The sequence below is a fragment of the Acetobacter orientalis genome (assembly GCF_000963965.1).
Classification (GTDB): Bacteria; Pseudomonadota; Alphaproteobacteria; order Acetobacterales; family Acetobacteraceae; genus Acetobacter; species Acetobacter orientalis.
The window spans coordinates 1-44,485 of record NZ_BAMX01000037.1 but is presented as its reverse complement, the minus strand read 5'-3'; the positions used below and the strand labels follow the sequence as shown (position 1 = coordinate 44,485).

Sequence of the window (44,485 nt, the reverse complement as noted above, 5' to 3'; positions counted from 1 at the left end):
CTGTGCCTGTGCCTGTGCCTGTGCCTGTGCCTGTGCCTGTGCCTTAGGCGTCAGCCCCCATACGGGTTGTGTCCACAAATTTTTCCGTATCTTCGTCTAGTGCACGGGTTTTGCGGCCACCGGGGCCATGTACGTACAGGTCTTTACGGTCAATTTTATCAACAGCATCCGGCTGTATGGGCATAAGGTAGCGGGCCCGGCGCATATGGTCTTCAAGCTGGAGTTTGGGGTTAAAGACCGAATTAAACTTCCAGAGCATTTTTACAAAATTGGTCTGGCCTTTAAGCAGTAAACGGCCTGCTATGCCTGCCGTGTCTTTTAAAGCCTCCCACCCCATATGCTTGGTGTTAAGCACCTGCTGGGTTTTGACCAGCTCTTCATAAAATTCTGGCAAAGGTAGTTTGGTAGGCAGCACGGCGTGCTGAATATCAAACAAGCGGTAATCTCGCGTAATAAGGCGGCGGGATTCTTTGTGCCAAATTTCTGTGCCGGGGTAAGGCGTTGTAACCGAAATATTGACAATTTCTGGTATTTCCAAACACCATTGCCGCACAGCCTCAAAGCGCGCCCTGTCCCAAGAAGGGTCGGCAATAATGTTAATTGCCACAATCAACCCCAAAGACCGCGCATACTCAAGAGCCTCGAAATTTTTATCGAGCGACACACGTTTCCGAAACTGTTTTAGCCCTTCTTCATCAACCGCTTCCATCCCAATAAAGATGTAAGACAGGCCAATTTCGCTCCAGACCTTAAACACCTCTTTATTACGCAACAAAACATCTGCACGGGTTTCTAAGTAATATTCCTTTTTAATGCCGCGCTGTTTAATTTCGTTGGCAATTGCCATGCCGTGCTCTTCATGCACAAAGGCTACGTCATCAACAATAAAAATGCCGGGTTCTTTAATCTCTTCAAGCTCATCGGCAATGGTTTTGGGGCTGGCAGTGCGGTAAGAACGGCCATAAAATGTCCAGGCAGAGCAAAATGTGCAGTCCCACGGGCAACCCCGCGCGAACTCAATAGAAGCCGCCGGGTCTAGCGTACCAATAAAATACTTATTTCTATGCCGCAGCAGGTCTCGGGCTGGGCGTATATCATCAAGAGATTTCACAAAAATGGGGGGCGGGCCTTCACCCTCCATTGTCACCACACCGGGCACGTCTAAAATATCTTGGCCTTTTTCAACAGCATCAAGCAGCAGGCCAATGGTTGCATCGCCCTCGCCTTTAAGAATGCAGTTTACCGCTCCCTCAGACAAAGCCAGCACGTCACGCGCAATAAAAGAAACCGAGTGCCCCCCGATACACTGGAAAGTAGTGGGGTAGCGCACGCGCGTGGCACGGCACAGGTCAATAATTTCGGGCACATTGGCAAGGTAACTGCCAGAAAAACAAACCACATCGGGTTTGAAGTCCTGCAATAATTGCCAATAATCTTTATGCGTTTCAACCTGTAGGTCTATCAGGCGTACATCATGCCCGGCGTTACGGGCAGCCCCCGCAACCAGTTCCAGCCCCAACGGCTCCAGCCGAAGAAAAACCTTGGTGTACATGAGCGCACTTGGGTGAACTGCCAGAACTTTCATGCTGTTCCTTCCTATGGAGCCCGGCGAGTGGCACAATGTACCGTTACCGGCGTGTTCGGAAAAATCTTGTGGCGCACGCTATTAAGTCTTGCCTAAGCAGAACATACCCTCTGCCTGCCACCACCTATGCACTGCGCAAGAGTCTTGGCTGCTATAGGCCCGAAACCTTTCCAAAACCTTGCCCCTACAAATTTTGCTGCGCAGTACGGCTACGCAGCAAAGCAGTTATGCAGGCACTCAGGTTTTTTATAATTGTTATATGACAGTTTTATGACGCCCACTTTGCAGTATCTCTGTTACCCAAAACAAAACAGGCCCAATGTTGCACAGCAAAGGTTAACCCTTGCCATACACCATTGGGCCTGCTTGCCGCCTTAAACCGCGCTTAGGTCAGGTTAGACCAAAAGCGCAGCATAAGCCGTTTTCTTCTCAGGGAAGAATTTCTGTTTCTGCAAAGAAAAAGCGAATTTCGTTTGCAGCGTTTTCTGCACTGTCAGAACCGTGCACAGAGTTTGCTTCAATGCTTTCAGCAAACTGAGCGCGAATGGTGTGTGCTTCGGCCTTTTTGGGGTCGGTTGCACCCATTACGTCGCGGTTTTTTGCAACAGCGTTTTCGCCTTCAAGAACCTGCAGCACAACTGGGCCAGAGATCATGAAAGACACCAGGTCATTGTAGAAAGGGCGTTCTTTATGCACTGCATAGAAAGCACCTGCCTGAGCTGGTGTCAGCTGTGCGCGTTTTTGCGCAACAATTTTCAGACCTGCGTCTTCAAATACAGCGTTGATCTTGCCGGTCAGGTTACGACGGGTTGCATCGGGCTTAATGATAGAAAGTGTACGTTCTGTTGCCATGGTCAAATCTCCTCTCGAAGTCCAGTCGCCTCAAGCGGCGCCTTTCAGCATGCTCCTCTAGAGCATATTCTCTTGGGCTGGTAGGTACTTCCCTACATCAAAGTACAGTTGCACCCAAAACGAGAGCATTGCGTTGAGTCTTCTTACCATCTCCGACCTTACCCTGCGCATTGCAGGCCGTACCCTGCTTGACCAGGCAGACCTGTCCATAGAGCCGGGGCGCAAAGTGGGGCTGGTAGGCCGTAACGGGGCTGGCAAATCAACCCTTCTGGCCGCCATTGCCGGAGATATTAGCCCAGATGGCGGCGATATTCGGCTCTCGGCCCGCGCACGTATGGCCCGTGTTAAACAAGAAGCCCCAGCCGATGGCGCCTCGCTAATAGACACGGTGTTAGCAGGCGATACTGAGCGCACAAGCCTAATGGCCGAGGCAGAAACCGCCACAGACCCAACCCGTATTGCCGAAATACATGAGCGCCTGCGGGCTATTGGGGCAGAGAGCGCCCCCTCTCGCGCAGCTACCGTATTGGCCGGGCTTGGTTTTAGTGCCGAGGCTCAACTTAGGCCCGTTTCGGACTTTTCGGGCGGGTGGCGTATGCGTGTATCTTTGGCAACCGCGCTCTTTCTTGAGCCAGACCTTTTGCTGCTTGATGAACCAACAAACCACCTCGACCTTGAGGCAACACTCTGGCTTGAAAGTTGGCTTACCCGATTCGCTGGGGCTGCACTTATTGTTAGCCACGACCGTGGCCTGCTCGATTCCTGCGTAGATGCCATTGCCCACCTAGACCGCGGAAAACTGACACTTACCCCCGGTGGCTACGAAAATTTTGTCCGAATCCGTACCGAGCATGCTTTGCAGCAAGCCCGGCAAGCAGAAAAAATTGCTGCCCAACGCGCCCACATGCAGTCTTTTGTTGACCGCTTTAGGGCTAAAGCCACCAAAGCCAAGCAGGCGCAGGCCCGCATAAAGGCGCTAGAAAAACTCCCGGTTATCGAATCGGTCGTAGAAGACGCACCCACCCGCTTTGCTTTTCCTGAGCCAGAGCAACTGCCGCCCCCCATGCTCACCATGAACCGGGTTAATGTGGGCTATGGCGGCAAGGCCGTACTGTCTAACATCTCGCTCCGGTTAGATATGGAAGACCGGATTGCCCTGCTCGGGGCTAATGGCAACGGTAAATCGACACTCGCCAAGCTTATAGCCGGTCGGTTGGAGCCACTTGCGGGCACTATGGAGCGTAACCCACGCTTAAAAATTGGCTATTTTGCTCAGCATCAGGCTGAAGAGTTAGTGCTCAACGATACCCCGGTTGACCATATGAGCCGCGCTCTACCAAAAGCCCTCCCCCCGGTTGTACGGGCCCAACTAGCCCGTTTTGGGCTAGATGCTGAACGCGCTGAAACCCCAGTAAAAGACCTCTCAGGTGGTGAAAAAGCACGCCTATTGCTGGCTCTCGCTACGCGAGACGCCCCGCAAATGCTCATTTTAGACGAACCCACCAACCACCTAGACCTAGATGCCCGCGATGCGCTGGTGCGTGCTCTTTCTGGTTTTGAAGGCGCCGTGCTGCTTATTAGCCACGACCCGCACCTAGTTGAGCTGGTAGCAGACCGCCTGTGGCTGGTGGCAGAGGGTAAAGCAACCCCCTTTGAAGGCGATATGGCCGAGTACCGCAGTTGGCTTATTGAGCAAAGCCGCTCTGCCAACCGGGCCAGTAAACCACAAGACGATGCCCCCCAGCAAAGCCGTAAGGACGACCGACGCGACAGGGCCGAAATACGCAAGGCCCAAGCCCCTTTGCGCAAACTTATTAAAGATGCCGAAAGCAAACTGGCCAAACTGGCCGCCGAGCGCGCCACACTAGAAGCCAAACTGGCAGACCCCGCCCTTTATACAACCGGCAAAGCAGACGATGTAACACGCCTAAACACCCGCCTAGCCGCCATTGGCAAAGCGCAAGCAGAGCTAGAAGAACAATGGCTGGAAGCCGAGGCCGAACTGGAAAACGCACAAATGAGTGACAACTAATCTGGCCTGCCCCCTGCATTACAGGGGGCATAAGCCCCACTCTGCGTGTATTTTTTAAACTATGTTAAAAACTTCGTTGTATTCAGTTCGTTACATAACTGCAAAACTGCCAGCATTACCCAATACATGGCGTATCTTAGCCTTGTGTTTCAATTTTCTCTCCCCCGTTACAAGAGTATTTCGCGCATGACCTCCGAGCCAGCCCCTACCCACGCCGAACCGCCCCCCCCTCCGGCGGAAGATACCTCTGAAACCGCGTGGCTAGGCAGCATTACCCACATCTTGCGCCTCACAATTACCCTTACCGTTATTGCCCTTACGGTCTGGCTATTGGGTGATGTGTTAACCGTTATTTTTGCCGCCACCCTTTTTGCCGTGGTGCTGCATGGGCTTTCACGCATTTTGGTCAAGCATTTGCGTCTCCCTTACGGCTGGGCACTTGGGGCTGTAACCTTAGGCCTTATTGCTGCTGTGGTCTTGTTGGTATGGGGCAGCGGCCCGGCCATAGTGAACGAGGTCTCCCGCCTGCAAGATGCTTTGCGCCAGCAAGAAGCCTATGTGCGCAGTATGCTGGAAGGCAGCGAAACAGGGCAGATGATTCTCAACTATCTGCCATCCTCCCTCGGGGGGCACCAAGGCGGGAGCGGTGGCAGCTTAGCCTCCCTTGGTTCGCGTATTGCAGGCTCCATGACTGGCCTTGTCGGCTCTGCTTTTGGTGTAGCAGGCACCATTGTGGTGGTGCTTATTGCTGGGCTTTATTTTGCCATGTCGCCCTCTGTCTACGCCAACGGCGCTTTACGGCTGGTGCCTGTAGCCCAACGCCCACGGGCACGCGCCCTAATGCTACGGGCTGGGCATTCTCTTTGGGCATGGGTTGCCGGGCAGTCTTTAGACATGCTGGTGGTTGGCGTGCTGTCTGGCGTGGGGCTGTGGTTTATTGGCGTACCGCTTGCACTGGCGCTGGGTGTGCTTGCTGGGTTGTGCAATTTTATTCCCTATATTGGGGCTATTTTGGGGGCCGTGCCAGCCTTGTTGCTGGCCCTTTCTCTTGGCACGCGTGAGACCATTATGGTGGCGGCTCTCTACAGCGTCATTCAGTTTTTTGAAGGCAATGTGCTTGGCCCGGTTATTCAGCGCCACGCGGTGCAAATGCCACCCGCCATTACTATTTTGTCACAAACTCTCTTTGGCGCAATCCTTGGCTTTCCCGGTCTTATTTTTGCTTCTCCGCTTACTGCGGCGCTGCTGGCCATCTTTGATGGCCTTACACCCCCGTTAGAAGATGACGAACGTGTATAAAATCTACCTCGTGACATCTCGGTAGGAACACCGTAATATTTTGGTAATCCGACCCGTAACTGAGTTTAAAGAATGCGCATTCTCCTCGTTGAAGATGATCACACTGTCAGAAACTTTATAGCCAAGGGTCTGTCAGAAGCAGGCCACTTGGTAGAGCAGGTTGATAACGGCAAAGACGGGCTTGCCCTTGCAACCAGCGAAAGGTTTGAAATTGTTATTCTAGACCGTATGCTGCCCGGCGGGGTTGATGGGCTCCATATTCTTGAAACTCTCCGTCGGCAGGGTAATCTTACCCCTGTCCTGCTTCTTTCCGCCTTGTCGGATGTGGATGAGAAAGTAGCGGGGCTTAAAGCCGGGGCAGATGATTATATCGGCAAACCTTTCTCGTTTAACGAATTGCAGGCACGTATTGATGCGCTCGTGCGCCGCAACCGTAACGAAATTCAGCCCCAAACCCGCCTAACGGTGGGTGATCTCGAAATTGATCTGCTGTCTCGTGGGGTTAAACGCGCAGGCCAGCGCATAGACCTGCAACCGCGTGAATTCAGGCTGCTAGAATTTCTTATGCGCCATGCTGGTCAGGTTGTTACCCGCACCATGCTGCTTGAAGGCGTGTGGGACTACCACTTCGACCCCCAGACAAATGTTATTGACGTTCATGTCTCTCGCCTGCGGCAAAAAATTGATAAGCCGTTTGGTAGGCCTTTGGTACATACCATTCGTAACGCAGGCTATATGCTTCAGGAATGAAGCTGAACCTGCCCCTTTTTTTTCATCACCTTAAAGGTCGGCTCCGGTCGGTTGGCCTTCAGTTTGCCCTTGCTTATGGGGCCTTATTTATTGGCTCTGCCCTTCTCTTTCTCTCTTTTGTCTGGTGGGGCACTGTCGGGTTAATAGAACGCCAGACCGAGCGCTCCATTACAGCAGACGCCAAGGTCATGCTGCAAACCGCTAAAATTAAAGGCCATAGCGGGGTTGTAGGCCTTTTAAACGAACGCCTAGAACAAGACGTAGATGACAACGCTCTCTACTTACTTGTCTCTCCAGAGGGGCAATGGATAGCGGGTAACCTGCTAGAATGGCCGCAAATTATCCGTAAAGATGGCGTCTGGTATTCTGTACCAGTCAAACGCGTCGATCTTGAAAATATGGCCAAGGTAAAAGCGTTTACCATGCCAGATGGAGACCGCTTGCTCATTGGCCGCGACATGAGCGGGCATACTCTGCTGTCGCACATGCTCACAGAAATGCTGCTATGGACCTTTCTTATGGTCTCCCTCCTCGCCATCGGAGGGGGCTGGCTAACACGCAGAATGCTACGCCGTATCATTGCCTCTATTAGCCGCACCACACAGGCCATTACCCAAGGCGACATGAGCCGCCGCCTACCCGTACAAGGGCGCGATAAAGAAATAGACGAAGTTGCGCACACCATTAACGAAATGCTCGACCGTACCGCGCGATTAATGGATGGGGTCAAGCAGGTTTCCAACAGTATAGCGCACGACTTGCGCACCCCCATAACGCGCGCGCGCACCCAACTTGAAGACGCCTCAGCCAATGCTGAAACAGCCGAAGAGCTACGCACAGCCATTGACCAAACAGTGCGTAACCTTGACCACCTGACCGATGTTTGCGCAGCCCTTTTACGTATTGCCCAGATAGAAGCCGGTGCCAGACGCTCTGCCTTTGCCCCGTTCGACTTCATTATTGCCTTGCGTGATGTGATTGAGCTTTACGAAGTTGCCATAGAAGACCAAGGGCTGAAACTGGTACACACACTCCCTGAAAGCATGCCTTGTTTTGGTGATAGAGCCATGTACCAACAGGCCATTGCTAACCTGTTTGACAACGCCATCAAGTTCTCCCCCCCCCACGCAACAATCACAATTACGCTTACGACCTTGCCACCACGCCCCAATACCAATGGCCATGCAACAATGCGCCTGACCATTCAGGACGAAGGGCCGGGCATGAGCCAAGAGGATATGGAACGGGCTACCGAGCGGTTTTTTAGGGCTGAACATGCCCGCCATACACCCGGCTCCGGGCTTGGCTTGTCTTTAGTGCAGGCTATTGTGCAACTCCATGGTGGTACACTCAGCCTTAAAGCGGGCAACCCCGGCCTTGTTGTAACAATAGAAAACCCTTTACCACTAAAAAGTGAATAATTTTCAAGTACCTTCACCTAATACTAATAATTCTCTCTGTTATTAATAGACTTACAAAACATAATTCCTGGTACTTTGCCTTTAAAAAGCCATGGCTTCCTTTTTAGTATATAGTCATGAGACATTCTCTGCCTGTTGCTATCGCTCTGATTGCGGGGAATATTAGCATGTCCGCTGTCATGGAACGCACAACCAATGCAACACCCCCGCCCACACCGCCTTTGGCGGCTAGTCGGCGTGTTTTACCGCATTGTGACATACCCAAGAAAACCGTTGTCATTACGTCTGACAGCGTCAAATACTGCAATGCACTGATACAAACTATTGATACGCACCAAAACACGGCACTACCGCCCATTATTCAACAAATGCGCGACGATGGGGCAGATTTGTGCCGCAAAGGTATGGTCAGGTCAGGTATTGTGCGGCTGCGCCGCGCTCTGATCGCTGTAAAAAGGACAGACACGCCATGATGACACGCTTTACCTTAACGCCACGCAAAACAGCCACACTGGCTTGCCTGCTAGGCTTAGGTTTTGGTACAGCCTTTGGCACCATACAGGCTAACGCCGCAGAAACAGCTCAAGCCGCCTCGTACACCAAGCTAGAGCTTACGGCATCTGGCAGCGTGCAAGCCCCACCAGACCAACTGGCTGCCAGCTTTAGAGCTGAAAGCCGTAGCAATAGTGCCGCAGCCGCCCAAAAGGCTGTTAATACGCAAGTGTCCAAAGCTGCCGAGCAAGCCAAACAGGCTAACGGCGTAAAATACGCTATTTCACATTACTCCGTTTCTGAAATGCGCGACGACAAAGCCAAAAATGCAGTTTGGACGGCAAGCCAAGACCTGACCTTTACCGCCCCAGATGGGGAGGCCCTGCTGCCCCTTACCGGCCAGCTACAGGCAAATGGCCTCATTTTAGAAGGGCTAGACTGGTCTCTCTCTCCCGATAAACAAAAGGCGTTACAACTTGAGGCCGAAAAAGCAGCCGTAACAGACCTAAAAAAACAGGCTGATACCCTTGCCGCTACTCTTGGGCTGCATGTTGTTCGCTTTGAGCGTATTTCGCTCTCTGGCTCACCCTACCCTCGGCCCATTTTTATGGCCGCCATGGCGCGTAGCAGTATGGATGCCGCCCCGGCCCCTTCCAGCACGGCAGAAACACAGACTGTTTATGCCTCTGTCACCGCAACAGTTCTGTTAGCGCCATAACAAACAAAAACCCCGTGCAGCACAACGCTGCACGGGGTTTTAAACTCAAGCCTGCTTACGTGTTAAAAACAACGCAACAACAGGCTGTGCCTCAAGATTAACGCGGTGCAAGCACCATAATCATCAGACGGTTTTCAAGCCGAGGCATTTGCTCAACCTTGGCCAGTTCGTCCATTTCAGCACGGATTCGTTCAAGAACCTTAATCCCCAGTTCCTGATGCGCCATTTCACGACCACGGAAACGCAGCGTTACCTTTACCTTATCGCCATCGTCGATAAAGCTTTTCACAGAACGCATCTTAACCTGGTAGTCATGCTCGTCGATATTCGGACGAACCTTCACTTCCTTGATTTCGATAACTTTCTGCTTTTTACGGGCTTCGTTACGCTTTTTCTGCTGCTCGTACTTGAACTTGCCGTAGTCAAGAATTTTAGCAACGGGCGGCTCTGCATTCGGGCTGATTTCAAGCAGGTCAAGCCCAACGCCGTAAGCACGCGCCAGTGCATCACGGGTCGTCAATACGCCCGCCATCTCGCCGTTTTCATCAATAAGACGAACCTGCGGTACGCGGATTTCTTCGTTAACACGAGGTCCCTCGCGGGTGGGCGGCGCGGGAATAGGGGGTCTGGCTATGGTCGGCTCCTGTCGTACATCTCAAAAAGAGACACGGCACCCGCCAAGGTGCCCTGCCTTATAGTGTATTATGTGCGCAATTATTGGCCGTTTATCAAGCGGGTCTGGCCAGAAAAGGGCGTAACTCTGCCCTGTTCGTTATAACGCACACTAAATTTACGCCTTTTTACGCAAGTCTGGCGGAGTCGCTTCTTCTGCCAGTTTGCGCACCACCTCATCTAGGCTCAGCATTTCTTGTGCTTGGCTGCCCAAACGACGGGCGGCAACTGTGCGCTCTTCAGCTTCGCGGCGGCCTACAACCAAAATAACCGGCACGCGGGCCAAGCTATGTTCGCGAATCTTGGCGTTAATTTTGTCTGCCCGTGTATCAGCTTCAACAACCAAGCCAGCATTACGCAACGCAGCGGCCACTTCTTCTGCATAGGGGCCAGCGTCACTCACGATAGAGGCCACAACAACTTGTACCGGGGCCAACCAAAGCGGAAAGCGCCCTGCGTGCTGCTCAATCAAAATACCAAGGAAGCGCTCGAAAGACCCCAAAATAGCACGGTGCAGCATAACCGGGCGGTGGCGGGCTGAATCTTCACCCACATAACTGGCATCGAGTCGTTCAGGCAGCACAAGGTCAACCTGCAAGGTGCCGCACTGCCAGTCACGGCCAATAGCATCACGCAGCACAAACTCAAGTTTAGGGCCATAGAAAGCCCCTTCACCGGGGTTATGCTCATAAGTAACGCCAGCCACTTCGCACGCTTCTTTCAAAGCGTTTTCGGCTTTATCCCACACAACATCGCTACCAGCGCGCTGTTCTGGCCGGTCTGCAAATTTTACGCGTACATGCTCAAAGCCAAGGTCTTGGTAAACCTCGTGCAGCATGCGCACAAACTGCACGGTTTCGTCTGCAATTTGGTCTTCTGTGCAGAAAATATGCGCGTCATCCTGCGTAAAGCCCCGCACACGCATAAGGCCATGCAGCGCACCTGAAGGCTCATACCGATGGCACGCCCCAAATTCTGCCATACGCAGGGGTAGTTCACGGTAAGAGCGCAAACCATGGCGGAAAATCTGCACATGGCAGGGGCAGTTCATGGGCTTGAGGGCGAGTGTTTTATCTTCGTCTTCAATGGTCGCCACAAACATGTGGTGGCGGTACTTGTCCCAGTGGCCAGACGCTTCCCACAAACCGCGGTCTACCAGTTGGGGGGTGCGTACTTCTTGGTAACCGTGGCGGGTTTGGGCACGGCGCATATAGTCTTGCAATGCTGTGTATAAACGCCAGCCTTTATGGTGCCAGAAAATCTGGCCCACGGCTTCTTCTTGAAAATGGAACAAGTCCATTTCCCTACCAATACGGCGGTGGTCACGGCGCTCTGCTTCTTCAAGCTGGTGCAAATGGGCATCCAGCTCTTTTTGGTCGCGCCATGCGGTGCCGTAAATACGGGTGAGCATGGGGTTGCGATGGTCACCACGCCAGTAAGCTCCGGCAACCTTCATCAGCTTAAAGGCTGTCCCAACATCTTTAGTGGTACGCAGGTGCGGGCCACGACACAGGTCAAGCCATTCGCCTTGGCGGTAGATGGAAATTTCTTCATCACCCGGCAAATCACGGATCAGTTCTGCCTTAAAGCGCTCACCGCGTTCTTCAAAAAAGGCAATTGCTTTATCCCGCGGCCATGCTTCACGCACAAACGGCTCAGCCTTGGCCACAATGTCCTTCATACGCTTTTCAATGGCGTCAAAGTCTTCTGGGGTAAAAGGCTGGTTGCGGTAAAAGTCGTAATAGAAACCGTTTTCAATAGACGGGCCAATAGTAACCTGTGTGCCCGGAAAAAGAGACTGCACAGCCTCAGCCAGCACATGGGCGGCATCATGCCGGATCATTTCCAGTGCTTCGGGGTCTTTGCGGGTAATGAAGCGCACAGCCGCATCATCGGCAATAGCGTAACTAATATCGCGCTGCTTGCCGTCTACTTCCATGGCAAGCGCTGCCTTGGCCAAACCCGGCCCAATAGACTGCGCAAGAGCCGTGCCCGTTACCGGCCCGTCAAAACTACGAACGGATCCGTCAGGCAAGGTAATTGCGGGCATGGAAGAAACTCCAGAAAAAGAAAATTTTAGGAAAACAGTTAATGGCGCTACTAGAGCGCCGCTGCAACCCTCTGCGGCGCAAGTAAAGCCAGATCGGGCACAGAAATTACACTCACCTGCCCCGGCTTGCGCCCTAATGGGGCGGTTAGGGCCGGGTTACTCTCAGCAGAAAAGAGCACAATACACCGGCACCCCATCTGGGCCGCCAAATGCATGGGGCCGGTATCGTTGCCTATTGCCACACTGGCACGTGCTACAAGCCCTGCCAGCTCAAGCAGGTTTGTGGCCCCAGTATAATCGTGGGTTTGGGGGCATATCTGGCAAATTTCTGCGGCCAAGGGCGTATCTGCCGCAGTGCCCACAACAAGCGGGGTTAAGCCTTGTGCTACCAACATTTGCGCCAACACCCCATAAAAGCGTGCGGGCCACCGTTTTGCTGGCCTATGGGGGGCCGCACCGGGCACTAATACCGCGTACGCAAAACCCAGCTTTGGCCCGTGGTTTTCAAGCCATGCCACGTTGGGCAGGGGCACCTCTGCTATGCCAGCTTTATGCAACTGGTCACGCTGGCGCGGCAGCGTATGCATGGCATTGCGCCAAGGGTTGGTATGCCGCAAGGCAGCCCCCACAGCATGGCCAGACCATTCCGGCTTGCCCGCCAAACGGTAATAGCGCGCTGTCCGGCTTGAGGTTTGCAGGTCATATACGCGGTCATAGCCACGCAACTGCCGCCGTAGGGCCAACATACCTTTTATGTTGTGCCACCGTGGGCGGCTGTCACACTCCACCCGGTCAAACCAGCCAGATGCGCTTGCCAAACCTACAAACGGCGACGTTGTTAATAGCGTAATTTGTGCCGCTGGGTGCGCTTTGCGTATTGCCTCAAACGGGCCAAAGCTTTGCACAAAGTCGCCCAATGCCCCTAACCGAATAACCAGTATTTTACGCACTGTTGCGTTTTGTGCAGGCGGCAAACTGTGTTGGCTCACGGGTTATCTGTTCCAGTGCTCATGGCACATCGGGGTCTGCCGCCTGTACGGCTAGGTCTTGGCGGGCCATGTCTGCTGCGTGGGTGTCTGGCGCTAGGTCTAACACATGTTGCCAGTCTTCCCGCGCGCCAGCCGAATCACCACGTTGGCCACGAATAATGCCACGTTCCAACAGGGCTTCGGGGTTTTCAGGCGCTCTATCGAGTGCTTTGGCCACATGCACACTGGCTTGTTGCAATTGGCCTAACCGTCGCTCAGCCGAAGCTAGGAGCACGTAAGCATCTACCCCCACATTGGGGGTTTGCGCCACAAGTGCGCCTACATCTTTCAGCACGCTGGCGGGGTCATTCAAAGCCAATTCGGCACGGGCTTTAACAAGGGTAAGCCCTTCATCACCGGGCCGAATAGACAAGCCATACTGGGCAATGCTCACCGCATTTGTGGGCAGGCTGGCTGCAAGCCATGCCTGTGCGGCTTCTACGGCAATAACCACGCGTTGGCTGGCAGAGCTAAGCGGGCCGGTAAAGGGTTCTTTGCGGGCCAGATCATCTAAGGTTTGGGCGGCTGTTTGCTCATCTCCCAGTTCAATCTGGGCTAAGGCAAGGCAATGCTGGGCCGCACGGCCACCGTCATGCTTTAGCCAGTCTTGGGCGTAGTCACGCGCACCAAAGGGGTCTTCTCCTACCATGGCGTTACAGGCTTGCTCCGACCATACAGGGGCGGGCACTTTGGCCTCTGGCGCATTACCCCGCCCGTGGGCATGGGCCATACGCACAGGCTTGCCCCCCTGCGGCAGTGCGTAAGCCCGCACAGGTTGGGAGAGAGAAAGCCCCAACCATAACGGCATGCACAAAGCAGACCCCCGCACAAAAGAAACAACAGGGTGCGTCATGCCACTTAGGGGAAACCACCCGTACTGATAGTCAAGGTGCAAGGTCATGGCGCCTCAATAGGATAGACTGTGGTCTGCCGCATAAAAAGCATGCTAACAGCCGAATATGAGCATTGTGCCGCGTTCACCCACTATCTTGCAAATCTTACCTGCTCTTGAACAGGGCGGTATAGAGCGTGGCACGCTAGAAATGGCAGAGGCTCTGGTGCAAGCCGGGGCAAAAGCCCTTGTTGTTAGCGCAGGTGGGCGGCTTGTGCATGCGCTTGAGCGCAAAGGTGCTACCCACATTACGCTACCCGAGTGTGGCAGCAAAAACCCACTCACCATACGCCGCAATGCCCGTAAACTGGCAGATATTATGGCAACACATGGGGTAGACCTTGTGCATGCCCGCTCACGGGCGCCAGCATGGTGCGCTAAACTGGCCTGCCGCCGCACGCAAACACCTTTTGTCACTACATGGCATGGTGTGCATAAAGCCAACTTTCCGGGCAAACGGTATTACAACGCCGTACTGGCCGCCGGAGACCGCGTTATTGCCATAAGCCGCTACATTGCCGAGCGCCTAAGCACCGAATACGCAGTACCCCCCGCACGCCTGCGTATTATCCCGCGCGGGGCCGACACACAGCTTTTTAACCCCGAGGCCGTAAGCGGCCAACGGGTGCATAAACTAAGCGAGCAATGGCACTTGCCGCCAGACACCCCTATTATTTTGCTACCCGGCCGCTTAAGCGAATGGAAAGGCCAGCGCTGCCTGCTAGACGCCCTAGCCCACCTCCGGCAACAGGCCCCCACCCTACACTGGCGCTGCGTTTTTGTTGGCTCCTGCCCCCCAAAAAGCCAGTATGGGGCTAAGTTGCTGGCACAGGCACAGACACTCGGCCTGTCAGAGTGGGTACATTTTGCCGGGCACTGCCAAGACATGCCCGCAGCCTTTAGCCTGGCAACGGTTGTGGTTATTCCCTCCCTCCGGCCAGAACCATTTGGCCGCGTAGTGGTAGAAGCCCAAGCCATGTGTCGCCCGGTTATAGTAAGTGCCCACGGGGCCGCGCTAGAAACCGTGCAACACGGCCTAACCGGCCTGAGTATTCCGCCAGCAGACCCCACAGCTTTGGCCGATGCCCTTTTGGCCGTGCTGCAAGCCCCCCCACATGGGCGGCACGCAATGGGTGAGGCCGCGCGGGCCGATGTGCTTACCCACTACACAACACAGGCCATGCAGCAGGCAACTTTAGCCGTGTATGATGAACTGCTCGGCACGCACCTAGCCGCCAATTTTGCGCAAACCATAGCCCAAGCCCAGTGGGATGCGCTTGCCGCTACCATGAACACGCCGTATCAAACAGAAAACCAGACCTCTTCTGTCGCAGAATAAAGGCTTACCCGTGCCGCCTTTTTGCTCCGCCCCTTTGCACACCCAAAGGCACACGCCATGAACGCCCTGCCAGCCCAGCCCCCCGCACACCCAGCACGCGTATGCCCCCAACGCATTGCCTTTATGGCCGCCCCAACGGAGGGCGCACGCCACGAATTTGACCGCCTAGCGCACAGATACGGCAACGTACACCCCGGTGAGGCCGATATTATTGTGTGCTTGGGCGGCGATGGCTTTATGCTCGAAACCCTGCGCGTCGTGCTAGAAATGGAGCTTGATACCCCGGTTTACGGCATGAATTGTGGCTCTGTGGGTTTTCTCATGAACCCCATGCTGGAAGATGACCTGCCAGCCCGGCTGGCCACCACACAAGCGGCAGAACTCCACCCTTTGCGTATGAAAGCTGTCGCCACCTCGGGCGAGGTTTTTCATGCGCTTGCGCTCAATGACGTCTTTTTATTCCGCCAAACGCGGCAGGCTGCAAAATTACGCGTAGATGTTGATGGCATGGTGCGTATGCCAGAATTGGTCTGTGATGGCGCTTTGGTGTCTACCCCGGCAGGGTCTACCGCTTACAACCTCTCTGCCCACGGGCCTATTGTACCGCTCTCTGGCAACCTGTTGCCCCTTACCCCCATTTGCCCTTTTAGGCCCCGGCGTTGGCGGGGGGCTTTGCTGCCTTCTACCGCGCATGTACGCTTTACCATATTGGAGCACGAAAAACGCCCCGTAGCCGCCGTGGCCGACTCTCTCGAAATTCGAGATGTTGTGTCTGTCGATATCAAAGAAGACAGAACCCGCCACGTGACAGTTCTGTTTGACCCCGGCCAGACCCTGTCTGAACGGATCATAGCCGAACAATTTTCAGCTTAATGTCATATATTTGCCGCCTGCGGCACAGAAAGTGCTCTGGCTTATTCCAAACCACCCATTTTCTGGTTTAGTCTCACTCCTGATGCAGAGCACCCATTCCTACATGCGCAAACTCACCGCGTTGTGCGCCCTCAGCCTGTTGCCAGCAACCGCTGCACACGCCCAGATTGTCACAAACTCTCAAGCGCTTGATACGCTAGAGGCACCGGCGTTGCCGCCCAAGTCTCAAGCGCAGCGCGTGCCCGCCCTTACAGCCAGCCGCCCGGTGCCTACCAGCACCCAAACGGCCCCTAAGGCACAGCCTGCACACCACTCTGCGCAAAAAACTCCGGCACCCACGGCCGCACCACAGGCGGCCCAAACGCCCGCCAAAGCAGCACCACAAGCGCAGGCTACAGCACCAGCCCCCGCGCCAAACACTGCTACAGCCAGCACTGCGCAACCAGCCGCTACCACACACACCACCACACCACCGCCGGGGCGCCCGGCACCGTTGCCAACCATTCCGGCAGCGCCACCACCGCCCCCTGTTATTCCAGACCCTACGCCCAATGTAGAGCTGCACCCCTTTCCCGTGCCGCCACAACCTGCGGTTAACCTTAAGGCGGTTGGGGTGGTTTCAGATATTCCTACGGGTTTGCGCCTCACTTTTGCCGCAGGCTCAGCCGATCTTAACCCCACCACACATCAGGCCATTCTCTCTTTTGGCCAACGCTTGGCAGACAAACCCCAAGCCCGCGCCTTAATAGATGCCTATAGCTCCAGTGTGGCAGACGACCCGTCCCTGCCGCGCCGCATGGCCCTTGCCCGTGGCTTGGCTGCCCGCAGCGTACTGATGAACGCAGGCATTCCCTCCACCCGCATTTACCTGCGGGTTATTGGGGTACCCCAAGGCAGTGCTGCCACATCTGGCACGCAAGACCACATAGACCTGTACCAATCTGACGAAAAAACGCCCTGACACACACCCACTCCTAGCAGAAAGCATGCGCATGACCCGCCCAACACAGTACCTTTTTAGAATGCTCGGGTTTCTTGTTTGTGTGGCTGCCGTTGCAGCAACCTTATGGCGGCCCCTGCGCGATGCGTTTTTAAGCAACCCCCTGCTTGATGGGCTCATACTCGGCATTTTAGCCGTAGGCGTGGTCTGGAACATGGCCATGGTACGCCGCCTACTGCCAGAAGTGCGCTGGGTTGAAAATTTACGCCAGTCTCGTGCTGGGCTAGTTGGCCAGCAGGCCCCTAAACTACTGGTGCCGCTTGCCACGGCGCTCGGCTCCCGCCCAGACCATCGCGGCCAACCCGTTGCCCTATCTACCCCCGCCCTGCAAGCCGTGCTCGACTCCGTATCTGGCAGGCTCGATGAAGGGCGCGAGGTGTCGCGTTACATGACCGGGCTGCTTATTTTTCTGGGCCTGTTGGGTACGTTCTATGGCTTGTTGCTGACCGTTGCCGCCATTGCTGATGTTATTGGCAGCATGTCTGTTGGCAGCGGAGACCTAGACGCCATGTTCAACCAGCTCAAAACCGGGCTGGCAAAACCCCTGCATGGTATGAGCACCGCTTTCTCTGGCTCTTTGTTTGGTTTGGCCAGCGCATTGGTGCTGGGTTTTCTCGACCTCACTGCGGGCCAAGCCCAAAACCGCTTTTTTAACGAATTAGAAGAATGGCTGGCCGAGCAAACCCGTTTTGGGGCGGCAGCCTCTGCCTCCAGCCCGGTGGCAGAAGCCGGAGCACCTGTTCCGGCTTATATTGAAGCGTTGCTGGAACAAACGGCAGAAAACCTTGAATCGCTGCAAAATCTGGTACGCACCAGCGAGGCACGGCGCGAGAAGGAAAGCCATATCCTCAGCAAACTCTCCGAACGTCTGGAAAATGCCTCCACCCAGACCGAGAGCCTGCAAAATATTGAGCGCCTGTTGCACACACTCGTGCAAAGCAACGAAGAAGGCCGTAACCGCATGAGTGCTGAGCTACGCAACGACCTACGCGTACTCGCCCGCACCATTGCCGCCACAGCAGATGCAAACACTACACCTCCAGCTAAAGGTGTTTGAGCATGGCCCGCCGCCGTAAAAAACTCCATGCCGGGCTAGATGCATGGCCCGGCTATGTTGATGCCCTTTCCACCCTGCTTATGGTGGTTATTTTTGTGCTGTTGGTGTTTGTTATGGGCCAAACACTTCTTTCAGCCGCTCTCAGCCGCCGCGAGCATGTGCTGGAAAAAGTGCAGGGCCAAGCCGCAGAACTCGCCCGCATGCTCGATATGGAGCACGCCCACAGCCACGACCTAGAAGGGCAAGTGAGCACCCTGCAAAGCCAGCACCAGCAAGACATGGCAGACCTTGCCACTCAGACACAGGCCGCAGCCCAGGCAACACAAGCGGCCTCTGCCCTGAGCGTGGCAGACCAAACCCGCATCACCCAACTTGATGACACTCTAACAGACCTCAACCTAAGGCTCTCTGCCCTCGCGCAAGCGCTTGATGCCTCGCAAAAAGACATACAGGCCCGCGATGAAAAAATAGGAGACCTGTCTGGCAAGCTTAACGCCGCTCTGCTGGACAAAGTAAACGAGCTAAGCCGCTACCGCTCAGAGTTTTTTGGCCGCCTGCGTGACCTGTTGCACAACCAGAAAGGCGTGAACATTGTAGGCGACCGCTTTGTCTTCCAAAGCGAGGTGCTGTTTCCAACCGGCAGTGCAGACCTTTCTGCCGAAGGGCGAAAGGAAATTATAGCACTGGCCCATACCCTTAAAACTGTTGCAGCCCATATTCCCAAAGACATGCCATGGATTGTGCGTGTTGATGGCCACGCAGACCGCCAGCCCATTCACACAGCCTTTCCTAGCAACTGGGAGCTTTCAAGCGCACGCGCCATTACCGTGGTGAAACTTCTTGTTGCTGAAGGGATCGACCCCCACCACTTGGCTGCCACTGGCTTTTCTGACTACCAGCCGCTGGACAGCCACAGCACGCCAGAAGCCTACGCCCGTAACCGGCGTATCGAATTTCGCTTAACAGACCGTTAAAACAAGCAGGCCGTGTGCTAAAGTAGGCAGCTACAGAGGTGTTATGAAAGTTCGTTCTCTTATGCGTTCTCAACGCCTGCCGCTGTGGCAAAAAGCCTGCATTGCAGCCTGTAGCGTATATCTTGGCAGTGCAGGCTTTAGCCCCCTGCCCGCTTTTGCCGGGCAGGAAATGTCTGCTCCAACTACACTGAGCAGCCCGTTAGCACAGCATTCTGCCTGCCCTGCCCCTGCGCGGGTTCCTACCCCGGCAGATATTATGCAGCTTCTAAAAAGCGGGACAGACCACGGCTTTTTATGGAAAATTAGTAAAAACGGGCATGAGTCATGGCTTTATGGCACCATGCATATTGCCCGTTTTGAGTGGCTAATACCCGGCCCACTCACGCGCCAAGCCTTTAAAGCCAGCACTATGGTGGCCGTAGAGCTTGTGCTGTCAGACCCGCAAACGCTTGCCGTTTTACAACGCCCTGCCTCTAACGAGCGTTTGCAGCATTTGCTTGAAACTGGCCGCAGGCAAAAACTAGACACTGAAGCACAAAAGCAGTGCCTGCCCGCACAGGCGCTCCAAAAACTACCAGGCAGCATAGAAGCCGCCGCTCTCTGGCCGGGCAGATGGCCTGTACCCAGACTACGCCATAGATGCCATTTTGCAGACATTTGCCAAAGCGGCCCATAAGCCCCTTGTTGCGCTAGAAACAGCCGAGGCACAGGTTAGCCTGCTAACAGGCAAGACCCAAGCGGAAGAAGACGAACTGATAGACAGCGCCCTGCAAGACCTTAACAGCAGCACCGGCCAAGCTGAACTCACCAAACTTGCCGCAATGTGGGGCAATAGCGACCTTGCCAAGCTCAATAGCTACCGCGACTGGTGCCAGTGTGAACGCACCCCAACCGAGACACGGCAGATAAAAGCCATGCTAGATGACCGCAACCTACTTATGGCTGAAAAAATTGAACACCTGCATGAAAGCGGGCAATCTGTTTTTGTAGCGGTTGGGGCACTGCATATGAGCGGCCCCATGGGCTTGCCCGCTCTACTGCAAAAAGCTGGCTACAGTGTGCAAACCGTGCTCCCTGCCGCGGCCCCTTTGTAAGAGCCAAACACCCAGCCCTTTTTAGAAGCAGCCACAAACTCAGCAACTGCGTCTAAAAATGAGCCCTTAGGGTTGGGCTCACTGTTTTTGCCCCTAACAGAGGCCGCAATACTGCTGAGTTGGGCAAAAAGGCCGTGCACGCGCAAAATTAAGCCGTGTGTGCGCAAACTTAAAAAGGCAAACCCTACCCAACGCGCAATTTTTTAAAACAGCCTTTTAAAGTGCCGTTTCTACAGTAACCAGACCCTTACTTTTGCGCGTTTTCAATATCAATGCGGCCTTGTGTTGCCAGTTCATCAACGCGCTCATTTTCTGGTACGCCAGAATGGCCTTTTACCCAAAACCAAGACACATCATGCCGCTTATTGGCCTCTAACAACCTGCGCCATAAATCCATATTGGCTACCGGGTCACCTGAGGCATTGCGCCAGTTACGGCGCACCCAGCCTGTATGCCAGCGCGTAATACCGTTGCGCACATACTCGCTGTCTGTGTGCAGGTGCACAACGCAAGGGCGTTTTAGGCTTTCAAGGGCTTCAGCGGCTGCGGTTAGTTCCATGCGGTTGTTGGTTGTCTCCAACTCCCCGCCAGACATCTCGCGCTCTACACCTTTAAAGCGTAGCAACACCCCCCAGCCACCGGGGCCGGGGTTAGGGCGGCAGCCGCCATCTGTCCAGATTTCAACGATGCTCTGCTCTGGTGCAGAGCTTTGGTCAGACTCCGTATCCATCAAGCGTCTCCGTTGCCAGATGAAAGCGCAGGCGCTTTAGGTAATCCAGCGGGTCTTTGGGGGTTACCAGCGCATCTGCCGGGGTGTTAATCCAGTCATACAGGCGGGTTAGCAAAAAGCGCATAGCCGCACCACGGGCCAGCACAGGCAAGGCGTCTCGCTCGGGCTGGGTAAGCGGGCGTATGTCTTCGTACCCCTGCAACAGGTGCCGGGCAAAGGTCACATTAAAAGAGCCGTCTTCTTCAAAGCACCACGCATTTAAGCAAATGGCAATGTCGTACGCCAGCATGTCGGTGCAGGCAAAATAGAAGTCTATCAGCCCAGATACGCTGTCTTTGAGGAAAAACACGTTATCGGGAAACAAATCGGCATGAATTTGCCCACGTGGCAGGTCTGGGTTTGCCCCGTTACCCGGCCAAAACGGCACAATACGGGCCAAAGCTGCATCTAGCTCGGCTTCCAGCCCCGGTAGCACGGCATTGGCTCCGGCACGGCAGCTTTCAAATAAAGGCGGCCATGCCTCTGGCCCCAAACTATTGGGGCGTACAGGCGCGTAGCTTTGCCCTGCGGCATGCAACCGTGCCAAAGCCTGCCCCAAGGGGCGGCAATGGGCCAGCCTTATGCGGCGGGGCCATACGCCGGGCAAAAAGGTTGTAATGGCAGCGGGCCTACCTGCTAGAGTGTTAAGCAACACACCAGCTTTGTCAGCCACAGGCTGGGGGCAAGATACGCCCTGCCCTGCCACGTGCTGCATCAAGCCCAAAAACCACGGCAGCTCGCGCACATTCACCCGCTTTTCATACAGGGTGAGAATAAAATCTCCCTGTGTGGTGCGCAGTTGAAAGTTGCTGTTTTCTACCCCTTCGGCAATGCCGCGAAAGGCAACCAACTCCCCAATGGCATAGCCTGCCAAAAAGGTCGCCAGTGCCTCATCACTTACATCCGTATAAACGGCCATGAAGCAGCAAACCTTAGCCGAGTGGCGCAGGCAGGCGGAAGGTCACGTTCTCTTCCTTCACCGTGCGTTCGTCTATGCACAGCGTATAACGCTTAGCCAGTTCGGTTACCATTTCCTGCACCAGCGCTTCTGGGGCAGAGGCACCAGCTGTAATGCCCAGTGTTTTCACACCGTCCAGCACAGACCAGTCTAGCGCGTTAAGGCGGGGCACCAGCAGGGCGCGGCGTGCGCCAGAGCGCTCGGCCACTTCCCGCAGGCGTTGCGAGTTAGAAGAGTTAGGTGAGCCAATAACAATCACCAGATCACATTCTGGGGCAATGGCTTTAACGGCTTCCTGCCGGTTGGTGGTCGCGTAGCAAATATCTTCGCGCTTTGGCCCTTCAATCAGCGGGAAACGCTCGCGCAGAATGTCCACAATTTCTGCCGTATCATCAACAGAAAGGGTGGTCTGGGTAATAAAGGCCAAGCGTGCCGGGTCTGCTGGCTGTACGCTGCGGGCTTCATCGGCATCGTTAATCAGGGTTACGGCACCAACGGGTAGTTGGCCCATTGTCCCCACCACTTCTGGGTGGCCTGCGTGGCCAATCATCAGAATATGGCGGCTGTCGGGGCCACCGCCAGCAAAATGGCGCTCAGCCTCACGGTGCACCTTAGACACAAGCGGGCATGTGGCATCTAGGTACAAAAGGTTGCGGCGCTCAGCCTCGGCTGGCACGGTTTTGGGCACACCATGGGCAGAAAACACAACGTGGCCATCTGGTGGCACTTCGTCGAGTTCTTCCACAAAAATGGCGCCTTGGGCTTCCAGCTCTTCTACCACGGTGCGGTTGTGCACAATTTCATGGCGCACATACACAGGCGCGCCATACCGGCGGATGGCTTCTTCAACCACCCGAATGGCGCGGTCAACACCAGCACAAAAGCCACGCGGGCCTGCCAGAAGAACTTTTAAGGTATTATCGTGCACTGCCGTATTGGTATCGGCTGGAGCAACGGTCTGAGTTTGATCGGGCATGTTGTTCCCCAAACTTGCGGCAAACGGTAGAGAAGAAACGAGATATGACGTAGCATATTAAAAAGAGGCTGTGCCCGAAACCCGGAGAAGGTAGGGTAACCGTGCGCATGGCCTACGCAAAGCGCGGGGTTGATGCAAGCCGTTTTAAGGTATTGATGCCCCGCAAAGACCTGTTATGCCCATGAGTATGGTTTTGTTTTGGCCCGTTTCAACCTTTTAAACCACAAACCCGGATTCGCATATGTCGCTTGACCTGACCCGCCCGCACCGCTTTTTGCCGCGCTTTGCGCTGTATGGTCTTGCAGCATTAGGGCTGCTAACACCGCTTGCTGGCTGCAGCGAGGAAGAAGATGCCTCTCTCGCCTTTGCGCCAAGCTGCCCGCTTACGCATATTCCGCCAGAAGCGGCTGACTACTACCAGTACGATGGTAAAGCGACCACATTCCCGCATTTGGTCACACGGGCCAGCATTCTTAAACTTCAGGGCGATTGCCTAGCCGGTGGCACAAAAGACCTGAAAACCCGAATCGCTTTGCGCATGGTTGTAACCCGTGGCATGGCCGCACACGATGGCACCATAACCCTGCCATGGTTTGTCGCCGTGCTACATGGTGACAAGATTGTTAATAAACACATCTTCCACCACACGTTCCAGTTCCCGGCCAACCTGTCCAGCTTCACCACAGACACGCACGTCATTACCGTTGACCTGCCGATTGTGCCCAAAAATATCGAATCTGATTACCGCTTTGAAGTGGGCTTCCAGCTTACCAAAGAGCAGTTGGAATATAACCAAGCCCACCTGAAGCAACCCAATTTTCAGGCCTACTAAATAAAATAACCCCCACAGCAAAACTGTGGGGGCCATTCACCACACGCTAGGGTACTTTATTCGGCGTTAAATCACTGGTGGTTCAGGAAAACGGGCTGCCTGAATAGCCGCAGCCTGACGGTCGGCCAAAGCCTGCTCATCAAACTCACCCACAATTTCCTGAAACAGCTCATACCAGTTCATTTTAACCTTGAGCCGCATAAAGACCGAGCCAAGCCCTACGGCTGAGCGGTCTACCAGCACAAATTCACGCGGTAGGCGTACCCCCCCAGTGCGCTGCAAGCCGTCATGCACCTTGCTTAGCACCTCGCGCCCGTGGCCGGGGTTTTCACTGTCTTGAATATAGCGCTCACGATTATCCATCAGCGGCTCAAACAAGAAGCCTGCCCACTCGTTCAACACATCCACTTTTTCAGAGGTTAGGTTGGTAAAGCCCCATGCTGCATAGGCTTGGGTGGCTAGGTCTTTGTCTTTGGTTTCCAACGCCCGGTAAAGGTCAATATTCCCTTTAATGAAAGACGGCTTGAAGATACGAATAGCCCCAAAGTCGAGCAAATTAAGGCCGTAATCATCACGCAGGGTAAAGTTACCCATATGGGGGTCACCGTGCACAACGCCATAGCGGTATAGTGGCAAATACCACGCCCTAAACAGGCTGCGGGCTATGCGTTTTTTCTGCTCTTCGCTTAACCCTGCTTCAATGGCAGCGTTCAGACCACGGCCTGTTACCCATTCCATCGTGAGCAAACGCCGGGTTGATAACGCATCTATGGGTTCGGGCACCGTAATTTCGGGGCATTCTTCCAAAATGGTTTTGTAGAGCCGCATATTGGCGGCCTCGCGCGTGTAATCCAGCTCTTCATGCAGGCGCTCGGTTAACTCTTCCACCACATCATCTTGGCGTATGGCGTTATCAAGCTTGTGGTAAACCCCAATAGCCATACGGAACTGCCGCAGGTCAGACTCAACGGCAGCTTTCATGTCTGGATATTGCAGCTTACACGCAACCCGGCGGCCATCATTCAAAATGGCTTGGTGCACCTGCCCAAGGCTTGCCGCAGCAGAGGCCTCGCGCCCGAAAGAGCGAAAATTTTTCTCCCACCCCGGCCCGAGTTCTGCCGTCATGCGCCTGCGCACAAAATTCCAACCCATGGGTGGCGCGTTAGACTGGAGTTCGGCTAGCTCTTTGGCGTATTCATCAGGCAACGCACCGGGAATGGTCGCCAAAAGCTGGGCGGCTTTCATAAGCGGGCCTTTCAGCCCCCCTAAAACGCCCTTCAGGTCTTCTGCGTAAGTGCTACCTGTTGTGCGCAAGCCCATTTTGTGCCCTGCAAAACGGGCCGCAATACCGCCAACTGTGCCGGTGGTCTGCACCATACGGCGCAACTCACCCAGCATACCTGTGTTATCAAGATCGCGCTCGGCCATGGTTAGACCTGCTCCAACTGGTCAATAAAGCCAGAAATAACATCCAGCCCTTTACGCCAAAACTGCGGGTCAGACGCATCTAGCCCAAAGGGGGCTAAAAGCTCTTTGTGTCGCAAGGTGCCACCTGCTTCCAGCATAGCAATATACTTGTCAGCAAAGCCCGGCGCACCATCGCTGTAAACCCCATACAGAGCGTTTACCAAGCAATCGCCAAAGGCATAGGCGTAAACATAGAACGGTGAATGAATGAAATGGGGAATATACGCCCAAAACACGTCATAGTCGGGCGTAAAGTTAAATGCTGGGCCAAGGCTTTCAGTTTGTACCTGCTGCCAGATTGCACCAATCTGCTCTGGTAGCAGTTCGCCTTGTTTGCGGGCGTCATGCACGCGGGTTTCAAACTCGTAAAACGCAATCTGGCGCACAACAGTGTTGAGCATATCCTCAACCTTGCCAGCCAGCAAAGTGCGTTTACGCGCCGGGTCTTGCTCTGCATCTAACAAAGACTGGAAGGTAAGCATCTCGCCAAACACGCTGGCTGTCTCAGCCAAAGTTAGGGGCGTGTTAGACAGAAAATACCCTTGCTTGGCAGCCAATACCTGGTGCACCCCATGGCCCAACTCATGCGCCAGTGTCATCACATCACGGGTGCGGCCATGGTAGTTCAGCAAAATAAAGGGGTGGGCAGATGGCACCGTGGGGTGCGCAAACGCACCAGGAGATTTACCGGGGGCCGGTGGCACATCTATCCATGGGTTGGTCAGAAAGGTGTTAATGACCTTGCCCATGCGGGGGTCAAAGTCTGTGTAAGCCTTTTGTACAATTTGCTTGGCTTCATCCCACGGAATTTTACGATCTTCTGTGCCGGGTAGCGGGGCGTTTCTGTCCCAATGCTCCAGCTTGTCCAGCCCCATCCATTGCGCTTTTAGGCTGTAATACCTGTGGGCAAGACGGGGGTAGTCTGCCCGCACGGCAGAAACCAGCGCATCCACCACTTCATCTTCAACCATGTTAGACAAATTGCGAGACGAGGTAGGCCGTGCAAAATGCCGCAGGCCATCAGTTACGGCCTTATCTTTGGCTAAAGTGTTGGTAATAAGCGCAAAAAGGCGAATATTATCTGCAAACACAGCCCCAACAGCTTTGCCTGCCCGCTCACGCACGCTGCGGTCTGTATCAGACAAGCGGTTAAGGGCTTCACCGACTGTAACGCTCTGCCCGTCTAGGGTTACGCGCAGGGCGGCAATGGTCTCATCAAACAACCGGCACCAAGACTGCGCACCGGTAACTGATTTTTCCAGCAGCACTTTTTCAACATCATCAGAAAGCTGATGCGGGCGGAAAAGCCGCGTATCACGCAAAAATGGTGCCCAATGCGCTAATGCCGGGTCTTTAAGTTTTTCGTCCAGAGCCGCATCATCAATGCGGTTAATCTCGAGTGTAAAAAACAACAGATCGCCAGAAATATCGGTCAGGCGCTCGTTAATAGACTGGCTAAACCGGCTAATAGCCGGGTCAGACGAATTGGCGGCAAACAACAAAGAGGTATAAGACCCTGCCTTACCCAATATTTCGTCTATCGCCTCGTTATCGGCAATCGCAGCCGCAAGGGCCGCACCAGAGAGCCCGGCAAGCTTACCCTGATAGCGCGCGGCAAAGGCTTTGGCATTTTTTTCAGCCTCGGCCAAATCCCGCGTTAGGGCAGGGTCGTCCATACTGACATACAGCGCAGACAAGTCCCACCGGGGCAACCCGGCAGCAGCCAGAGAGGGAGAAGACACAGCCGTTTCAGCGGCCAAAGCCGGAAACTGCTGAAAACGGGGGAAGAGCGTCGTGTGTTGCATACCCCCACTCTAACGCGCAATTTTACCTTGCGCGACCCCACAATATGCAACGCCGATCACACTGCAAACAACAAGGGCGGGGCAAAGGCTACACACCCCTACCCCGCCCTGTTTTAGGCTGTAATAAGCGCCCTAATTTTTAGGCAGAACGCTTTTGTGCAACCTCTGGCACGCTAAAGCCGATAATGCGCGCATAGTCACGCGGCACAACCTGCCAGAAGCGGGGCAGCACTTCTTCCCACTTGTGCAACAACATCGTGGCGTAAGGTGAGCCTGTTTCAGTTACATGGCGTTCAACCAAAGCACGTAGCTTGTCTGCCCACTCGCCTTGCTCAACCCGTGCCCATAGTAGAGATTCAGGGTTAACTTTGCGCTCAAAGCTGTTGTTGTCATCCAGCACAAAGGCCATGCCGCCGGTAAAGCCTGCGCCAAAATTGTCGCCAATGCCGCCCAAGATCACAACCGTGCCGCCGGTCATATATTCGCAGGCGTTAGAACCACAACCTTCAACCACGGCTGTCGCGCCAGAGTTACGCACCGCAAAGCGCTCACCCGCCTGCCCTGCCGCATAAAGCTCACCCGCAGTGGCCCCATACAGCACCGTGTTACCAATAATGGCGTTTTGGTTGCACACCAGTTTGGAAGACGGAGACGGCCTAACCGTAATGGTTGCGCCAGAAAGCCCCTTGCCCACATAGTCGTTGGCATCACCCAACACTTCAAGCTTAAGGCCCTGTACCGCAAACGCCCCCAAAGACTGCCCGGCAGACCCACGCAAACGCACGGTCAGGTGGCCCGGCGCCAGTGTTTTCATGCCGTACTGCCGCACAATGAGAGAGGAAATGCGCGTGCCAATGGCGCGCTGGGTGTTCTGCACATTGTAGTGCAGCTGCATTTTCTCACCATGGTCAAACAGGGGCTTTGCGTCCCCAATCATTTGGGCGTCTAGCGTATCTGGCACTTCGTTACGGCCTTCAAGCGTGCAATAGCGCGCATAAGGGCCGGGGTCTGCTTGGGAGAGCAGAGAGTTCAGGTCAAGGTCGTCCAGATAATCCGCCCCACGAGAAACCTGGCGCAGCAGGTCTGTACGGCCAATAATCTCGTTAATGGTTCTAAAGCCAAGCTGGGCCAGAATATTGCGCACATCTTCCGCAATGAAAGAGAACAGGTTGATAACCTTTTCTGGCGTGCCTTCAAACTTCTTGCGCAAGTCTTCATCTTGCGAGCACACGCCAACCGGGCAGGTGTTAGAGTGGCACTGGCGCACCATAATGCAGCCCATGGCCACAAGGCTTGCTGTGCCAATACCAAACTCTTCAGCACCCAACATGGCAGCAATAACCACATCGCGCCCTGTTTTAATGCCACCATCTGTGCGCAGTTTTACGCGGTGGCGCAGGCGGTTAAGCATAAGCACTTGGTGTGCCTCTGCCAGCCCCAACTCCCACGGCAGACCAGCATATTTAACAGATGTTTGCGGGCTGGCGCCCGTACCACCAGAGTGGCCAGAAATAAGAATGGCATCAGCCTTCGCCTTCGCCACACCCGCAGCAATAGTGCCAATGCCAGAGCGTGCCACCAGTTTAACGGTAACGGTCGCATCTGGGTTAATCTGTTTCAGGTCATAAATGAGCTGCGCCAGATCTTCGATCGAGTAAATATCGTGGTGCGGCGGCGGAGAAATAAGCGTAACGCCGGGGGTAGCGTGCCGCAATTTGGCAATAAGCTGGGTTACCTTAAAGCCGGGCAACTGGCCACCTTCGCCCGGTTTAGCACCCTGCGCCACTTTAATTTCAAGCTCGCGGCAATCGTTCAGGTACTGCGCCGTTACACCAAAACGGCCAGATGCCACCTGCTTAATTGCAGAAGAGGCATTATCGCCATTGGCACGCGGCTTAGCCCGTGCGGGGTCTTCCCCACCTTCGCCAGAGTCAGACTTGGCACCAATGCGGTTCATGGCAATAGAGAGCGTTTCGTGCGCTTCGGGGCTAAGGGCCCCCAAAGAAATGGCAGGCGCAATAAGGCGTTTACGCAACTGCGTAATGCTTTCCACCTCTTCTACCGGTATGGGCGTGCGCCCTTCACGGAAGTCGAGCAGGTCACGCAGCGCAACAGGCGGCTGGGCCTGCACGGCATCTGCATACCGTTTGTAAATGGTAAAGCTGTCGGTTGCTACAGCAGTTTGCAGCATATGAATGAGGTTGCCATCAAACGCATGCACCTCGCCACCTCGGCGCATTTTATACAGCCCACCTACTGGCAGGGTCAGGCTGGCTGTGTTCCATGCCTCACCATGGAAAGTGAGCACATTGCGCGCAATACCAGACAAACCAATTCCAGAAATGCGAGACGGCATACCGGGAAAGAACTCTGCCGTAAGTGCGCGAGACAGACCCACAGCCTCAAAGTTACACCCGCCACGGTAAGACGCCACAATGGAAATACCCATTTTGGACATGATCTTGAGCAGACCTTTGTCCACCGCCTTACGGTAACGCTCCATGCATTCACGTAATGTCAGTTTGCCAAACAGGCCCCGGCGGTAGCGGTCTGCAATACATTCTTGCGCCAAATAGGGGTTAACGGTTGTCGCACCCACGCCAATAGTTACGGCAATAGCGTGCACGTCCATGGCACTCGAAGTACGCACGTTTAAAGACGTAAAGGTGCGCAAAGAATTACGCACAAGGTGCGTATGCACCGCAGCCGTTGCCAAAATCATGGGAATATACGCACGGTCGATTGACTGATTTTCATCACTCAAGAACACATGCGTGCACCCACCGCGCACGGCTTCCTCTGCTTCACGGCGAATACGCGCAATGGCATCACGCAAGCCAGCTTCACCATCTTTAACCGGGAAAGTGCAGTCTACCACGCAAGCAGAAGCACCACAGAAGCTCACCAGCGCTTCATACTCACCTGATGTCAGAACAGGGCTTGGCAGTTGCAGCATTTCGCACTGGTCTGCCGACTGGTCGAGAATATTCCCAAGGTTACCAAGGCGCGTCACAAGGCTCATCACGCGGGATTCACGCAAGGAGTCAATCGGCGGGTTGGTAACTTGGCTAAAGCCCTGCCGGAAGTAATGCGCAAGCCCTCGGTAACGGGGCGAAAGCACAGCAAGCGGTGTATCGTCCCCCATAGAGCCAACAGCTTCGCTGCCGGTTTCCACCATGGGGTGCAAAATTGCTTCAAGCTCTTCCAGCGTTGTGCCAACAGCAAGCTGGCGGCGGCGCAGGGTTTCAGTTTCGTAGTTCACCGGCTCTGTTACGTCTGAGCGCACAATGGAGCCAATTTTCTGAATACGCCCAACCCAAGAAGAAAACTCCTGACGGGCAGCCAAAAGATCCAGAAGCTCTTCGTTGCCGTAAAGTTTAGCCTCTTGCAGGTCAACACCAATAACATCGCCTGGGCCAAGGCGGCCACGTGTTACAATATTGGCTTCTGGCACGCGTACCATGCCTGTTTCAGAGCCAACAATAAGCAGGTCGTTATCGGTTACGGTGTAGCGCAACGGGCGCAGGCCAGAGCGGTCAAGCCCGGCTACAACCCAGCGGCCATCGGTGGCGCACAGGGCGGCTGGGCCGTCCCATGGTTCCATAACCGCGTTGCAATACGCAAACATGTCTTTATGGCTCTGCTTCATTGAGGAATTACCCCCAACGCTTGCCGGGATCATGAGCGTTTTGGCCGCTGGTGCGTCTCTGCCTGCAAACGTAAGCAGTTCAAACACATTATCCAGCACAGCCGTATCAGACCCACCCGCCTGCACAAGCGGCTTAATATCGGTCATCCACGGGTCAAGGTTTGGGTGAGAAAGCCGTGTTTCGTGGCTTTTCATCCAGTTAATATTGCCAGAAATGGTGTTAATTTCACCATTATGGGCCAACCGCCGGAAAGGCTGCGCCAACTTCCATGTTGGGAAGGTATTGGTTGAATAACGCTGGTGGTAGATAGCAAAACGGCTGGTAAAGCGCTTATCAAGCAGGTCTGGGTAAAACTCGGTCAAATGTTCAGCAAGGAACATGCCTTTATAGATAATAGACCGGCAAGACAGAGAGCAGATATACAGGTCAACCTGTGCTGCAATAGCGGCTTTTTCAATTTTACGACGAATAACATACAGGTCACGCTCAAACGCCTCTTCTGCCTTACCGGGCAGGTTGCGGATCATGATCTGTTCAATTTCTGGCCGTGTTGCATTAGCTTTTTCACCAATGCAAGAGGTATCAATCGGCACTTGGCGCCAGCCGTAAATGCCATACCCAAAGGCCAGAATTTCGCTTTCAATAATCTGGCGGCATTGCTCTTGGGCAACCATATCTGTTTTGGGCAAGAAAACCTGCCCAACAGCTATAATAGTGCCTGCTTCTGGCTGCTGGTCGCCTGTGCTGGTAATGGCATCAGCAAAGAAACCCTGCGGTATTTCAACATGAATACCAGCACCGTCCCCCGTTTTGCCATCTGCATCAACCGCACCACGGTGCCAAATGGCGCTTAGGGCTGCAATACCGGCCTCAACCACATCGCGGCGGCTTTTGCCATCTAGGGCCGCAATAAGGCCAACACCGCAAGAATCGCGTTCATCTGCGGGATCATACAGCCCGTCTAGGGCTTTTACGTTGGCATCCCAAGCAGTAAAAAACTGCTCTGCGCTTTCGGGGCCCTGTGTGTTCTGGAGCTTATCCATCGTCTTTTATCCCTGCTCCGCCACGGCTTCGGCCGATGCGTGTTCTTGAATCCATGAATGAATGCACTCTGATGCGTCCCGACCATCTTTAATGGCCCACACAACAAGGCTTGCCCCACGCACAATATCACCTGCGGCAAACACGCCGGGCAGGTTCGTCATAAACGTGCTTTGGCCCACTTTAAGTGTACCCCACCGAGAAACCGCCAAGTCTGGCTGCCCCCACAGTTGCGGCAGGGGTTCTGGGTCAAAACCAAGGGCCTTAATCACAAGGTCAGCCTCAAGGGTAAATGCGCTATCTTCCAACGGTTCGACAGATTGGCGGCCTGTAGCGTCAGCCATGCCCAGCTTCATGCGGCTTGCACGCACGCCAGTAACGTGGCCATCGCCCACAAAGGCTTCTGGGGCCGCCAGCCAGACAAATTCCACACCTTCTTCTTCCGCATTTTTCACTTCGCGGGCAGAGCCGGGCATGTTGGCTTTATCGCGCCGGTACACACATTTAACAGACTTAGCCCCTTGCCGAATGGCCGTGCGCACACAGTCCATTGCCGTATCGCCACCGCCAAGCACCACTACATTTTTGCCTTTGGCATTCAATGCGGTTTCTTCTGGCTGGGGCAGTGTGTCCCCCAATGAGCGGCGGTTAGACGCGGTCAGGTAATCTAGCGCGCGCTCAATACCGGCAAGCCCTGCACCGGGCCCACCAATCTCGCGCGATTTATAAACGCCTGTTGCAATTAACACAGCCTGATGTTTTGCCCGCAGAGCCGCAAAAGAAAGCTCCCCTTCCCCATCGCCAATACCTTGGCCAAGGTGGAAAGTAACACCGCTTTCTTCCAGCAGTTTATGGCGGCGGGCCACAATATCTTTTTCCAGCTTAAAGCCGGGAATGCCATAAACAAGCAAGCCACCAACACGGTCGTAGCGGTCATACACGTGCACTTGGTATCCCACGGCACGCAGGCGCTCTGCCGCAGCCAAACCAGCTGGGCCAGCACCTACAATACCCACAGATTCTGTGCGCTCACGCACTGGGCGGGTAGGCTTTACCCAACCTTCTTCAAACGCTGTGTCGGTAATATAGCGTTCAACCGCGCCAATGGTCACGCTCTCAAAACCCGGCTCAATAACGCAATTACCTTCGCACAGGCGGTCTTGCGGGCAAATACGACCACAAATTTCAGGGAAAGAGTTAGTTGAGGACGACACCTCATAAGCCTCTTCCAACCGGCCATTGGCGGTCAGCATCAGCCAGTCAGGAATATTATTCCCAAGGGGGCAATGCACAGAGCAAAAGGGCACACCACACTGCGAGCAACGGCTGGCCTGTTCTGTGGCCTCTACCGGCTTAAAATCCTCATAAATCTCGGCAAAATCTGCACGGCGGGCGGTGGCGGCCCGTTTTTCCGGCTGTTTTTGCGCAACAGAGATAAATTTCAGCATCGGTGTGGTCATTGGAGGCTCTTCCCGGCGAATGGGTGAAGCAGACACACTTCACCCCAAACATGCGAACCTCAGGTAGCCTGCCCCTCCCCACCTTGAAAAGACAGTATTGCTGTCCTTTCTCTATTTTTTACTTATTCCCCTTTAGATAATGGGCAAGACTTCGTAAAAATACGTATCATTCCGGTCTTATATTTTTGTAGTGCATTGTTTTTCAACAATAATACCAGAACGCCCACCACCGGGCCTAAACCGGTCAAGATAAAACGGCACACATTGCTCAATAGAGCGCGGCACCATGCCCAGTTCAGCAAAGCCCTGCTGGCCGGGCTGCACTATGTTATCCTGCGACAGCATAAGCAGTTGATCTTGGGTTAGAATTTTTCCCGGCAGCCGCTCAAATATGGCCGCCTGTATTTTGGCCAACCCATCTGGCACAGCAAACACCATACGGTTACGGCGCACCTCTTTAAGCACCCACGCATAAATTTGCTGCATGCTCAAAACATCTGGCCCACCCAAAGACCACACTTTACCGGCCAACTCAGCCTCTAATGCAGCGCAAGTCACAACGTGCGCTACATCTCCAACAAACACAGGTTGCAAGCGTGTATGGGCACCATAAACCGGCATTATTGGCAGGTAGCGGGCTAAAGCCCCAAACATGTTAAAAAAGTGGTCTTCTGGGCCAAATATAACAGAAGGCCGGACAAAAGCGGCATTCGGTTGGTAACGCTTAACCGCCGCCTCGCCCGCCGCACGGCTACGCCCATAAGCCGATGGTGCATCTGCCGCTGCCCCCAGCGCAGACATATGCACAAAACGGCTTACCCCAGCTTCGGCTGCCAAACGGGCCACCCGCTCGGCCCCTTGCACGTTAATAGCTTCTAGGCCTTGGCTACGCGTAGCACCCAGCACGGCCACCAAATTAATAACAACCGATGCCCCCTGCACCACACACGCCACAGAAGCATCGTCCAACACAGAGGCATAAAACGGGGCCACCTGCCCCACTTTACCTAACGTACGCAAAGGGGTAGCCAAATCTGGGCGGCGGCTGGCCACACGCACGGTGTACCCGGCTTCTGCCAAATTTTGCACAACATACCGGCCTACAAAGCCGTTACCGCCAAATACACTCGCAATTTTATCTGTGGCCATTTCCGCTCTCACTCTCCTAATGCACGCCTTATGCAACTCTAAGCTATTCCTTAGGTTGCACTGGCTGCTGTGCTTTCAAAAAAGGCCACAGCCACACCTTATCACTAAGCCCACACACGGCATTATGGCACACAGAGCGCCCCAAACCGTTCCCGCCAGCAAAGTGCGCCTTTAGCTGGCAAGAGACCAGCCACACCCCAAACACATATTTGTTAAAAAAGTGCATTTTGCCAGTTGACGGCCCTGCACTGCCGGGGTAAATCCCCCTTCACCAGCCCAGAGCACTCCGGGTTGCCATTTGAGCCCAGATGGCGGAATTGGTAGACGCGCAGGTTTCAGGTACCTGTGGCCGCAAGGTCGTGGAAGTTCGAGTCTTCTTCTGGGCACCAAATGTTTTTCTCTTACCAAGAAAAACAGTCAAATATCCTAAAATTTTAAAGTAAAATACACTGCCTCTGGCAGCCGTTTTGCTTATCTTAATATACTCCATCACCCCCTCTACACATCACAACTTATCCCCAGATTCTGCGGATATTTGCGTGCGTAAGAGTGTGGATAAAACGTGCACAACTTAGCACCCGGCGGTTTATCTGAAATTTTAGGCTTTCTTTTTAAACAGCCCAGCAAGTTTGAGAAAGAACCACACCACTACCACGCTGGCCAGCACAATAAGCCGGGCGGCAGGTTTTTGCTTTTGCTGAAACTCAGGGGAAAGCTTTTCCATCGTGCAAGCTCCAAAGTAAGGCGGAAATATAACGCACCTTCAGCTCTTCCGTTCCCAACAAAGTTATGGGCTCTTTTAACAGAACATGAAAAGGCAAAAGGCGCTCACACGCCTAGCCAATGAGCTGCCTGAAAAAACGATCATAAGCCCACATACTCTCTTTGCACCTCAACAAATCACTCAGCCACCACGCTTTAAAGGGGCGCACATTTAGGCGCTTGCACCCCAAACATGCCGCCCCTTACCTTTCGTGAGAAAAAACCCGTTACAAATCTGCCGTTACAGAAAATTTAAACGTACGAGGCTGCCCTTGCAGCAAATACCCATTGAAAGAAGAGGCCCAGTAGCGGCTATTTGCTATATTATCGACACCAAAACGCATGGTTATGGGCTTATGCTGCACAGCAAATGTGTAGCGCATAGCTAGGTCAAACCGTGTCCATACCGGTAAATGCATGGTGTTAGCTGTATTAACCCACTGTTTACCCGTGTTAACAACACGGCCAACAACCGTACCGCCTTTTAAGAAAGGCAAGTCATATTCCAAATTGCCATTAATGGTATAATTTGGCACCCCAATAGCGCTATGCCCATCATCTGTGCCTTGAGCCGTGCGGCGTAGGTTCGCATCTATAAGAGTTGCCCCGCCGTTAAAGCGCAGCCCCGGTATAATCTGGCCATTTATGTTCAACTCAGCGCCGCGGTTACGCTGCATACCGTCATTTCTGAAAATAGAAGCACCAGAATTGCCATAAGGCTCTGTATAAGAATTAGGCTGAGATGTTTGAAAAAATGCCAGATTGGCACTAAAGCGTCCCATTTCATACTTTGCCCCCACCTCGTACTGCACACTTTGGTAGGGGGGGTAAATCTGGCCAAGGTTAACAATATTGCTACCACTTGCCGTTGGGCCCTGAGACAACCCCTCAATACGGTTAAAATAAAGCGCCGTATGGCGTGTTGGGTGCACCACCAGCCCAACCACTGGCGTTATGGCCCCTTGGTCATAATGGCTCGTTAAAGCTGTTGTGTTATAATCATACCCATTAATGCGCATGTTCTGGTACCGAAAACCCGCCGTAAGGGCTATACGGTCTTTCCAGAAAGTCATTGTGTCAGAAAAGAATAAACTAAAAAGGCGTGTATCGCTTTTACGTTGCGGGTTATCAATATCTCCCCCCACATAATTTTGCTCTAGTGCTGGCGAATATACCGGCCGGTACAAATTACCAGATGCCGTAGTACCCCATGCCATTGCGTAGGCCGTATCCGTTTCTGACCACAAGCCAGACCCACCTGCATTTATTTCATGCTTCACTGGCCCTGTATCAAAATGTGCTCTTACACCAGCACGCGTACTTTCTGATGTTTGCACATAAGGCACATACATGCTGCCATAGGTACCGTCCCCTGTTCGCCCATCATTAACCGTAAAAGAGGAATAATTACCCTTTTCATCTGAGCCCATGCCGCCAAATGCACCATATAATGTGATATGCTTTGAAAGATCATGCTCTATATTCAGCATACCAAACATATATTTAAGATCGTTATAAGTCCAAGGTTGGCCATAATTTTTACGAGTTGAGGGCGCATTGGGCACCTGCGTCACTCCACTTCCCAAGAAAACATCAGGCCGTCCCCAATCCACCCCTTGATTCTCATAGTTCATATCTACAGAAATACGCGTATTGTCATTATGCCAGTCAAAATCTGCACCTAATGCAACGCTATGCCGTTTTTCATCATCAATAGCGGTCTGCCCAGAGCGACCAGCAACATTTAAGCGAAAACCAAAGGCTTTATCGCGCCCAAAACGGCGGCCTACATCTATGGCACCACCTCCCATAGCTGTGCTGGTATAATCTCCCGTAATACGCGTTATTGGTGTATTTTCAGCATGTTTGAACATAAGGTTAATATTGCCACCAATGGCAGACCCACTCGGGGCCGCGCCATTTAAAAACGCACTGGCCCCATTAAGCACCTGCACTTGGTCAAAAAGCTGCGGTGCAACAAGCTGGCGAGGCGTAATACCGTATAACCCGTTAATGGAAATATCATCTCCATTTAAAACAAAGCCACGGATAACAAACATTTCTGAGAAATTACCATAACCATAAGTAGTCCGCACTGAGGGGTCGTTTTCCAAAACCTCACCCAATGTTTGTGATTGCTGGTTAAGGATAAGGCTTGAAGAATAGCTGCGTATATTAAAGGGCACATCTAAACCGCGTTTTGTACCCAATGCCCCAAGCTGCCCGCCACTACTCACTTCCATTTGGTTGCGGCGTTTGGCTTTAACCACAAGTTGCTCGTCTGTGCCCTTAACAGTTTCTTCCGCTTTAGCTGTTTTAGGCACTGGCTTACTTTGCGCAAACGCTGAACATGCCATGAGTGCTGTGCTGGCAAGTAACCCAGCCACCATACCCCGTATGGGAAACCGAGAGAAAAGTGGCGGGTAACGCAGTATCATTTTTTCTGACCTTGACATGGCATACGGTTGCAGTCCTATACGATATTAAGAGTTATTCTCATAATTGCATTCTTGTCATATATGCCTCGCACGTCAACTCATCAGCACCACAGCGTTAGTAGATCCCTCCATGCCTCCCACCAGCAGCCCAAACATGCCCAACGCAAAATTGGCACATAAAAAACAAGTCATTGTTTATAAACGTATTTTATGGCTATTAGGGGCTACTCTATTGGCTTATGCTACCGCACATGCAGCGTTACTGGCTGGCCTAGACCCAAACGGCCAAGACACCAAAGAACGAAGTAGCCTGCTTGAAATGGTAAGCGTTGCCCTACTCCCGCTCCTGCTTTTGGTCGGTTACGGCGCGCGCACCTATAAGTGGGGCTTGTGGTGTTTAGCCAGCATTTTACTCGTATTAACCATTTTTAACGGTTGGCTTGCGTGAGCAGCTCACCTAACACGCGTGAAACTTTCCGGCTGCATATGGGGTGGCTCCATAGTTGGTTAGGTTTACTTGCCGGGCTTGTGCTCACCTGTATTTTTGCAACAGGCACACTGAGCGTTTTCGATACCGAAATTACACATTGGATGCAGCCAGAAATACCCCTAACTGCCCCACCAACGCTAACGGCCCCCGCCCTCACCCATGCAGCAACACTTTTGCAAAATGATGAAGCAAAAGGCACTTTTCCTTTTCTGCTTCTACCATCGCGCAGAGACCCTGTTTTAAGGGTTTTAAATTATAACGGACATGCGTTTATTGGCCCCGCATTAGCGGCAGACGGCCATATTTTTCCTGCACGCCAAACAGCAGGTGGGCAGTTTTTCTTTAATTTCCATTTCACACTTTATAGCGGAGTTTTTGTTGGCTCTACTCTTGTTTGCCTTTTAGGTCTCCTGCTTTTAGTGGTAGCAGGGGCAGGCATTGCCATTCACATAAAAGCACTTTGGCCAAACCTTGTTGTTGTCAGGCCTTTTGCGGCTAAACCCCGCGCATGGTTAGATGCACACCTTCTAACGGGGGTCTTATTTTTCCCATTCCTTATTATGATAACTTACACAGGCACGGTTATTCTCGCCCGCGCTATTTTTCCTACACACCCCTTTGTGCAACATCACATAGCAACTAGCCTGCCCCAAAAAAGCAGACCTCGCGTAGCCCCGTCAGCAAAACCGTCGCCTATCCCGCCACTTTTGCCGCTTGTTGAGCAGGCCAAAACACTTTTACACACTTCAGATTGCCGTTTTATTCTTTTTTCATCAACTGAAATACAAATTTTCGAAAATGATGAAGACACTCTTTTTGCTAATAAAAGCACGGCTATTTTCAGCCGAGCAGATGGGCATTTTCTGCGCGTAGAGGAAAAAAACAGCGCCAGCGCCCAAGCCAGAGGGCTTATGCAAGGGCTACATTTTGCGCGTTTTTCTTCTTTTTTATTGCGCTGGCTCTATTTTGCATCCGGCTTAGCCTGCACGACCATGATGGCAGCCGGGCTTGTCTTGTTTTTTATAAAACGCCGCAAACATTCAAGCCGACACATTGCCTTTCGGCTAGGCGAAGGGCTAACCATGAGCACCATAACCGGCTTAACCGCCGCTACTTTAAGCTATTTTCTGGCCAACCGCCTTTTACCAAGCACCCTACCCGCCCGCACAGGCCCTGAAACAGCCACTTTTTTTATGGTCTGGGCTTTTTTTAGTGTGCATGCCCTACTTTACTCGCTCCTACACCGCCCCATAAATGGCTGGCGCATACAGTGCCTAGCTGTCGTTATTTTATCACTCTCTTTGCCCTGTATAGATCTTTTTACAATAACGCATGACTGGTTAAACAACTATGGGCTTTACTGCTCCGTTTATGCATTAGCATTTCTCTGCGCCACCATAGCTTTTATTGCGCACCAAAAATTGAAAGAAAAAATATGATAATCTGGTGCAGTGTTTTTATCCTTTGGTGCGCTACCTTTTTCGCACATGATCACCTGCAAACACACAATGCAAATATTATACAAAAAACAAAATATTCTTCTTTCTGGGCACAAATTTTACGGGGTTTATTGCCGTTGTTGGCGTTAGTGCTGTCTTTTTACAAAGACCCCGGAAAAGGCATTTTATTTTGGCTGGGCCTTGGCTCTTGTACCGGGCTTAGTGTTGGCATTGCTCTTGCTTACCGCAAACGCCGGTTGAGTTAACCAGCCAACCCAACCCCAGCAGAAGCAAAATAACGGTTAACTGCGGTACACATCGCGCCTGCCACCATAGCTCTATGCCCCGCTTGGCGTAATGCGGCCTCATCTAACCGGTTAGACATAAAACCCATCTCAACCAATACAGACGGTATTTGCGCAGATTTAAGCACCGCAAAGGCCGCATGGCGCTGCGGGTGTGGCAACAGGTTTATGCGCGACCTAAAAGACGACACAACAGCATTAGCCATATGCAAAGACCCGCGCCGCGCTTCTTCAGTCACCAAGCTCGCCAAAATTTGCTGCACTTCAGGCGATGCCCCCTGCACCAGGGGGCCTCCAAAACGGTCTGCATCATTTTCTGTGCGGGCAAGTGCCGCCGTTTGGCTGTCTGAGGCACCATGAGAGTGCGTGTAAACACTTGCCCCACGCACAGAGGCATTATGCAGCGCGTCAGCATGCATGGAAATAAACAACGACGCCCCATGCTTTTGCGCAAGCTCCACCCGCCCATCTAACGGAATAAACCGATCTGACGTGCGCGTCATAGCCACCCGGTAACGCCCTGTTGCCATAAGCTGCCGTGCCAGTTCAGCCGCAGCTGCTTCAGCCACGTGTTTTTCATAGGTGCCAGAAAAACCAATAGCACCGGGGTCTTTCCCGCCGTGTCCGGGGTCGAGCATCACTAAGGGTGGGGTTGGCCGTGCCTTGCCAGTCAGTGCAGGTGCATGCAAAGGGGTTGCGGGCGTTGGCGGCGGTAAATGCCCCAGCACATGCGTATGCGGCGCTGCAAACACCTGCCCCCCCGCTAAGCTTGCAGCCACCCCGCCCCCTACTACAGCCCGGCGCGACAAAAGTGGTACAGTATACCCCTTATACGCAACGTGCGGGTGCGGCTCTGGTGCAGCAGGCAAAGGGGCAGAGAAAGGCTTTACGGACATAAGAGACACGCCTTGTTACAACAGAGCATTGGTACACCACCATCATGGCTAAACCATGCCACCCTTGAAAAGTATAAAAAACAGTTATTCTGAGTGACTTGCGATTCACCACACTTTGCGTCATGGTGGGTAGGCATGGCTCAAGGCAGATTGCCCGTCATGCATTCTGTTCCGCCCTTTGTGTGAAAGGGCGCGGCTGGCGTTACCGCGCTGCCCCCGCGCAAACGGGACAGAACATATTGGTTGAAGGATACATGACCATAGCCAGGGGCCTATATGTTGAGCGTTTGACCAGAGCGGAAGCAGCACCCTGCCTCCGATCCTCTGCCGTCACCTCACGCGCGGCTCTGGCTTCTGCCCCTTACTATTTTTTCTTACAGACCTATTCTTGCCAGCCGGAAGAGCTCCAGCTCCGTGCCTACCCGCTTACGCGGCCGCACCGAAAAGGCCAGCCACCGGCGCACCGGAGTTTTTCTTTTTATGTCAAAGCGGATGCTTATAGACGCGACCCACGCGGAAGAAACGCGCGTAGTCGTGATGGATGGAAACAGACTTGAAGATTACGATGTTGAAGCTGCTGCCAAAAAGCAGCTCAAAGGCAACATCTATCTCGCCCGCGTTATACGGGTAGAGCCTAGCCTTCAGGCAGCTTTTGTTGAGTATGGCGGCAACCGCCACGGGTTTTTGGCCTTTAGCGAAATTCACCCGGACTACTACCAGATTCCGGTAGCAGACCGCGAGAAACTGCTTGCCCTGCAAGCAGAAGAAGAAGCGCTGATTGATGCTGATGAAGACAACGAAGACACAGACGCCCAAGACCTAAACGCTGAAGCAGACGACGAAGACGCTGAACAGAGCGACGAGCAAGAAACCGCTGAAGCAGAGGCAGACGGCAGCGAAAACCGCCGTGCCCCACGCCGCAACGGTGGCCCAGACTATGTTGGCGGCGAAACCGACACCGGCGAAGAAGCGCTTATTCAAAAGCGTATTGCCCGCTTCTTGCGGAACTACCGCATTCAAGAAGTCATCCGCCGCCGTCAGGTCTTGCTGGTGCAGGTGGTTAAAGAAGAACGTGGCAACAAGGGCGCTGCCCTTACAACCTACGTGTCTTTGGCTGGCCGCTACTGCGTGCTTATGCCTAACGCCCTGCGCGGCGGTGGCGTTTCTCGCAAAATTACCTCTGTGGCAGACCGCCGCCGCCTACGCGACATTATTTCAGACCTCAACCTGCCACGCGGCATGGCCATGATTGTGCGTACCGCTGGCGCACAACGCCCCGGCCCTGAAATTACCCGAGATTGCGAGTACCTGCTGCATTTGTGGGACGACATTCGCGAACTCACGCTGCAATCCGTAGCGCCAGCGCTCATTTATGAAGAAGCAAGCCTCGTTAAACGCGCCATTCGAGACGTTTACACGCGCGAAATTAGCGAAATTCTAGTTGACGGTGAATCTGGTTGGAAAGCCGCGCGTGACTTCATGCGCCTGCTTATGCCCCAGCACGCTGAGAAAGTGCGCTTGTGGAACAAGGAAAACCAGCCGCTCTTTACCCATTACCATGTGGAAGGGCACCTAGACGCCATGTTCTCCCCCGTGGTGTCTCTGCGCTCTGGCGGGTATCTGGTTATCAACCAGACCGAAGCTCTCGTGGCTATAGACGTAAACTCTGGCAAATCTACCAACCAGCGTAACATTGAAGAAACGGCCTTCCGCACCAACCAAGAAGCCGCCGATGAAGTTGCACGCCAACTCCGCCTGCGTGACCTTGCTGGCCTTATTGTCATTGACTTCATTGACATGGAATCCCGCCGCCACAACGTCATGATCGAGCGCCGCCTTAAAGAGGCACTGCGCCACGACCGCGCACGTATTCAAATGGGTGGCATTTCACACTTTGGCCTGCTCGAAATGTCTCGCCAGAGGCTGCGCCCTTCTGTGGCAGAAGCCGTTTTTGCCCCCTGCCCCCACTGTCAGGGCACAGGCATGGTACGCGGCATAGAAAGCTCTGCCCTGCACGTGCTGCGCAGCGTAGAAGAAGAAGGCGCACGCCGCCGCGCTTCTGCCATTACGGTACATGTGGCGCCAGAAATTGCTTTCTATATTCTTAACAACAAACGCACGTGGTTGGCTGAAATTGAAAAACGCCACTACATGGAAGTGCTGTTTGCCCCAGATTCCAGCCTACCTGCACCAGAGGTGCGCATTGAGCGCCTGCAACCGGCCCGCGTACAGCGTGCACCGGCCCCTATACAGCCCCCGCTCGAAAATGTGGCCATTGAGCACACACCCGTAGAAGCACCAGCCGAGCTAGACGAGGTTGAAGAACCCCGCCAAACTGCAACGCCTGAAAACGCTACAGCGGCCACGCCTGACGAAGACGAACCCCGCCGCCGCCGCCGCCGTCGCCGCCGTGGGGGTAATGGCAACCGCGATGAACGCACACCACAGGCAGAGCAGCACGAGCAAAACACTCATGCTAACGCGCCAGAATCTGAAGCCGATGAACAGCCCGAAACCTACACGGTTGAAGAGGCAAACGGCGAAAATCTGGCCCCCGGCCGCCGCCGCACACGTCATTCTCGCGTGCAGCGTCAGCCTCAGCAAGAAGTGCAAGTGCAGGTGCCTATCGCACAAGGCCCGGCCCCCCGGCAGGAACAGCGCCGCCCAAGCCAAGTCTGGCAGGGGCCAACCCCAGCCAACCCGTTTGGCGGCAGCATTGATATTTTCGACCTGATCGAAAATAGCACCATGCAGGCAGAAGAAGCCCGCAAAGCTGCCCCTGTGGCGCAACCGGCCAAAGGTGAAGCTGCTGTGGTAGCCCCCACACCTGCTCCTGTTGCGGCACCTGTACAGCCTGCAAAAGTTGAAGCCGAGCCAGAAGAAGCTGAGGCCCAACCTGCACGCCGCCGGGCACCGCGCCGCCGCCGCAAAACAGAAGAAACCAGCACGGAAAGCAACGACCTGCTGGCAGACACTGCCCCTGTAGCGGTAAGCCCAGCAGCCGAAGCGGACAGCGTGCAAGACGAAGACGAGGCCCCTAAGCCACGCCGCCGTCGCGCACCCCGCAAAACAGCCGAGGCAGACGCAGCCCCAGAAGCCAGCACGGAAGAAAAACCCCGTGCAACTCGTGGCCGCCCCCGCCGCAAAGCTGAGGGAACGGATGAGGCAGCAGACGCAGCAGAAGCTGAAAAACCAGCCCCACGCCGCCGCCGCGCTGCCACAAAGGCTGAACCTGCTAAGACAGAAGCTGCCGCCGAGCCAGACGCGCAAGCCGCAGACCCGTCTATTGTGCAGCCCATCGTTATTGATGATGAGCAGCCAGCCCCACGCCGCCGCACAGGCTGGTGGCGCCGCTAAAGCCATATGCAACTCTGGGCAGGTACTTTCTCCTGCCCAGAGAAGGCTTTACCTTTGAAGCAGCACCGGGTTGTGCTAGGAGTGCCGCTGTCACGCACCCCTTTGTTTTAGCTGCCCGACCGGAGTTTTCATGACCGTGCCCCAGCCTGACCAACAAAACCAGCGCCTTCCCGGCACGGAAGAAACCCATACGCCACTTGTCTTGGCCCTTCCTAAAGGCCGTATTCTTAAGGCTGTGGCCCCGCTTTTACAGCAATCCGGCCTTGCCCCATCAGATGACTGCCTGGGCGAAAGCAGCCGTAAACTGCGCTTTCCTACGCAAAACCCCAATGTTGATGTTGTGCGTGTTCGCTCGTTTGACGTCGCCACGTTTGTGGCCTCTGGCGGGGCACAAATTGGCATTTGCGGCGCAGATGTGCTGATGGAATTTGACTACCCTGAAATTTACGCCCCGCTAGACCTTGGTATTGGCGGCTGCCGTATTTCTGTAGCGCAACCCAACACCCTGCCGCACGACCCAGCCGAATGGGCGCAATGGTCAGAAGTACGGGCAGCAACCAAAT

35 protein-coding genes and 1 tRNA gene are annotated in these 44,485 nt (G+C 54.0%); 19 read left to right on the top strand and 17 right to left on the bottom strand.

Features of this window, described 5'->3' with window-relative positions; translation table 11 throughout:
* Nucleotides 1-43: 43 nt before the first annotated feature.
* Both hpnR and ndk read right to left on the bottom strand, forming a co-directional pair.
* The gene (hpnR, locus tag Abor_RS11960) at nucleotides 44-1,585 is read right to left on the bottom strand and encodes a hopanoid C-3 methylase HpnR (RefSeq protein WP_048842125.1); all 1,542 of its coding nucleotides are present in this window, start codon (nucleotides 1,583-1,585) and stop codon (nucleotides 44-46) included.
* A 429-nt stretch (nucleotides 1,586-2,014) separates the two neighbouring features.
* A complete protein-coding gene (gene ndk, locus Abor_RS11955; protein ID WP_048842124.1) occupies nucleotides 2,015-2,437 on the bottom strand; it encodes a nucleoside-diphosphate kinase in 423 nt (140 codons plus the stop codon).
* A 133-nt stretch (nucleotides 2,438-2,570) separates the two neighbouring features.
* Here ndk and Abor_RS11950 point away from each other — a divergent pair, with 133 nt between their 5' ends.
* From Abor_RS11950 to Abor_RS11925, 6 genes are all read left to right on the top strand, one after another.
* Complete coding sequence (locus Abor_RS11950; protein WP_048842123.1) at nucleotides 2,571-4,469, top strand: ABC-F family ATP-binding cassette domain-containing protein; 1,899 nt, start codon at nucleotides 2,571-2,573, stop codon at nucleotides 4,467-4,469.
* A gap of 186 nt (nucleotides 4,470-4,655) precedes the next feature.
* On the top strand, nucleotides 4,656-5,768 hold the full coding sequence (locus tag Abor_RS11945) for an AI-2E family transporter (RefSeq protein WP_084594519.1): 1,113 nt from the start codon (nucleotides 4,656-4,658) through the stop codon (nucleotides 5,766-5,768).
* A gap of 72 nt (nucleotides 5,769-5,840) precedes the next feature.
* Nucleotides 5,841-6,518, top strand: a complete 678-nt coding sequence (locus Abor_RS11940; protein WP_048842121.1) for a response regulator transcription factor — start codon at nucleotides 5,841-5,843, stop codon at nucleotides 6,516-6,518.
* The gene (locus Abor_RS11935; RefSeq protein ID WP_048842120.1) at nucleotides 6,515-7,939 is read left to right on the top strand and encodes a sensor histidine kinase; all 1,425 of its coding nucleotides are present in this window, start codon (nucleotides 6,515-6,517) and stop codon (nucleotides 7,937-7,939) included. Before Abor_RS11940 ends, Abor_RS11935 begins: the two co-directional genes overlap by 4 nt.
* Before the next feature lie 167 nt (nucleotides 7,940-8,106).
* The gene (locus Abor_RS11930; RefSeq protein ID WP_126621437.1) at nucleotides 8,107-8,412 is read left to right on the top strand and encodes a hypothetical protein; all 306 of its coding nucleotides are present in this window, start codon (nucleotides 8,107-8,109) and stop codon (nucleotides 8,410-8,412) included.
* Nucleotides 8,409-9,149 carry an SIMPL domain-containing protein gene (locus tag Abor_RS11925; protein WP_048842119.1) on the top strand — a complete coding sequence of 247 codons (741 nt, stop codon included), beginning with the start codon at nucleotides 8,409-8,411 and terminating at the stop codon, nucleotides 9,147-9,149. Before Abor_RS11930 ends, Abor_RS11925 begins: the two co-directional genes overlap by 4 nt.
* 97 nt (nucleotides 9,150-9,246) lie before the next feature.
* Here the strand turns inward: Abor_RS11925 and infC are convergent, their stop codons facing one another.
* The 4 genes from infC to Abor_RS11905 form a co-directional block, all read right to left on the bottom strand.
* Nucleotides 9,247-9,768, bottom strand: coding sequence for a translation initiation factor IF-3 (gene infC, locus Abor_RS11920; protein ID WP_048842118.1), 522 nt, complete (start codon nucleotides 9,766-9,768; stop codon nucleotides 9,247-9,249).
* A 171-nt stretch (nucleotides 9,769-9,939) separates the two neighbouring features.
* On the bottom strand, nucleotides 9,940-11,871 hold the full coding sequence (thrS, locus tag Abor_RS11915) for a threonine--tRNA ligase (RefSeq protein WP_048842117.1): 1,932 nt from the start codon (nucleotides 11,869-11,871) through the stop codon (nucleotides 9,940-9,942).
* 50 nt (nucleotides 11,872-11,921) lie between these two features.
* Nucleotides 11,922-12,821, bottom strand: coding sequence for a glycosyltransferase family 9 protein (locus tag Abor_RS11910; RefSeq protein ID WP_048842130.1), 900 nt, complete (start codon nucleotides 12,819-12,821; stop codon nucleotides 11,922-11,924).
* A gap of 58 nt (nucleotides 12,822-12,879) precedes the next feature.
* Complete coding sequence (locus Abor_RS11905; protein ID WP_232015044.1) at nucleotides 12,880-13,800, bottom strand: tetratricopeptide repeat protein; 921 nt, start codon at nucleotides 13,798-13,800, stop codon at nucleotides 12,880-12,882.
* Nucleotides 13,801-13,858: 58 nt separating this feature from the next.
* Here Abor_RS11905 and Abor_RS11900 point away from each other — a divergent pair, with 58 nt between their 5' ends.
* From Abor_RS11900 to Abor_RS13255, 7 genes are all read left to right on the top strand, one after another.
* Entirely contained in the window at nucleotides 13,859-15,130 is a 1,272-nt protein-coding gene (locus tag Abor_RS11900) for a glycosyltransferase family 4 protein (RefSeq protein WP_048842116.1), read from the top strand.
* Nucleotides 15,131-15,187: 57 nt separating this feature from the next.
* Complete coding sequence (locus Abor_RS11895) at nucleotides 15,188-16,003, top strand: NAD kinase (protein WP_048842128.1); 816 nt, start codon at nucleotides 15,188-15,190, stop codon at nucleotides 16,001-16,003.
* 103 nt (nucleotides 16,004-16,106) lie between these two features.
* Complete coding sequence (locus tag Abor_RS11890) at nucleotides 16,107-16,964, top strand: OmpA family protein (protein WP_052946438.1); 858 nt, start codon at nucleotides 16,107-16,109, stop codon at nucleotides 16,962-16,964.
* Between the two features lie 31 nt (nucleotides 16,965-16,995).
* Nucleotides 16,996-18,060 (top strand): flagellar motor protein MotA, encoded by a 1,065-nt coding sequence (locus Abor_RS11885; RefSeq protein ID WP_048842114.1) that lies wholly within the window; start codon nucleotides 16,996-16,998, stop codon nucleotides 18,058-18,060.
* Nucleotides 18,061-18,062: 2 nt separating this feature from the next.
* Nucleotides 18,063-19,034, top strand: a complete 972-nt coding sequence (locus tag Abor_RS11880) for a peptidoglycan -binding protein (protein WP_048842113.1) — start codon at nucleotides 18,063-18,065, stop codon at nucleotides 19,032-19,034.
* A 43-nt stretch (nucleotides 19,035-19,077) separates the two neighbouring features.
* Nucleotides 19,078-19,710, top strand: coding sequence for a TraB/GumN family protein (locus tag Abor_RS13260; RefSeq protein ID WP_048842112.1), 633 nt, complete (start codon nucleotides 19,078-19,080; stop codon nucleotides 19,708-19,710).
* A complete protein-coding gene (locus Abor_RS13255) occupies nucleotides 19,682-20,128 on the top strand; it encodes a TraB/GumN family protein (RefSeq protein WP_048842111.1) in 447 nt (148 codons plus the stop codon). The genes Abor_RS13260 and Abor_RS13255 overlap by 29 nt, the downstream gene beginning before the upstream one ends.
* Before the next feature lie 247 nt (nucleotides 20,129-20,375).
* Here the strand turns inward: Abor_RS13255 and rnhA are convergent, their stop codons facing one another.
* From rnhA to ispH, 3 genes are read right to left on the bottom strand one after another with little or no spacing between them, the layout of a single operon-like run.
* Entirely contained in the window at nucleotides 20,376-20,858 is a 483-nt protein-coding gene (gene rnhA / locus Abor_RS11865) for a ribonuclease HI (RefSeq protein ID WP_048842110.1), read from the bottom strand.
* On the bottom strand, nucleotides 20,842-21,816 hold the full coding sequence (locus Abor_RS11860) for a homoserine kinase (RefSeq protein ID WP_048842109.1): 975 nt from the start codon (nucleotides 21,814-21,816) through the stop codon (nucleotides 20,842-20,844). The genes rnhA and Abor_RS11860 overlap by 17 nt, the downstream gene beginning before the upstream one ends.
* Before the next feature lie 13 nt (nucleotides 21,817-21,829).
* The gene (gene ispH / locus Abor_RS11855) at nucleotides 21,830-22,831 is read right to left on the bottom strand and encodes a 4-hydroxy-3-methylbut-2-enyl diphosphate reductase (protein ID WP_048842108.1); all 1,002 of its coding nucleotides are present in this window, start codon (nucleotides 22,829-22,831) and stop codon (nucleotides 21,830-21,832) included.
* Between the two features lie 241 nt (nucleotides 22,832-23,072).
* Between ispH and Abor_RS11850 the strand changes: the two genes are divergently transcribed.
* Nucleotides 23,073-23,663 (top strand): hypothetical protein, encoded by a 591-nt coding sequence (locus Abor_RS11850; RefSeq protein ID WP_048842107.1) that lies wholly within the window; start codon nucleotides 23,073-23,075, stop codon nucleotides 23,661-23,663.
* Between the two features lie 66 nt (nucleotides 23,664-23,729).
* Here Abor_RS11850 and Abor_RS11845 read toward each other — a convergent pair whose 3' ends face one another.
* From Abor_RS11845 to Abor_RS11825, 5 genes are all read right to left on the bottom strand, one after another.
* Entirely contained in the window at nucleotides 23,730-25,091 is a 1,362-nt protein-coding gene (locus Abor_RS11845; RefSeq protein WP_048842106.1) for an ABC1 kinase family protein, read from the bottom strand.
* Between the two features lie 2 nt (nucleotides 25,092-25,093).
* Nucleotides 25,094-26,935, bottom strand: a complete 1,842-nt coding sequence (locus Abor_RS11840) for a M3 family oligoendopeptidase (protein ID WP_052946437.1) — start codon at nucleotides 26,933-26,935, stop codon at nucleotides 25,094-25,096.
* 139 nt (nucleotides 26,936-27,074) lie between these two features.
* Nucleotides 27,075-31,628, bottom strand: a complete 4,554-nt coding sequence (gltB, locus tag Abor_RS11835) for a glutamate synthase large subunit (RefSeq protein ID WP_048842105.1) — start codon at nucleotides 31,626-31,628, stop codon at nucleotides 27,075-27,077.
* Nucleotides 31,629-31,634: 6 nt separating this feature from the next.
* Nucleotides 31,635-33,086: an NAD(P)-dependent oxidoreductase gene (locus Abor_RS11830; protein ID WP_048842104.1), complete on the bottom strand. Its 1,452-nt coding sequence runs from the start codon at nucleotides 33,084-33,086 to the stop codon at nucleotides 31,635-31,637.
* A 177-nt stretch (nucleotides 33,087-33,263) separates the two neighbouring features.
* On the bottom strand, nucleotides 33,264-34,235 hold the full coding sequence (locus Abor_RS11825; RefSeq protein ID WP_048842103.1) for a complex I NDUFA9 subunit family protein: 972 nt from the start codon (nucleotides 34,233-34,235) through the stop codon (nucleotides 33,264-33,266).
* A gap of 302 nt (nucleotides 34,236-34,537) precedes the next feature.
* Between Abor_RS11825 and Abor_RS11820 the strand changes: the two genes are divergently transcribed.
* Nucleotides 34,538-34,624, top strand: a tRNA-Leu gene (locus tag Abor_RS11820).
* Nucleotides 34,625-34,833: 209 nt separating this feature from the next.
* Here Abor_RS11820 and Abor_RS13250 read toward each other — a convergent pair.
* Together Abor_RS13250 and Abor_RS11815 are read right to left on the bottom strand one after the other, a co-directional pair.
* Complete coding sequence (locus tag Abor_RS13250; RefSeq protein WP_261767192.1) at nucleotides 34,834-34,959, bottom strand: hypothetical protein; 126 nt, start codon at nucleotides 34,957-34,959, stop codon at nucleotides 34,834-34,836.
* Between the two features lie 265 nt (nucleotides 34,960-35,224).
* Nucleotides 35,225-37,435: a TonB-dependent receptor gene (locus tag Abor_RS11815; RefSeq protein WP_048842101.1), complete on the bottom strand. Its 2,211-nt coding sequence runs from the start codon at nucleotides 37,433-37,435 to the stop codon at nucleotides 35,225-35,227.
* Nucleotides 37,436-37,589: 154 nt separating this feature from the next.
* On the opposite strand from Abor_RS11815, the gene Abor_RS11810 reads away from it, so the two are divergent.
* Together Abor_RS11810 and Abor_RS11805 are read left to right on the top strand one after the other, a co-directional pair.
* A complete protein-coding gene (locus Abor_RS11810) occupies nucleotides 37,590-37,883 on the top strand; it encodes a hypothetical protein (protein WP_126621368.1) in 294 nt (97 codons plus the stop codon).
* On the top strand, nucleotides 37,880-39,364 hold the full coding sequence (locus Abor_RS11805) for a PepSY-associated TM helix domain-containing protein (protein WP_126621367.1): 1,485 nt from the start codon (nucleotides 37,880-37,882) through the stop codon (nucleotides 39,362-39,364). Before Abor_RS11810 ends, Abor_RS11805 begins: the two co-directional genes overlap by 4 nt.
* A gap of 262 nt (nucleotides 39,365-39,626) precedes the next feature.
* Here the strand turns inward: Abor_RS11805 and Abor_RS11800 are convergent, their stop codons facing one another.
* Nucleotides 39,627-40,565: an N-acetylmuramoyl-L-alanine amidase family protein gene (locus Abor_RS11800; RefSeq protein WP_232015036.1), complete on the bottom strand. Its 939-nt coding sequence runs from the start codon at nucleotides 40,563-40,565 to the stop codon at nucleotides 39,627-39,629.
* Nucleotides 40,566-41,045: 480 nt separating this feature from the next.
* Here Abor_RS11800 and Abor_RS11795 point away from each other — a divergent pair, with 480 nt between their 5' ends.
* Both Abor_RS11795 and hisG read left to right on the top strand, forming a co-directional pair.
* Nucleotides 41,046-43,922 (top strand): Rne/Rng family ribonuclease, encoded by a 2,877-nt coding sequence (locus Abor_RS11795; RefSeq protein WP_244877893.1) that lies wholly within the window; start codon nucleotides 41,046-41,048, stop codon nucleotides 43,920-43,922.
* 130 nt (nucleotides 43,923-44,052) lie between these two features.
* On the top strand, nucleotides 44,053-44,485 hold a 433-nt coding region (gene hisG / locus Abor_RS11790; RefSeq protein ID WP_048842096.1), incomplete at its 3' end, for an ATP phosphoribosyltransferase.

Coding starts and splice junctions, on each gene's coding strand:
- Abor_RS13250 (WP_261767192.1), bottom strand. CDS start 34,959: ATGGAAAAGCTTTCCCCTGAGTTTCAGCAAAAGCAAAAACCTGCCGCC.
- Abor_RS11830 (WP_048842104.1), bottom strand. CDS start 33,086: ATGACCACACCGATGCTGAAATTTATCTCTGTTGCGCAAAAACAGCCG.
- gltB (WP_048842105.1), bottom strand. CDS start 31,628: ATGGATAAGCTCCAGAACACACAGGGCCCCGAAAGCGCAGAGCAGTTT.
- Abor_RS11825 (WP_048842103.1), bottom strand. CDS start 34,235: ATGGCCACAGATAAAATTGCGAGTGTATTTGGCGGTAACGGCTTTGTA.
- Abor_RS11890 (WP_052946438.1), top strand. CDS start 16,107: ATGCGCAAACTCACCGCGTTGTGCGCCCTCAGCCTGTTGCCAGCAACC.
- Abor_RS11885 (WP_048842114.1), top strand. CDS start 16,996: ATGACCCGCCCAACACAGTACCTTTTTAGAATGCTCGGGTTTCTTGTT.
- ndk (WP_048842124.1), bottom strand. CDS start 2,437: ATGGCAACAGAACGTACACTTTCTATCATTAAGCCCGATGCAACCCGT.
- ispH (WP_048842108.1), bottom strand. CDS start 22,831: ATGCCCGATCAAACTCAGACCGTTGCTCCAGCCGATACCAATACGGCA.
- Abor_RS11930 (WP_126621437.1), top strand. CDS start 8,107: ATGTCCGCTGTCATGGAACGCACAACCAATGCAACACCCCCGCCCACA.
- Abor_RS11845 (WP_048842106.1), bottom strand. CDS start 25,091: ATGGCCGAGCGCGATCTTGATAACACAGGTATGCTGGGTGAGTTGCGC.
- Abor_RS11905 (WP_232015044.1), bottom strand. CDS start 13,800: ATGACCTTGCACCTTGACTATCAGTACGGGTGGTTTCCCCTAAGTGGC.
- Abor_RS11880 (WP_048842113.1), top strand. CDS start 18,063: ATGGCCCGCCGCCGTAAAAAACTCCATGCCGGGCTAGATGCATGGCCC.
- Abor_RS11815 (WP_048842101.1), bottom strand. CDS start 37,435: ATGATACTGCGTTACCCGCCACTTTTCTCTCGGTTTCCCATACGGGGT.
- Abor_RS11850 (WP_048842107.1), top strand. CDS start 23,073: ATGTCGCTTGACCTGACCCGCCCGCACCGCTTTTTGCCGCGCTTTGCG.
- Abor_RS11940 (WP_048842121.1), top strand. CDS start 5,841: ATGCGCATTCTCCTCGTTGAAGATGATCACACTGTCAGAAACTTTATA.
- Abor_RS11860 (WP_048842109.1), bottom strand. CDS start 21,816: ATGGCCGTTTATACGGATGTAAGTGATGAGGCACTGGCGACCTTTTTG.
- Abor_RS11895 (WP_048842128.1), top strand. CDS start 15,188: ATGAACGCCCTGCCAGCCCAGCCCCCCGCACACCCAGCACGCGTATGC.
- Abor_RS11935 (WP_048842120.1), top strand. CDS start 6,515: ATGAAGCTGAACCTGCCCCTTTTTTTTCATCACCTTAAAGGTCGGCTC.
- Abor_RS11945 (WP_084594519.1), top strand. CDS start 4,656: ATGACCTCCGAGCCAGCCCCTACCCACGCCGAACCGCCCCCCCCTCCG.
- Abor_RS11795 (WP_244877893.1), top strand. CDS start 41,046: ATGTCAAAGCGGATGCTTATAGACGCGACCCACGCGGAAGAAACGCGC.
- Abor_RS11840 (WP_052946437.1), bottom strand. CDS start 26,935: ATGCAACACACGACGCTCTTCCCCCGTTTTCAGCAGTTTCCGGCTTTG.
- thrS (WP_048842117.1), bottom strand. CDS start 11,871: ATGCCCGCAATTACCTTGCCTGACGGATCCGTTCGTAGTTTTGACGGG.
- hpnR (WP_048842125.1), bottom strand. CDS start 1,585: ATGAAAGTTCTGGCAGTTCACCCAAGTGCGCTCATGTACACCAAGGTT.
- Abor_RS11925 (WP_048842119.1), top strand. CDS start 8,409: ATGATGACACGCTTTACCTTAACGCCACGCAAAACAGCCACACTGGCT.
- Abor_RS11800 (WP_232015036.1), bottom strand. CDS start 40,565: ATGTCCGTAAAGCCTTTCTCTGCCCCTTTGCCTGCTGCACCAGAGCCG.
- rnhA (WP_048842110.1), bottom strand. CDS start 20,858: ATGGATACGGAGTCTGACCAAAGCTCTGCACCAGAGCAGAGCATCGTT.
- Abor_RS11900 (WP_048842116.1), top strand. CDS start 13,859: ATGAGCATTGTGCCGCGTTCACCCACTATCTTGCAAATCTTACCTGCT.
- Abor_RS11810 (WP_126621368.1), top strand. CDS start 37,590: ATGCCCAACGCAAAATTGGCACATAAAAAACAAGTCATTGTTTATAAA.
- Abor_RS13260 (WP_048842112.1), top strand. CDS start 19,078: ATGAAAGTTCGTTCTCTTATGCGTTCTCAACGCCTGCCGCTGTGGCAA.